60 protein-coding genes are annotated in these 57671 nt (G+C 33.2%); 39 read left to right on the forward strand and 21 right to left on the reverse strand.

Translation table 11 applies throughout. From position 1 onward, the window contains the following. Window positions 1-297: 297 nt before the first annotated feature. From ychF to rpsR, 4 genes are all read left to right on the forward strand, one after another. Window positions 298-1398, forward strand: a complete 1101-nt coding sequence (gene ychF, locus BUB12_RS06565) for a redox-regulated ATPase YchF (protein WP_072889310.1) — start codon at window positions 298-300, stop codon at window positions 1396-1398. A gap of 154 nt (window positions 1399-1552) precedes the next feature. After that, a complete protein-coding gene (gene rpsF / locus BUB12_RS06570) occupies window positions 1553-1843 on the forward strand; it encodes a 30S ribosomal protein S6 (RefSeq protein ID WP_072889312.1) in 291 nt (96 codons plus the stop codon). 56 nt (window positions 1844-1899) lie between these two features. Then, window positions 1900-2415, forward strand: a complete 516-nt coding sequence (ssb, locus tag BUB12_RS06575; protein ID WP_072889314.1) for a single-stranded DNA-binding protein — start codon at window positions 1900-1902, stop codon at window positions 2413-2415. Between the two features lie 42 nt (window positions 2416-2457). Next, window positions 2458-2691, forward strand: a complete 234-nt coding sequence (gene rpsR, locus BUB12_RS06580) for a 30S ribosomal protein S18 (RefSeq protein WP_072889315.1) — start codon at window positions 2458-2460, stop codon at window positions 2689-2691. Between the two features lie 73 nt (window positions 2692-2764). Here the strand turns inward: rpsR and BUB12_RS06585 are convergent, their stop codons facing one another. The 4 genes from BUB12_RS06585 to BUB12_RS06600 are packed head-to-tail and all read right to left on the reverse strand — an operon-like array spanning window position 2765 to window position 5374. Then, on the reverse strand, window positions 2765-3379 hold the full coding sequence (locus BUB12_RS06585) for a sulfate/molybdate ABC transporter ATP-binding protein (RefSeq protein WP_072889429.1): 615 nt from the start codon (window positions 3377-3379) through the stop codon (window positions 2765-2767). A 14-nt stretch (window positions 3380-3393) separates the two neighbouring features. Continuing rightward, the gene (gene modB, locus BUB12_RS06590) at window positions 3394-4071 is read right to left on the reverse strand and encodes a molybdate ABC transporter permease subunit (RefSeq protein ID WP_072889317.1); all 678 of its coding nucleotides are present in this window, start codon (window positions 4069-4071) and stop codon (window positions 3394-3396) included. 14 nt (window positions 4072-4085) lie between these two features. Then, window positions 4086-4862: a molybdate ABC transporter substrate-binding protein gene (gene modA, locus BUB12_RS06595; RefSeq protein ID WP_072889319.1), complete on the reverse strand. Its 777-nt coding sequence runs from the start codon at window positions 4860-4862 to the stop codon at window positions 4086-4088. A 20-nt stretch (window positions 4863-4882) separates the two neighbouring features. After that, complete coding sequence (locus BUB12_RS06600; protein WP_072889321.1) at window positions 4883-5374, reverse strand: DUF1189 family protein; 492 nt, start codon at window positions 5372-5374, stop codon at window positions 4883-4885. Between the two features lie 233 nt (window positions 5375-5607). Between BUB12_RS06600 and BUB12_RS06605 the strand changes: the two genes are divergently transcribed. The 12 genes from BUB12_RS06605 to BUB12_RS06660 all read left to right on the forward strand — a co-directional run bounded on the left by BUB12_RS06605 (window position 5608) and on the right by BUB12_RS06660 (window position 21298). Further along, window positions 5608-6558 carry a YybS family protein gene (locus BUB12_RS06605; RefSeq protein WP_072889323.1) on the forward strand — a complete coding sequence of 317 codons (951 nt, stop codon included), beginning with the start codon at window positions 5608-5610 and terminating at the stop codon, window positions 6556-6558. Window positions 6559-6637: 79 nt separating this feature from the next. Continuing rightward, the gene (locus tag BUB12_RS06610) at window positions 6638-8614 is read left to right on the forward strand and encodes a DHH family phosphoesterase (protein ID WP_072889325.1); all 1977 of its coding nucleotides are present in this window, start codon (window positions 6638-6640) and stop codon (window positions 8612-8614) included. Continuing rightward, window positions 8611-9057 carry a 50S ribosomal protein L9 gene (gene rplI, locus BUB12_RS06615; protein ID WP_072889327.1) on the forward strand — a complete coding sequence of 149 codons (447 nt, stop codon included), beginning with the start codon at window positions 8611-8613 and terminating at the stop codon, window positions 9055-9057. The genes BUB12_RS06610 and rplI overlap by 4 nt, the downstream gene beginning before the upstream one ends. 45 nt (window positions 9058-9102) lie before the next feature. Beyond that, window positions 9103-10473, forward strand: a complete 1371-nt coding sequence (gene dnaB, locus BUB12_RS06620; protein ID WP_072889329.1) for a replicative DNA helicase — start codon at window positions 9103-9105, stop codon at window positions 10471-10473. 538 nt (window positions 10474-11011) lie between these two features. Beyond that, window positions 11012-12301 carry an adenylosuccinate synthase gene (locus tag BUB12_RS06625; RefSeq protein WP_072889331.1) on the forward strand — a complete coding sequence of 430 codons (1290 nt, stop codon included), beginning with the start codon at window positions 11012-11014 and terminating at the stop codon, window positions 12299-12301. Window positions 12302-12740: 439 nt separating this feature from the next. Then, a complete protein-coding gene (locus BUB12_RS06630; protein WP_072889332.1) occupies window positions 12741-14219 on the forward strand; it encodes a peptidoglycan DD-metalloendopeptidase family protein in 1479 nt (492 codons plus the stop codon). 213 nt (window positions 14220-14432) lie between these two features. Further along, complete coding sequence (gene yycF / locus BUB12_RS06635; RefSeq protein WP_072889334.1) at window positions 14433-15137, forward strand: response regulator YycF; 705 nt, start codon at window positions 14433-14435, stop codon at window positions 15135-15137. Window positions 15138-15142: 5 nt separating this feature from the next. Next, window positions 15143-16972 (forward strand): cell wall metabolism sensor histidine kinase WalK, encoded by a 1830-nt coding sequence (gene walK, locus BUB12_RS06640; RefSeq protein WP_072889336.1) that lies wholly within the window; start codon window positions 15143-15145, stop codon window positions 16970-16972. Further along, window positions 16969-18279 carry a YycH family regulatory protein gene (locus BUB12_RS06645; RefSeq protein WP_072889338.1) on the forward strand — a complete coding sequence of 437 codons (1311 nt, stop codon included), beginning with the start codon at window positions 16969-16971 and terminating at the stop codon, window positions 18277-18279. Before walK ends, BUB12_RS06645 begins: the two co-directional genes overlap by 4 nt. A gap of 2 nt (window positions 18280-18281) precedes the next feature. Continuing rightward, window positions 18282-19202 carry a two-component system regulatory protein YycI gene (locus BUB12_RS06650; RefSeq protein ID WP_072889340.1) on the forward strand — a complete coding sequence of 307 codons (921 nt, stop codon included), beginning with the start codon at window positions 18282-18284 and terminating at the stop codon, window positions 19200-19202. A gap of 6 nt (window positions 19203-19208) precedes the next feature. Continuing rightward, complete coding sequence (locus BUB12_RS06655; RefSeq protein ID WP_072889341.1) at window positions 19209-19994, forward strand: MBL fold metallo-hydrolase; 786 nt, start codon at window positions 19209-19211, stop codon at window positions 19992-19994. A 101-nt stretch (window positions 19995-20095) separates the two neighbouring features. Then, window positions 20096-21298, forward strand: coding sequence for a S1C family serine protease (locus BUB12_RS06660; protein ID WP_072889343.1), 1203 nt, complete (start codon window positions 20096-20098; stop codon window positions 21296-21298). Window positions 21299-21575: 277 nt separating this feature from the next. On the opposite strand, the gene BUB12_RS06665 is transcribed toward BUB12_RS06660, so the two are convergent. Then, the gene (locus tag BUB12_RS06665) at window positions 21576-21962 is read right to left on the reverse strand and encodes a DoxX family protein (RefSeq protein ID WP_072889345.1); all 387 of its coding nucleotides are present in this window, start codon (window positions 21960-21962) and stop codon (window positions 21576-21578) included. 241 nt (window positions 21963-22203) lie between these two features. On the opposite strand from BUB12_RS06665, the gene BUB12_RS06670 reads away from it, so the two are divergent. Beyond that, window positions 22204-23919: an ABC transporter ATP-binding protein gene (locus BUB12_RS06670; RefSeq protein ID WP_072889348.1), complete on the forward strand. Its 1716-nt coding sequence runs from the start codon at window positions 22204-22206 to the stop codon at window positions 23917-23919. A 60-nt stretch (window positions 23920-23979) separates the two neighbouring features. Here BUB12_RS06670 and BUB12_RS06675 read toward each other — a convergent pair whose 3' ends face one another. Both BUB12_RS06675 and BUB12_RS06680 read right to left on the reverse strand, forming a co-directional pair. Next, complete coding sequence (locus tag BUB12_RS06675) at window positions 23980-24795, reverse strand: formate/nitrite transporter family protein (protein WP_234982601.1); 816 nt, start codon at window positions 24793-24795, stop codon at window positions 23980-23982. A gap of 252 nt (window positions 24796-25047) precedes the next feature. After that, window positions 25048-25599, reverse strand: a complete 552-nt coding sequence (locus tag BUB12_RS06680; RefSeq protein ID WP_072889351.1) for a GNAT family N-acetyltransferase — start codon at window positions 25597-25599, stop codon at window positions 25048-25050. A 510-nt stretch (window positions 25600-26109) separates the two neighbouring features. Between BUB12_RS06680 and BUB12_RS06690 the strand changes: the two genes are divergently transcribed. Continuing rightward, window positions 26110-26472 carry a MerR family transcriptional regulator gene (locus BUB12_RS06690; protein WP_072889355.1) on the forward strand — a complete coding sequence of 121 codons (363 nt, stop codon included), beginning with the start codon at window positions 26110-26112 and terminating at the stop codon, window positions 26470-26472. Between the two features lie 85 nt (window positions 26473-26557). Beyond that, on the forward strand, window positions 26558-27178 hold the full coding sequence (locus tag BUB12_RS06695; protein WP_072889356.1) for an HD-GYP domain-containing protein: 621 nt from the start codon (window positions 26558-26560) through the stop codon (window positions 27176-27178). A gap of 73 nt (window positions 27179-27251) precedes the next feature. On the opposite strand, the gene BUB12_RS06700 is transcribed toward BUB12_RS06695, so the two are convergent. Further along, window positions 27252-28055: a DUF2935 domain-containing protein gene (locus BUB12_RS06700; protein ID WP_072889430.1), complete on the reverse strand. Its 804-nt coding sequence runs from the start codon at window positions 28053-28055 to the stop codon at window positions 27252-27254. 172 nt (window positions 28056-28227) lie between these two features. Here BUB12_RS06700 and rlmH point away from each other — a divergent pair, with 172 nt between their 5' ends. After that, window positions 28228-28707 (forward strand): 23S rRNA (pseudouridine(1915)-N(3))-methyltransferase RlmH, encoded by a 480-nt coding sequence (gene rlmH, locus BUB12_RS06705; protein ID WP_072889358.1) that lies wholly within the window; start codon window positions 28228-28230, stop codon window positions 28705-28707. A gap of 160 nt (window positions 28708-28867) precedes the next feature. Here the strand turns inward: rlmH and BUB12_RS06710 are convergent, their stop codons facing one another. The 3 genes from BUB12_RS06710 to BUB12_RS06720 are packed head-to-tail and all read right to left on the reverse strand — an operon-like array spanning window position 28868 to window position 29783. Next, entirely contained in the window at window positions 28868-29047 is a 180-nt protein-coding gene (locus BUB12_RS06710) for a hypothetical protein (RefSeq protein WP_072889359.1), read from the reverse strand. Between the two features lie 21 nt (window positions 29048-29068). Then, a complete protein-coding gene (locus BUB12_RS06715) occupies window positions 29069-29467 on the reverse strand; it encodes a hypothetical protein (protein WP_072889361.1) in 399 nt (132 codons plus the stop codon). Continuing rightward, the gene (locus BUB12_RS06720) at window positions 29454-29783 is read right to left on the reverse strand and encodes a hypothetical protein (RefSeq protein WP_072889362.1); all 330 of its coding nucleotides are present in this window, start codon (window positions 29781-29783) and stop codon (window positions 29454-29456) included. Before BUB12_RS06720 ends, BUB12_RS06715 begins: the two co-directional genes overlap by 14 nt. 224 nt (window positions 29784-30007) lie before the next feature. Between BUB12_RS06720 and BUB12_RS06725 the strand changes: the two genes are divergently transcribed. The 3 genes from BUB12_RS06725 (at window position 30008) to BUB12_RS06735 (ending at window position 31790) form a co-directional block, all read left to right on the forward strand. Next, window positions 30008-30214 carry a hypothetical protein gene (locus BUB12_RS06725; RefSeq protein ID WP_072889364.1) on the forward strand — a complete coding sequence of 69 codons (207 nt, stop codon included), beginning with the start codon at window positions 30008-30010 and terminating at the stop codon, window positions 30212-30214. 677 nt (window positions 30215-30891) lie between these two features. Next, window positions 30892-31197, forward strand: a complete 306-nt coding sequence (locus tag BUB12_RS06730) for a hypothetical protein (RefSeq protein WP_072889366.1) — start codon at window positions 30892-30894, stop codon at window positions 31195-31197. 80 nt (window positions 31198-31277) lie between these two features. After that, on the forward strand, window positions 31278-31790 hold the full coding sequence (locus BUB12_RS06735) for a crossover junction endodeoxyribonuclease RuvC (RefSeq protein WP_072889368.1): 513 nt from the start codon (window positions 31278-31280) through the stop codon (window positions 31788-31790). Window positions 31791-31856: 66 nt separating this feature from the next. Here BUB12_RS06735 and BUB12_RS06740 read toward each other — a convergent pair whose 3' ends face one another. From BUB12_RS06740 to BUB12_RS06760, 4 genes are all read right to left on the reverse strand, one after another. Further along, complete coding sequence (locus tag BUB12_RS06740; RefSeq protein WP_072889371.1) at window positions 31857-32234, reverse strand: type II toxin-antitoxin system PemK/MazF family toxin; 378 nt, start codon at window positions 32232-32234, stop codon at window positions 31857-31859. A 1323-nt stretch (window positions 32235-33557) separates the two neighbouring features. Then, entirely contained in the window at window positions 33558-33803 is a 246-nt protein-coding gene (locus BUB12_RS06750; RefSeq protein ID WP_072889375.1) for a hypothetical protein, read from the reverse strand. Between the two features lie 84 nt (window positions 33804-33887). After that, window positions 33888-34259: a hypothetical protein gene (locus tag BUB12_RS06755; RefSeq protein ID WP_072889377.1), complete on the reverse strand. Its 372-nt coding sequence runs from the start codon at window positions 34257-34259 to the stop codon at window positions 33888-33890. Window positions 34260-34724: 465 nt separating this feature from the next. After that, the gene (locus BUB12_RS06760; protein WP_072889379.1) at window positions 34725-34982 is read right to left on the reverse strand and encodes a hypothetical protein; all 258 of its coding nucleotides are present in this window, start codon (window positions 34980-34982) and stop codon (window positions 34725-34727) included. Between the two features lie 157 nt (window positions 34983-35139). Here BUB12_RS06760 and BUB12_RS06765 point away from each other — a divergent pair, with 157 nt between their 5' ends. Then, window positions 35140-35328: a hypothetical protein gene (locus tag BUB12_RS06765; protein ID WP_072889381.1), complete on the forward strand. Its 189-nt coding sequence runs from the start codon at window positions 35140-35142 to the stop codon at window positions 35326-35328. A 115-nt stretch (window positions 35329-35443) separates the two neighbouring features. On the opposite strand, the gene BUB12_RS06770 is transcribed toward BUB12_RS06765, so the two are convergent. Beyond that, the gene (locus BUB12_RS06770; RefSeq protein WP_072889383.1) at window positions 35444-36001 is read right to left on the reverse strand and encodes a hypothetical protein; all 558 of its coding nucleotides are present in this window, start codon (window positions 35999-36001) and stop codon (window positions 35444-35446) included. Between the two features lie 297 nt (window positions 36002-36298). On the opposite strand from BUB12_RS06770, the gene BUB12_RS06775 reads away from it, so the two are divergent. From BUB12_RS06775 to BUB12_RS06790, 4 genes are all read left to right on the forward strand, one after another. Further along, window positions 36299-38665 carry an Eco57I restriction-modification methylase domain-containing protein gene (locus tag BUB12_RS06775; protein ID WP_234982598.1) on the forward strand — a complete coding sequence of 789 codons (2367 nt, stop codon included), beginning with the start codon at window positions 36299-36301 and terminating at the stop codon, window positions 38663-38665. A gap of 1 nt (window position 38666) precedes the next feature. Continuing rightward, window positions 38667-39884 carry a DNA cytosine methyltransferase gene (locus tag BUB12_RS06780; protein ID WP_072889387.1) on the forward strand — a complete coding sequence of 406 codons (1218 nt, stop codon included), beginning with the start codon at window positions 38667-38669 and terminating at the stop codon, window positions 39882-39884. Window positions 39885-40025: 141 nt separating this feature from the next. After that, on the forward strand, window positions 40026-41819 hold the full coding sequence (locus tag BUB12_RS17455) for an AAA family ATPase (RefSeq protein ID WP_084063249.1): 1794 nt from the start codon (window positions 40026-40028) through the stop codon (window positions 41817-41819). Between the two features lie 9 nt (window positions 41820-41828). Then, a complete protein-coding gene (locus tag BUB12_RS06790; protein WP_143155605.1) occupies window positions 41829-43163 on the forward strand; it encodes an LlaJI family restriction endonuclease in 1335 nt (444 codons plus the stop codon). A 70-nt stretch (window positions 43164-43233) separates the two neighbouring features. On the opposite strand, the gene BUB12_RS06795 is transcribed toward BUB12_RS06790, so the two are convergent. Further along, window positions 43234-44115: a tyrosine-type recombinase/integrase gene (locus tag BUB12_RS06795; protein ID WP_072889391.1), complete on the reverse strand. Its 882-nt coding sequence runs from the start codon at window positions 44113-44115 to the stop codon at window positions 43234-43236. Between the two features lie 750 nt (window positions 44116-44865). Between BUB12_RS06795 and BUB12_RS06800 the strand changes: the two genes are divergently transcribed. The 4 genes from BUB12_RS06800 (at window position 44866) to BUB12_RS06815 (ending at window position 48133) form a co-directional block, all read left to right on the forward strand. Beyond that, window positions 44866-45261, forward strand: coding sequence for a hypothetical protein (locus BUB12_RS06800; protein WP_072889393.1), 396 nt, complete (start codon window positions 44866-44868; stop codon window positions 45259-45261). Window positions 45262-45594: 333 nt separating this feature from the next. Further along, the gene (locus BUB12_RS18180; protein ID WP_268801935.1) at window positions 45595-45723 is read left to right on the forward strand and encodes a hypothetical protein; all 129 of its coding nucleotides are present in this window, start codon (window positions 45595-45597) and stop codon (window positions 45721-45723) included. A 95-nt stretch (window positions 45724-45818) separates the two neighbouring features. Then, window positions 45819-47357, forward strand: a complete 1539-nt coding sequence (locus tag BUB12_RS06810; protein ID WP_072889398.1) for a recombinase family protein — start codon at window positions 45819-45821, stop codon at window positions 47355-47357. A gap of 293 nt (window positions 47358-47650) precedes the next feature. Next, window positions 47651-48133 (forward strand): nucleoside deaminase, encoded by a 483-nt coding sequence (locus tag BUB12_RS06815; protein ID WP_072889400.1) that lies wholly within the window; start codon window positions 47651-47653, stop codon window positions 48131-48133. A 348-nt stretch (window positions 48134-48481) separates the two neighbouring features. On the opposite strand, the gene BUB12_RS06820 is transcribed toward BUB12_RS06815, so the two are convergent. Further along, on the reverse strand, window positions 48482-48982 hold the full coding sequence (locus BUB12_RS06820; protein ID WP_072889402.1) for a DUF1697 domain-containing protein: 501 nt from the start codon (window positions 48980-48982) through the stop codon (window positions 48482-48484). 88 nt (window positions 48983-49070) lie between these two features. After that, a complete protein-coding gene (locus BUB12_RS06825; protein WP_072889434.1) occupies window positions 49071-49733 on the reverse strand; it encodes a hypothetical protein in 663 nt (220 codons plus the stop codon). A gap of 147 nt (window positions 49734-49880) precedes the next feature. Between BUB12_RS06825 and BUB12_RS06830 the strand changes: the two genes are divergently transcribed. Continuing rightward, entirely contained in the window at window positions 49881-51245 is a 1365-nt protein-coding gene (locus BUB12_RS06830) for an MFS transporter (protein WP_072889404.1), read from the forward strand. Window positions 51246-51265: 20 nt separating this feature from the next. Here the strand turns inward: BUB12_RS06830 and BUB12_RS06835 are convergent, their stop codons facing one another. Continuing rightward, a complete protein-coding gene (locus BUB12_RS06835; RefSeq protein ID WP_072889406.1) occupies window positions 51266-51799 on the reverse strand; it encodes a YusW family protein in 534 nt (177 codons plus the stop codon). A 202-nt stretch (window positions 51800-52001) separates the two neighbouring features. On the opposite strand from BUB12_RS06835, the gene BUB12_RS06840 reads away from it, so the two are divergent. From BUB12_RS06840 to BUB12_RS06850, 3 genes are read left to right on the forward strand one after another with little or no spacing between them, the layout of a single operon-like run. After that, window positions 52002-52376, forward strand: a complete 375-nt coding sequence (locus BUB12_RS06840) for a GntR family transcriptional regulator (RefSeq protein WP_072889408.1) — start codon at window positions 52002-52004, stop codon at window positions 52374-52376. Further along, window positions 52376-53242 (forward strand): ATP-binding cassette domain-containing protein, encoded by an 867-nt coding sequence (locus tag BUB12_RS06845; RefSeq protein WP_072889410.1) that lies wholly within the window; start codon window positions 52376-52378, stop codon window positions 53240-53242. The genes BUB12_RS06840 and BUB12_RS06845 overlap by 1 nt, the downstream gene beginning before the upstream one ends. Before the next feature lies 1 nt (window position 53243). Further along, entirely contained in the window at window positions 53244-54014 is a 771-nt protein-coding gene (locus tag BUB12_RS06850) for a hypothetical protein (RefSeq protein ID WP_072889411.1), read from the forward strand. A gap of 85 nt (window positions 54015-54099) precedes the next feature. Here BUB12_RS06850 and BUB12_RS06855 read toward each other — a convergent pair whose 3' ends face one another. Further along, window positions 54100-55077, reverse strand: a complete 978-nt coding sequence (locus BUB12_RS06855) for a LysM peptidoglycan-binding domain-containing protein (RefSeq protein WP_084063252.1) — start codon at window positions 55075-55077, stop codon at window positions 54100-54102. A gap of 250 nt (window positions 55078-55327) precedes the next feature. Between BUB12_RS06855 and BUB12_RS06860 the strand changes: the two genes are divergently transcribed. The 3 genes from BUB12_RS06860 to BUB12_RS06870 all read left to right on the forward strand — a co-directional run bounded on the left by BUB12_RS06860 (window position 55328) and on the right by BUB12_RS06870 (window position 57650). After that, a complete protein-coding gene (locus BUB12_RS06860) occupies window positions 55328-55780 on the forward strand; it encodes a helix-turn-helix domain-containing protein (protein ID WP_072889413.1) in 453 nt (150 codons plus the stop codon). 124 nt (window positions 55781-55904) lie between these two features. After that, window positions 55905-56402, forward strand: coding sequence for a hypothetical protein (locus BUB12_RS06865; protein ID WP_072889414.1), 498 nt, complete (start codon window positions 55905-55907; stop codon window positions 56400-56402). Between the two features lie 129 nt (window positions 56403-56531). Next, on the forward strand, window positions 56532-57650 hold the full coding sequence (locus tag BUB12_RS06870; protein WP_234982599.1) for a C40 family peptidase: 1119 nt from the start codon (window positions 56532-56534) through the stop codon (window positions 57648-57650). The last annotated feature ends 21 nt before the right edge of the window (window positions 57651-57671 follow it).

Genomic DNA, 57671 nt, shown 5'->3' on the forward strand with positions numbered 1-57671 from the left:
TTTACGAAAAAACTTAAAAAAATAGTAGAGAAAGCCCCAGAATAAATTTTAATAAAATAGACAAAACTACACAGAAAATGGTAAATTAAAGACATAGAAAAGATAAAAATAATAAATTGATAGTATAGTTAACAAAAATGGGCATCAAAATGATGTCTATTTTTGTTTTTTACATGCTTGTCTTTTTATTTGGTAGTATCTATAATTGGGATAACGAACGCGTTCATATGAAAAGAATAGCACCGTAATAGAGCCAGACATTACCTGTTTAGGTATCCTTAAGGAGTGGAAGAGAAAATGGCATTAACAGCAGGAATTGTCGGATTACCGAATGTAGGTAAATCTACATTATTTAATGCAATTACACAGGCAGGAGCAGAAGCAGCAAACTACCCATTTGCGACAATTGATCCTAATGTGGGAATTGTAGAGGTTCCAGACAATCGCTTAAATAAGTTAACAGAATTAGTAAAACCAAAAAAGACCGTACCAACTGCATTTGAATTTACTGATATTGCAGGGATTGTAAAAGGAGCTAGTAAAGGAGAAGGGTTGGGGAATCAATTTTTATCTCATATTCGCCAAGTTGACGCAATCTGTCAGGTTGTTCGTTGTTTTGAAGATGAAAATATCACTCATGTTTCTGGTAAAGTCGATCCAATCGATGATATCGAAATTATAAACTTAGAGCTTATACTAGCAGATTTGGAATCCGTTAATAAACGTCATCAAAGAGTAGAAAAACTAGCAAAACAAAAAGATAAAGAAGCATTAGCTGAGTTTACTATTTTAGATAAAATTAAAACAGCATTAGAAGATGAAACACCAGTTCGTGCTATTGAATTCTCAGAAGAACAACAAAAAGTAGTAAAAGGATTACACTTACTAACTTCTAAGCCAATGTTGTATGTTGCTAATGTTAGTGAAGATGAAGTTGCAGATCCTGAGTCAAATGAGAATGTACAGAAGGTAAAGGAATATGCGGCTAATGAAGGTGCAGAGGTAATTGTTATCTGTGCAAAAATTGAAGAAGAAATATCAGAACTAGATCAAGAAGAAAAAGAAATGTTCTTAGAAGAATTAGGTATTACTGAGTCAGGTTTGGATAAATTGATTAAGGCATCATATAGCTTATTAGGTTTGGCTACTTATTTTACAGCTGGAGAACAAGAAGTGCGTGCATGGACGTTTAAAAAAGGTATTAAAGCACCACAGGCTGCAGGAATTATTCATACTGATTTTGAAAAAGGGTTTATTCGTGCGGAAACAGTTTCTTATGATGATCTAGTTGATGCTGGATCAATGGGGCAAGCACGTGAAAAAGGTAAAGTTCGCTTAGAGGGTAAAGAGTATATCGTAAAAGATGGCGATGTAATCCATTTCCGCTTTAATGTGTAATAAATATAAATAAACGTAGTAAAAGGATCTCTCGAATACTTGTTTTTAACTAAAAGGTTTGGTATAATACACTATTGTGAGTAATGTAACTAATATTACTCCTTGCTCTTTCTAAAAAGGAAAGGGCCGCTAAGACCAAAAGGAGGTGCACAGGATGAGAAAATACGAAATCATGTACATCATCCGCCCAGATATGGAAGAAGAAGCGCAAACTAGCTTAATTGAGCGTTTCAACACAGTTTTAACTGATAATGGTGCGGAAATCGAAAAAGTTGAAGAAGTAGGTAAGAAACGCCTTGCTTATGAAATCAATGACTATCGTGATGGATACTATGTATTAATTAACTTTAGTGGTGATGAAAATTCAGTTAATGAATTTGATCGCTTAGCTAAATTCTCTGATGATATTATTCGTCATATCGCAATTCGAGAAGAAGATCAATAAGTGAGAGTTCGATTCAAAGGGGAATTGAACGTCATTAATAATAAGGAGTGGTTCTGATGTTAAATCGTGTCGTACTTGTCGGCAGGTTGACGAAGGATCCTGATCTACGTTATACAGCTAATGGAGTCGCAGTTGCCAACTTTACTATTGCAGTAAATCGTCCATTCTCTAACCAACAAGGCGAAAGAGAAACTGACTTTATTAATTGTGTAATCTGGCGCAGACAAGCAGAAAATCTTGCTAACTTTATGAAAAAAGGAAGCATGATTGGTGTGGATGGCCGTATTCAAACTCGTAATTATGAAGGTCAGGATGGAAAAATGGTTTATGTGACAGAAGTTCTAGCTGAAAGTGTACAATTCTTAGAGTCTAAAGGTTCATCCCAATCAAGAGGTGGACAAGACAATTATTCATCAGGATTCCAGCAAAATCAGAACCAAAACAATCCTAACTTTAACCGAAATCAAAACCAAAATCAAAATCAAAATCAAAATCAATTTCCAAATGATAATGACCCATTTAAAAACAATGGGGAGCCAATCGATATATCAGATGATGATTTACCGTTCTAATATATTGATAAACGAAATGTAAAATAGCAAGGAGGGTTTCTTATGGCAGCTCGTCGCGGACGCGGTGGTAAACGTCGTAAAGTGTGTTACTTCACAGCGAACGGAATTACACACATCGACTATAAAGATGTTGATTTACTAAGACGTTTCATTTCTGAACGTGGAAAAATTCTTCCACGTCGTGTAACTGGAACTTCTGCTAAATACCAACGTAAACTTACAAAAGCAATCAAACGTGCTCGTCAAATGGCTTTATTGCCATATGTGGCTGAGTAATAAAGAAAAGCTCTAAGTCTAGAATATCTAGATTTAGGGCTTTTTTATTCTGCATCTGAAATTTATGTATTCCTTATATAATTTTTCCTTTATTTAACTGTATTTTTCGATTTCCCATCTTTTTTGCCTCTTCCATATGATGAGTAACCAATATAATTGGAATCTTCCATTCCTCATGAATTCGCAACAATTCATCTTGACATTCAACCCTAGTTTTTTCATCCAAAGCAGAGAATGGTTCATCTAATAGCAATGCATCTGGCTTTGTTGCTAAAGCACGGACCAGTGCAACCCGTTGTTTTTCACCACCAGAGATTTGGTGTGGGTAGCTATCCATTAATGGTTTGATGCCAACTATATCGATCAATTTTTCTACTAGTTTATAATCCTTCAATCCATATTGAATGTTTTTCTCGACAGTCATATGAGGAAATAGCGCATAGTCCTGAAATAAATAACCAATGTTACGTTTTTGTATAGCTAAAGGCTTTTTACTCGTTTCATATAAAACTTTATCATTTAATTGAATAATTCCTTCATCTGGATGAGAAACTCCAGCAATACAGTTTAAAATAGTTGTTTTCCCTGATCCAGAAGGACCAACAAGTGTAATAATTTCCTCACCAACACTCAAATCGATATGCAATGTATAATTTTTTAAAGACTTTTCAAAGGATACTTTAAGCACAGCACACGCCCCAGTCATTGGTTATTTGTAAAACGTAAAATATTCCTACCACTCCACCAATTAAGCCATATGAGTGCCGCAAATCCAATCATACTAATGCCAATCACCCAGAAAATCGCTTCATTAGTATTTCCTGATTCAACAGCAAAATAGATAGCTAATGGGATTGTTTCAGTTTGATTTGGGATATATCCTGCAATCATCAGCGTAGCACCGAATTCTCCTAGAGCCCTTGCAAATGTTAGAATTAGTCCTGCAAGTAACCCGGGCCATGCAAGTGGGAGAGATACCGTCCAAAAGACTTTCCACTTGGATGATCCCATTGTATAAGCAGCATTTTCTATATTTTTATCATATTGCCCAAAACTAGCTGCAGCACTTTGGTACATTAACGGAAAGGATACAACAATTGCTGCAATAACAGCTCCTACCCAAGTAAAAACAACTTGAAAGTCAAACCACTTTAACAAAAGACTTCCAATTGGACCATTTTTACCAAATAAAAAAAGCAAGCCGAAGCCAACCACAGTTGGTGGTAAGACAAGGGGGAGAAGTAAGAATGACTCAATTATTCGCTTACCAGGAAATTGATTACGTGATAGTATTCGTGCAAGAAAAATTCCCATAATCAGAACAATAATTGTCGCAATTCCTGCAATTTTTAAAGACAACCATAATGGTGTGTAATTCATACATCCAACATCCTTTAACTCTCAAATCCATATTTATCTAATATCTGTTGAACCTCACTACTTGTTAAGAATTTTGTCATTTCCTTGGCAATATCAGGGTGACTCGTTGTACTTACAACTGCTGCTGGATAAATAATAGGAGAATGCAACGATTCATCAATAGAAAGGATGGTTTTTACTGATTCATCCCGATTTAAATCAGATTTATAGACGAATCCTAAACCAGCATTTCCAGAAGAAACATAAGTGAGCACTTGACGTACATCTTTTGCAAAGACAAGTTGTGATTGCAAATTGTCAAGTCGCCATAAATCTTTATTTTCAAGTGCTTCTTTTGCATATTTCCCAGCAGGAACGCTATTAGGATTTCCGATTGCAATTTGATTTTCATCAATAGAGAGCAAATAATTTAAGTCATCTAGAGCATAACTTGTCTCACTTGAACCAATAAGAACTAAAGAATTAGAGGCAAAATTAGTTCTAGAATCAGGCAGTATAAGCTGCTTATTTTCTAATTGATCCATGTATTGTTGGTCAGCAGATAAAAAGATATCTGTAGGTGCACCTTGTTCAATTTGTTGCGCTAGTTTACCAGAACTACCTAAATTAACTGTTATAGTAGTATCAGGATATACTTGTTCTAAGAGAGGAATAATTTCCTCTAACACACCGGATAAACTAGTGGCAGCAGAAATCGTTACTCCCTTAGTGGGAGAATCACTTTCATTATCTGGATTTGAACAAGCTGTAAACAGTGTGAGTAGTAGTACGATACAAAGGGTTCGTTTCACATACAAAACTCCTCTAAAAATTATTGCTTACGCTTTTTTCGCTTTGGATAGATGGTAATAATTCTAGATAGCATAACTGTGATAAAAATAGCTACAAATAGGATATAGTAGTTATTTACAGGTGTATAAAAGGCTATGACTGTATAGATTAGAACTGGAATAGTAGATGTATAGGCTGTCATCTTCCATAAAACTTGTAATTTTAACTTCCTATGAAGTAATTTTGCTACCAAAGAACCGATGTAAGCGATCAACGTAATAATTAAGAAAATCGCTATCGTTAGTGGCAAATAATAGAACATGAAAAAATAAATAATTAGGAAAACTAGATTCATATCAGAACCTGGTCCAGTAGAAGTAGTTATTCTATCTATCAAGGAAGGGATCGATGCAATAAATAGTAATAGAAACATATAGATAACGGTGATATCCATTCCTGTTCGATTTAATCTAAATACAATTTGTTTTTTTGGTAATTGTAAACTTTGAATAAATGTATTCCAAAATATCATTAGTAACATCCTTTGAACGTATTAATAATAAGATAATTACAACCTTTTTTATACCAATGACTAAGTGGTAATAATCTGGTACAATCTTAATATATCTTCATTTTACTTCATCTTCGTAAAATCTTCATTGTATTGCACTGTGCAACTTATCTAGTTCCAAAATACCAGTAAAACATGTTATCATATTATAATGGATAAAAAATTTTAAAATGTATATGAGGTGCTTACAAGCAATGAATCAATCCAAGAAATTAACGGATGGGGCACTCTTAGTAGCCATTTATATGGTCATTCTCTTATTGGCACTATTAATCCCGTTTATATTTCCAGTATTCGTATTTTTACTACCTGTACCTTTTATTATATATGCAGCTAAGTATGATTGGAAACCTGCACTTATAATGTTCCTTGCAGTGACTATTTTGTCTGTTCTAATCGCATCGATCCTGTTTCTACCTACTTCTTTCGTGATGGGGATAGGAGGTATTATGATTGGGGCAGCAATTAAGCGAAAATTAACAGCCTATGAAACATGGGCTAGAGGTACAGTTGGCTTTGTTTTCGGCTTAGTCATTGCTTTTCTTATTATGCTAGTTGTTTTTGATATTAATATTACAGAGCAGTATAGTACAGTTGTCCAGGACTCCATGCAGATGAGTCAAGGTCTTTTGGAACAGTTTGGTGCTCCAGAGGATGTGGAAGAACAACTAGTAATAATGGAAGAGCAGTTCTTGATGCTTCCAAATTTACTTCCAGTTGGATTTGTTATTTCTGGACTTTTAATGGCACTAGTAAGTCAGTGGCTTAGTTATAAGTTGCTTAATCGAATTGAACAGAGAAAGCTTAGATTTCCAAAGTTTCATGAATTGCGCTTTCCTGTCTCTATCATTTGGATTTACTTCCTTGCACTAATTGTTTCTTTGTTTATAACAGATAAAGATAGTACCATGTTTATGGGAATACAAAACATCCTGATGCTAGCAGGATTCTTTATGACAATTCAAGGATTCTCTTTACTTTATTACTATTTTTATGTGAAAAATAAGTCAAAGGCTGTACCAATAATTATTACTATCTTTGCGTTGGTTTTTGCACCACTTTTACTTCCATTGATGCGAATCTTAGGTATAATTGATATAGGATTTGGCCTAAGAGATCGTTTATCAAAAAATGGATCAAACTAATAACAAGTTGGAGCGCGTAAGAACCTCTAACCTTAGAAAATACCTTTACGGTAGTTTTCTTAGTGGGGAGCTGAATTGAATGGCTGAGTTACAAAAAAAATCAACCGTCAGCAAACATTTATGGTTAATTTATGCGATATCCATAATTTTGCTTGGCTTTATATGGTATTACGAATGGATACTAGGGCTTATTATGACGTTATTACTTTCTGCGTCCATTTATTATAGTGTTCGAACGGAACAAACAATGATTAATGAAACGGAAAAGTATATATCAACCTTATCCTATCGTGTTAAAAAGGTAGGAGAAGAAGCATTACTGGAGATGCCGATAGGGATTGTTCTTTTCAGTGAAGATTATGTTATTGAATGGACGAATCCATATATGAATCAGTTTGCTGAAGAAGACACATTGGTTGGTAAGTCATTAAATGTACTATCGGAAACGCTCATTCCTAATATTAAAGAAAATAAAGATGATATTTGGATTGGCCTTGGAGAATATGATTTTGAAACTACGATAAAAAGAGAAGAACGATTGTTATATTTATTCGATCGTACGAAGCAATCTGAAATACAAAATTTATACCATAATAATCAAACAGTATTGTTTATTATTTATCTTGATAACTATGATGAAATTACGCAAAACATGGATGATACAAATAAAAGTCAACTGAACTCAGAAGTAACTTCTTTTCTTAATAATTGGTCCACACAAAATGGGTTATATTTAAAAAGAACGTCTCAGGATCGCTTTCTAGCCGTTGGAACTAAAGAAATATTAGATCAGTTGGAACAAACGAAATTTGATATTTTAGATGAAATGAGAGAATTAAACCCTGCCGATCAATTTTCACCAATTACTTTGAGTATTGGTATTGGCGTTGGTGAAGAAACTCTCCCTGGATTAGGTCAACTTGCTCAATCGAGTCTTGATTTAGTATTAGGACGTGGTGGAGATCAAGTTGCGATTAAGGATGAAGAAGGAAAGGTTCGCTTTTATGGTGGGAAAACAAACCCAATGGAAAAACGAACGAGGGTTAGAGCACGAGTTATCTCACACGCATTGAAAGAGTTAGTTGTTGCTAGTGATAAAGTAATCATTATGGGGCATCAAACCCCAGACATGGATGCCATTGGTGCGGCAATTGGAATTTTAAACATTGCACAGACAAATGGGGTAGAAGGACATATTGTCTTTGACCCTGATGATGTCGATACAGCCGTTTATCGACTAGTAGAAGCAATTAAAGCAGACGCTGATTTATGGCAGCATTTTATTGACCCAGAAACAGCAGAAGACTTAGTAACAAGTAGGAGTCTTATCGTCATTGTGGATACACATAAACCATCCATGGTCGTGGATAAGCGATTGCTAAGCAAGACAGAATATAAAGTCGTTATTGATCATCATAGACGTGGTGAGGACTTTATCGATAATCCAACCCTAGTTTATATGGAGCCATATGCTTCATCAACAGCAGAACTTGTAACAGAGCTTCTAGAGTACCAACCTAAAGGGAAAAAGCTAAAAATGTTAGAAGCAACGGCATTACTAGCAGGTATTATCGTGGATACGAAGAGTTTTACACTGCGTACAGGGTCACGTACCTTTGATGCTGCCTCTTATTTAAGAGCAAAAGGTGCAGATACCGTTTTAGTACAACAGTTTATGAAAGAAGACTTAGACCTTTATATTAGAAGAAGTAAGCTAATAGAAAATGCCAAGCTTTATCGAGATTCAATTGCAATTGCAAAAGCGGAAACAGGTGATGTTTTTAGCCCAGTGTTAATTGCTCAGACTGCTGATACATTGTTAACGATGAGTGGTATTACTGCTTCCTTTGTTATTTCTGAGAGGAAAGATGGAAGAATTGGTATTAGTGCTCGTTCATTAGGTGACATCAATGTTCAGGTTATCATGGAGAAAATGAATGGTGGAGGTCACTTAACTAACGCAGCGACACAAATTGAAGACACAACAATAGAAGATGCAGAGAGCTTATTAGTTGATATTTTAGATGAATATTATGAGGGGAGAGACACAGAATGAAAGTAATTTTCTTAAAAGATGTTAAAGGTAAAGGAAAAAAAGGTGAAGTGAAAAATGTTTCAGATGGTTATGCACGTAACTATTTGTTAAAAAATAATCTTGCTGAAGAAGCAACATCAGGGAACATGAAAGCATTAGAAGCGAAGAAAAAGAAAAATGCACAACTAGTACAACAAGAAAAAGAAGCAGCAGAAAAACTAAAAGAGAATCTAGAATCAGTTACTGTTGAACTAAAAGCAAAATCCGGTGATGGAGGCCGTCTATTCGGTTCCATTACAAGCAAACAAATATCAGAAACGTTGAAAAAAGAACACGGTTTTAAAATTGATAAACGCAAAATTGAATTGGATCAACCAATCCGTGCGTTAGGCTACACAAATGTACCAGTAAAACTTCACCCGGAAGTGACAGGAACGGTGAAGGTACATGTTGTGGAACAATAAGTTTAATCGATTTTTGGAAGGGTTTCTCAAGGAGGAGGAAATAGAATGAGTGAATGGGCTGATCGTACGCCACCACATAATCTGGAAGCAGAACAGGCGGTTATTGGTGCAATCTTTCTTGAGCCAGAGGCATTTTCATCAGCTTCTGAGTTACTGATGCCACAGGATTTCTATCGTGTAAGTCACCAACTTATCTTTGAAGCAATGCTAACCCTTTCAGATCGTGGTGAGCCAATCGACCTCGTTACGGTTACCACATTATTAAATAACAATGACCAATTAGAAGATGTTGGTGGAGTATCCTATTTATCGGAACTAGCTGAAAGTGTTCCAACAGCTGCTAACATTGTTTATTATAGTAAAATTGTAGAAGAGAAGGCATTACTACGCCGACTCATTAGAACTGCGACAGACATCGTTACAACGTCATTTTCAAAGGAAGACGACGTTGAAGATGTTTTGAATGAAGCAGAGAAAAACATATTAGAAGTATCTGGACGTAAAAATTCAGGTTCTTTTAAAGTGATAAAAGATGTGCTAATAGATGTATATGACAAGATTGAACAGCTACATCAGCAAAAAGAAGATGTAACAGGTATTCCTACAGGTTATCGTGACTTAGATAAAATTACTTCTGGTTTTCAGCGTAACGACTTAATTATTATTGCTGCACGTCCATCAGTAGGGAAAACTGCTTTTGCCTTAAACATTGCTCAAAGTGTTGCCGTAAATACAGATGAAAATGTCGCTATCTTTAGTTTAGAGATGGGGGCAGATCAGTTAGTCCAACGTATGCTTTGTGCTGAAGGAAATATTGATGCCCAACGTCTTCGTACAGGAAGCCTTGAGCCAGATGATTGGGGTAAGTTAACGATGGCAATGGGGTCCTTATCAAATGCAGGAGTTTATATCGATGATACACCTGGTATTCGTGTGAGTGAAATTCGCTCTAAGTGTCGTCGATTGAAACAAGAACATGGATTAGGTATGATCCTAATCGATTACTTGCAATTGATCCAAGGTAGTGGAAAATCAGGAGAAAACCGACAACAAGAGGTTTCGGAGATTTCCCGTCAATTAAAAGGACTAGCTCGTGAATTAAACGTTCCTTTAATTGCTCTATCTCAGCTTTCTCGTGGAGTAGAGCAGCGTCAAGATAAACGCCCAATGATGTCTGATTTACGTGAATCAGGAAGTATTGAGCAGGATGCCGATATTGTTGGCTTCCTATATCGTGATGACTATTATGACAAAGAATCAGAGAAACAAAATATTATCGAAATCATTCTTGCTAAGCAACGTAATGGTCCAGTTGGTACCGTAGAGTTGGCCTTCGTAAAAGAGTATAACAAGTTCGTTGATTTGGACCATCGCTATCAAGCAAGTGATGTTCCACCAGAACCAATGCAAGTGTAAATTTAAAACGCATGGTATTCCTCCTTATATGTGAGGTACCGTGCGTTTTTTTGTGGATGTTTTACAAATATAACGGAATTAGGATTCATCTAGTGTGTGAGGTGGTCCCTGGTTCCGTTAAATGGCAAAAATAGCGTTTAAACGGACATCAGCTGGTTCCTCATTCCGTTATAGGCCCAAAACTAGTATTAAATAGGGTATTCACAGATCGATAACGGAACTAGGATTACATAACGAGTCTAAAAGTGCTGATTTTCATGGAATAACGGAACGAGGATTCATCTATTATGTGAAGTGGTCCCTAGTTCCGATAAATGAACATCAACCAGGGGAATTCCGTTAATAAACCACAATGCTAAACAAAAGTCGATATTTAGAGTTCACTCCAACCAATAGAATAATTTCCTCATAACCGAATATTCTAGATTGATATTTTCATAATGTTCGCCTTTGCATTGACTAATAAGCTATATATTGATAAACTTACTCATGGTTATAATAAAAATGCAAATTAGTAAATTAAACTTGGAGGTGCGCTATGTCCTCAGTAGTAGTTGTTGGTACACAGTGGGGCGATGAAGGGAAAGGAAAAATAACTGACTTCTTATCCCAAAATGCAGAGGTAGTTGCTCGTTATCAAGGTGGTAATAATGCTGGACATACCATAAAATTCGACAATATTACTTATAAATTACATTTAATTCCATCAGGTATCTTTTTTAAAGAGAAAATTTGTGTTTTAGGAAATGGAATGGTTATTGATCCAAAAGCATTTGTTGAAGAGATAGCATATTTACATGAAAGAAATGTATCAACAGATAACTTAAAAATCAGTAACCGTGCACATGTTATTTTACCTTATCATTTAAAATTGGATATTTTACAGGAAGAAGAGAAAGGCATTCATAAAATAGGAACAACTAAAAAAGGAATTGGACCAGCATATATGGATAAAGCTGCAAGAAGTGGCATTCGTATTGCTGATTTAATGGATAAAGATGTGTTCCGTAGCAAATTGGAACAAAATTTAAAAGAAAAAAATCGTCTATTTGAAAAGGTATATGAAGTTGACCCAATTCAAGTAGAAGATATATTAGAAGAGTATTATGAGTATGGTCAGCAAATGGCACAATACGTATGTGATACTTCTGTGGTATTGAATGATGCCCTCGATGAAGGACGTCGTGTATTATTTGAAGGTGCACAAGGTGTAATGTTAGATATCGATCAGGGTACGTATCCATTTGTTACATCTTCTAATCCAATAGCTGGTGGAGTAACAATTGGTTCTGGTGTGGGCCCAACAAAAATTAATCATGTAGTAGGTGTATCAAAGGCTTACACAACACGTGTTGGTGACGGGCCATTTCCTACAGAATTACATGATGAAGTTGGGAATCAGATAAGAGAAGTAGGTCGTGAGTACGGAACAACGACTGGCAGACCACGACGTGTAGGTTGGTTTGATAGCGTTGTTGTTCGTCATGCTAGACGCGTGAGTGGAATAACAGATTTATCATTAAATTCTCTTGATGTATTAACTGGTATTGAAACTTTGAAAATTTGCGTAGCATATCGTTATAAAGGAGAATTAATGCATGAATTTCCTGCAAGCCTAGCAGTTTTAGCAGAATGTGAACCGGTTTATGAGGAAATGCCGGGATGGACAGAAGATATTACAGGTGTAACAAGCTTACACGAATTACCAGAGAATGCAAGACATTACCTAGAGAGAATTTCACAACTAACAGAAATTCCACTATCTATATTTTCAGTTGGTCCAGATCGTTCTCAAACAAATGTTGTGAGAAGTGTCTATAGTAGTTAAGATGATAATTTAATAATTAAAGTTAATGCAAAATCTGAACTTGATATTCAAAGTTTAGATTTTGCTTTTTTATTAACAATAATAGCTATTTGTTTCAATGGAAAACAGTCGCTCTCTGCCTTTCTTTTTACAATAGTACTTTTGTAATGGAATACCGAAAAATAATATTTTGTTACACTTTGTAATATATTTGTAAAAATTTATTAAAACCTGATAAAACACTAGCAGAATCACACTTTTTCAACAAAATATTAGGCGAAATACTTGTGAAAAGGTAAAAAGATGTTACTTATTATACATTTACTTTACATTTTACAAATTTTGTACACTAGGTCTACTAACCTATGGTAAAGTAGTAGATGGTAAATGAAAAATATTATTGATAGAAAATTTAAATAGATTATAGCTTTAGATTTTATAAATGAGGGGGAATACACACGTGTTCCAGTTTAAGAATAGAGAAAGTAATAAAAATCATAAACCAAATCTAGTAAAGAAAATAGCCTTAACAACTACATTGGGAATGATGATTACTTTTGGTGTAGTATTTGCAGAAGAAACACAAGGTGTTCAAACGGTTCATCATGTCTATGTAGATGGGAAGCACTTAGGTGAAATAAGTGATCGTTCTATCGTTGAAGAAATTATAGAGAAAAAAATAGAAGCAGGTAAAGAGACATATGAAAATGTTGATGTAACAGTTGGAGAAGATATCTCATATGTAACTGAACTAGCTTTTAATCCTTCTTTTAGCAACCAACAAGTTTCTAATAGATTAGAAGATTTATTGTCAGTGAAAGCAGAAGCTGTTGAATTAAAGATTGATGATGAAACAGTTGGTTACTTTAAAGATGAAGTCGAAGCAGAGACAACACTGCAAGAGTATAAATTAAAATATGTAGATGAAGAGATTTTAGAACAACTTGAAGCACAGTCCCAAGCAGACGTAGAAATAGATGGCCCACACATTGCTGATGAGCCAAAAACAACAGAACTTGCTATTGGTGAATCTACTATATTAGACGTGACATTGTCCAAAGAAGTTTCACTTTCTGAAGAAAAAGTTAAACCAGATGAGATTTTATCTGTAGAGGATGGCCTTAAACTTTTAGAAAAAGGGACACTAACGGAAGAAAAACATCGTGTGAAAGAAGGAGAAGTTTTAGGGAAAATTGCTACGAATTATGACTTAACATTGGACGAATTGTTGGAATTAAATCCATCACTTTCTGAGGATTCCTTATTACAGATTGATCAAGAAATAAATGTAACAGCATTAAAACCTTTCATCGATGTTATCGTAATAAAAGAAGAGAAAAAAGCCGAAGAGATTTCCTACCAGACAGAAGTTGTAGAATCTGAGGAATTATATAAAGGAGATCAAAAGGTAAGACAAAATGGTTCAAAAGGTAAAAAAGAAGTTCAATACCGCATCGAAATTAAAAATGGACAAGTTGCCGATAAAGAAGTTATTGAAGAAGAAGTTATTAAAGAACCAGTAAATAAAGTTATCGTAAAAGGAACAAAAGTTATCCCTTCTCGTGGAACAGGTGAGTTTAGCTGGCCAACAGTTGGTGGTTATATTTCTAGTCATGTCGGTCAGCGTTGGGGAAGATTGCATAAAGGAATTGACATTGCTAGACCTAGTAATCGTGCCATACTAGCAGCTGATAATGGAACTGTAGTAGAAGCTAGATATGATGGTGGATTTGGGAATAAAGTAGTGATTAACCACAACAATGGTTATAAAACAGTGTATGCACATTTATCTTCTATAAAAGTACGTGTTGGTCAAACAGTACCAAAGGGAACAACAATCGGAATTATGGGATCAACTGGAAACTCAACTGGTGTACATTTACACTTTGAATTATATAAAAATGGTGTTTTAAAGAATCCGTTAAATTATTTGTACTAATATAAAACAAGGCTAATTCATAAAAATACATTATGAATTAGCCTGTTTTCTTTTTAACAGTTTGGAAAGAACTATATTGATATGGATACTTGAGAGCGCACTCTAGCTTTTCTTATCGGAAGGAAAGACATTTGCAGTAAAATACGATAAAATAGGGATAAGTATATATAAGTAGATTATTGATTTACATTTAAATAAAAAGGAAGTGATATCGTGTCACAGAAAATTTTAGTGGTAGACGATGAACAGCCGATTGCAGATATATTAAAATTCAACTTAGAAAAAGAAGGTTATGAAGTAGTATGTGCCTATGATGGTGAAGAAGCAGTTCAACTAGCCGATTCAGAAAAACCAGATTTAGTTTTATTAGACATTATGTTACCGAAAAAAGATGGTAATGAAGTTTGTCGTGAAATCAGAAAGACACAAACCATGCCAATTATTATGTTAACAGCAAAAGACTCCGAAATAGATAAAGTTCTAGGACTAGAACTAGGTGCTGATGATTATGTTACGAAACCGTTTAGTAATCGAGAATTAATTGCACGCGTAAAAGCAAATTTACGTCGTCAGCAACATGTACCAGAGGATGTAGATAATCAATCGAAGGATATTGTAATCGATAGCCTTATCATTCACCCAGATGCATACACAGTGTCTCGTGATGGAGTGGAGATTGAACTAACACATCGTGAATTTGAGCTATTACATTATCTGGCAAGACATATAGGGCAAGTTATGACAAGAGAACATTTATTAGAAACCGTTTGGGGATATGACTACTTTGGTGATGTTCGGACGGTAGATGTAACAGTACGACGCTTACGAGAAAAAATAGAGGAGAATCCAAGTAACCCGATGTGGATTGTAACACGTCGTGGAGTTGGTTATTATTTACGTAATCCGAAGCAGGAGTAGGTTTTATGCATAAAATTGGTTTCTTTCGTTCGATTCAGCTTAAGTTTATCATTATTTACATTCTATTATTACTGGTTGCTGTTCAATTGATTGGCTCTTATGTTGCTAGTGTGTTGGAGGAAGAATTAACAGGCAACTTTACCAGTTCCATTGATGACCGAGTGGATGTTTTAACGTACTACTTGGGAGAAGCATTTAGTAAAGATAGAAGTGATGAGAATAGCCCTTCGCTGGTTGATGACGTCCAAGGGATTGTTCGTGACATTGATACGACGAATACTTGGAGCTTATTAGTAGTTGATAGCCAAAGTCGTGTGCTTGCTACAAATGATCATAATATGGATGACAACGTAGGTAAAAAAACAACACTTGATACGGTTCAAAGAGCGTTATTAACAGGTACAGAACAACCAGATACTTTATACGACTTAGAAAATGGAACGCGTATTTATGTTAATGCCGTTCCTTTGTTAAATGAAAATAACAATCCAGTAGGTGTCATCTATTTCGAATCTTCTTTGGAAGAGGTATACAACCAGTTAGAGAATATCAATGATATCTTCTTAAGAGGTTCGATTTTAGCCATTGTTATATCTGCCATTCTTGGGATTTTTGTTGCTAGAGCAATAACAAAACCAATCAAGGAAATGAGAAGACAGGCCCTTACTATGGCAAAAGGTGACTTTACACAAAAGGTTAATATATATGGACAAGATGAAATTGGGCAATTGGCTGAAACATTCAATGACTTAAATGACCGATTGAAGCATTCTTATGCAACAATTGAAGAAGAACGTAGAAAGCTTAGCTCCGTATTATCTAACATGTCTGATGGTGTTATTGCTACCGACCTTACAGGTGCAGTCACACTAATGAATGAGGCTGCCGGAAAGCTGATTAGTCAGGATCCAGAAGTTAGCCAAGGGAAGCAGTTATTAGATGTATTGCATTTAGACGAAAAAGTTGTAGATATTTCAGAACTTCAAGACAGTGGTTCAATGATTATTGACTTTAGCGATGAAGAACAAATTTTCTTATTAAGAGCTAATTTCTCTACTGTGACAGATGATGAAGAAGATATAACAGGTTTCATAACCGTACTAAGTGATGTCACGGAACAAGAGAAGCTAGAACAAGAACGCAGAGAGTTTGTTTCTAACGTATCCCATGAGCTCCGAACGCCGCTAACAACAATGCGTAGTTATATGGAAGCATTAACAGATGGTGCTTGGGAGAATAAGGAGATTGCTCCTAAGTTTATGGGAGTAGTTCAGAACGAGACAGAGCGTATGATTCGCATGGTAAATGATTTGTTGCAACTATCAAGGATGGATAATAAAGATTATCGCTTGCAAAAAGAGAGAATGGATTTTATTGAATTCTTCCATCACATTATTGATCGATTTGAAATGAATGTCCCTGAAGGATTTCAGTTTAATAGAGACCTACCGAATCAGAGTTATTATGTTTCAATTGATGTAGATAAGATGACACAGGTATTAGATAATGTTATTTCTAACGCTATCAAATATTCTCCAAACGGTGGAACGATTACTTTCCGTGTATCGAAACAGCGTTATCAGTTGCTCATTTCTGTTGAAGACCAAGGAATGGGAGTCGCTTATGACAAGCTTGATAAGATTTTTGATCGATTCTATCGAGCAGACAAAGCAAGAACGAGGAAATTTGGTGGGACAGGCTTAGGATTAGCTATTTCTAAAGAATTAGTCGAAGCCCATCACGGTAGAATATGGGCTAGCAGTAAAGAAGGCAAGGGGACTACAATTAACATTACTCTCCCGCTTATGGGTATGAAGCGGAGGAATCGTTCATGAAATTAGAAGTGGTTAAATCGTATGTATTAGTTATATTAGTGGGAATTAGTTTAATCCTCACATTTGCTCTATGGACATATCAACCAAATGAAGAATATTTGGATAGTGCTGACTATGTCCCAGAAGAAGAATTTAATTTAGGAGGAGAAGAACTGTCCATAAAGGATATAGTAGCTCCAAACTTATTTATTTTTCATAAATATAACAAACATTATGGTTTCCTGAACCCAGTACAGCAATCTGAACTATATGAAGATATGCAATCATGGACGTTATATGAATTCCGTGAAGAAGAGGCTAAAGAGCGACCTCAGCGTAATCACTTTGTAGAAGTAATCTATCCAATAGAAATACCAATGGATGTTGTTCCCAGTCTATTCAGCTTTAATAATTTAAGTGATATTCACTTACCGGATTGGTCCTTTCAAAGGGTGTATATCTTGTTTGAATCAGATAATATACTAACCATTCGATTCTTATCGATTGATGAAAGACGCCAAGTAGAAGTGAATGTCACAAATGGCAAACACTACGATAACTTATGGAGTAAAATGGCAACAACAGAAGATTTAGCATCCTATATTTCTTATAATGATTCAGAAACAAACCAACCAATCTATGTGCCTTCTGAAGATGTTGAACTATACAAGTACTCATTAACGATTCAAGAAAAAAGTCCAAGTTTATTAGAGCATGCATTATTTAATAATCCATCGGAAGTGATTCGAAACATATCGCCTAATAATGAGGCATATTACCAGGATGGTTCACGAACGATGAGAGTTTTTCCTAATGAATTGAGTATGGAATATGTAAATCCAAAAGAAGTACCTACACAAGCCTTAACAGTCTTTGAATTATTGGATTTAAGCATAAATAATATAAACGGATATAAAGGATGGATTAACGATTATCAATTAAGTGAAATAGATCGTAACGAGAATCTGATACGATACAGGATGCATCATGAAGGATACCCAGTGTTTCATAATAATAATTTGGATATGATTGAACAACAATGGAGAAATACTCAATTGTATCAACAGATTAGTCCATTATATACCATTAGTAATTCATTTCCTGATGGTGAAAAAGTTACTTTGCCATCTGGAAGAGAAGTTTTAGATCACTTAATGAATACAAATTATGAGTTAGGCAATATCACTGATATTCAAGTGGGATACAAGCTATATGAAGCATCTCAACGATATCGCTTATTATTAACTCCGACTTGGTATATGAAATATGATGGTAAATGGATTGAACTTATAATAGATGAAATTGATCAAAGTAAAGGGGTGAGCTGAGGATGCATTGGGGACAAATTAAAACTCTATTTATCCTCTGCTTTCTACTTCTTGATATCTATTTATTATATTTAGTGATGGTAAAACAAGAAGAAGCAGATATTGATACGAAAACAAATCCGGAAGTTTCAATAGAACAACAACTAGAGTCTGAGAATATTGTTATTGATACCGAATTACCAAAAGATCCAGATGATGAAGCTTTTATTTCAATAAATCAACGAAGATTTAGTGAGGATGACCTTGAACAAATAGAGAAATTAAATAATCAACAAACAAAAGTGGTTGAAGATAAATTTATTATTTCTATTTTTGAAGAACCTGTTGCTTTACCAGAAGACCCTGGTGAAGATATTATTAGTTCTATTGTCCAAAACAATGTGGTTTACCCTACTGAATATGAATTTGATAGTTGGAATAAAGACTTAAATGTTCTTGTCTTCTTTCAAAAGAAAAATGACCGTCCAGTATACTTTAATCAAAATGGTATGATTCTAGTCTTTTTAGATAATGAAAATAAAATGATTGGTTACACCCAAAGTATGTTAGGTGAACCTTCTGTAAGAAATGATAAAAAGCCATTAATTAAACCAATTAGAGCTATTAAAGTGTTGTATGATAATTTACAGCTTGGTTGGGGAGAAACGGTAACGGACATTGAAATGGGTTATCATATGATGCTTCCTCTTGATAATGGGGTACACGTATTAGTTCCAACATGGAAGGTAACGGTTGATGAAAATAAAAATCGTTATGTTAATGCTGTTGAGCGATTTGTGTTCCCTGTTAATGACAATGAAATGTTAATCGATGCTATTGAAACCACCATAGAAAGAGTACGTTTAATTGAAGATGAAGCTGAATTAAAAATGGATTTAATTCAATGGCTGAACAGTAAAATTCAAGAGATTGAATCGGAGTGAGAAACCATGACTTTACGTTTTAGTGTACTAGCATCAGGTAGTACAGGTAATGCGTTTTATATAGAATCAGAAAAAGAAAAGTTCCTTGTTGATGCAGGTTTAAGTGGAAAACAATTAGATCGTTTATTTGGGGAAGTATCTGTTAATCCTGCTGATTTATCAGGAATATTAGTTACACATGAGCATAGTGACCATATAAAAGGATTAGGAATTATAGCTAGAAAATATAATTTACCGATCTATGCGAATGAAAAAACATGGAATGCTATGGAGAAGTCCATTGGAAAGTTGACCACAGATCAGAAATTCCATTTTGGGATGGAAGAGGTAAAGATATTTGGGGATATGGAGATAGAGTCCTTTGGAGTGTCCCATGATGCAGCAGAACCGATGTTTTATACTTTCCGGCATCAAGGAAAAAAAGTAGCCTTAGTTACAGACCTTGGTTATGTTTCTGACCGTATTAAAAAGACAGTAGAAGAAGCAGATGCCTATATATTTGAGGCGAACCATGATGTAGAAATGCTAAGAATGGGAAAATATCCTTGGAATTTAAAACGACGAATTTTAGGTGATTCTGGACATGTTTCGAATGAAGACTGCGGACTAGCACTTGCTGATATTATAGGAAATAATACAAAGCGTGTGTATCTTGCTCATTTGAGTTTAGACAATAACATGAAGGAATTAGCTAGAATGTCAGTTGATAGTGTATTAAAGGAAAGAGGAATTGAGTTAGATATTCAAGATACGGATCCTAACATGCCGACTCCCTTATATGAAGTAGGATAATTTTTAAAAAGAGTCATCAATCGATGGATGATTAGAGGCAGGTTACGGAATACTATCTATTGTCTATTATATGTATTGTATGAACAAAGGGGTGGCTAATTTTGGGATATTATAATAGTCATTATCCACCGAATCCGAATCAAAAGAGACGAGGTCGCTGGGTTATCCCACTTTTATTAGGTGTCATTATCGGTATTTTACTAGTTACAGTAGTAGTACCAGACATTATGAAGTCTGATTTAGTAAATAATCGCTCAGATAATACTGGGAGAACGGCTTCTCTTTATGGAGAAGGTAACCCAAGTCCTCTAACAGTCGATATCTCTACTCAAATTACGGATATTGTTGCAGAAGTATCCCCAACCGTTGTTGGTGTAACAAATATTCAAAGAGAGTATGATTTTTGGCAACAGCAAGAAGGTAGTGAAGCAGGAACAGGGTCTGGTGTAGTTTATAAAATAGAAGATGGGTATGCCTATGTTGTCACCAATTATCACGTTATTGAAGGAGCCGACGAAGTAGAAGTTGTCTTGTATGATGATACGCATATTGAAGCAGAGTTACTGGGAGGAGACTTATTTTCTGATTTAGCTGTTTTACGGATGAATGCTGATTCCGTTGAAAAATCAATTGAAATGGGCTCTACAGATAACTTAAAAGTGGGTGAACCAGTTATTGCAATTGGAAATCCTCTAGGTCACATGTTTTCTGGCTCTGTCACTCAAGGGATTATTAGTGGGACCCAGCGAACAATTCCTCAAGACTTTAATTATGATGGACGAGCAGACTGGCAGGCAGAAGTAATTCAAACAGATGCTGCGATTAATCCTGGTAACAGTGGTGGGGCATTAATCAATATGCATGGTCAGTTGATTGGAATCAACTCCATGAAAATAAATCAAGAAGCTGTGGAAGGGATTGGATTTTCTATCCCAATTGATACGGCAAGACCATTGATGAAAGAGTTAGAAGAAGATGGCGTAGTAACAAGGCCGTTTATCGGTGTAGAAATCTATTCCTTAGATGAAGTACCTCAAGCTGAATGGAGAAGCACATTAGGTTTACCACGAAGCGTAGAAGGTGGGGTATATGTGTGGAGTGTAGAGCCTCTGTCTCCAGCAGATAAAGCAGGATTAGCCCGACTAGATGTCATTACTCATCTGGATGATCAAGAAGTCATGAATATGATTGATTTACGTAAGATTCTTTATCAGGAAAAAGACGTAGGTGACGAAGTACAAATTACGTACTATCGAGATGGTGAAAGATTAGAAACAACGTTAACTTTAGGTGTTCAACGATGATTGTGAGAGGATGTTCCTATAATGGAACATCCTCTTCGTTTTTAGTAGTGAAACACAGAAAAAGAAGCTACACCAGAATTCAACAGGGCGTAGCTGTGTTATCCACAAAAATATAAATTAATCCACAATATGTGTATAAAAAAATTAAGAAATCAATATTTTGTGGCGATTGTTTGTTCGGACACAAAATAAATGGAAACATTTGTGCATATGTGGATAACTTTGTGGGTAACTTTTTAAAAAATAATAAAAAATATTAGTTCGTTCATATTACTTTCTATCTAATTCTCTTTCCGGGTACATGTTGATAAAGTAGAAGTAATAAAATAGTGGCTACAATGTCTAACCTAGCATCAAAAGCAAACTGTACAATCACATGAATAAATGGGACATCTTGCGTAAATAGGATAGGTAATTTTGTTAAAAGAATCGCACCTACCATAATAACTAGAAGGGGTATGGTTGCCTTTCGTACATACAATCCTGCAACAATGAGTGCACCACATGCAAGTTCGACTATAGCAACGATAAACAGAGTGGTACTAGGATAAGGAAGTCCTAAGTTATAAAACAAGTTGATGAAATTTGGATCCAGCAATTTCTTTACACCTGATGCAATGAAAATAAAACCTACTGCATAACAAATCCACCTTGTCCAATTCATGTTTAATCTAATGATGATCTCCTCCCAAAAGTTAGTGTATTTATACATATGCAATTAGATGGACAAACTTGACAAGCAGTTTATAAAAATTAATTCAAATTTACCCTTGTACCAAATAGTTGCCAAGTTTTCTAATATTACTTATAATTTTCATTAGACTTTGCAATGATGGATAGTAGCAAAGGAAAAGCGCTTTGTAGGCGTTTTTTATTTTTTTATATAGATAAAGGAAGTGCATCGTATGCTAAAGCGTTTTTTCTCTTATTACAAGCCACACAAACGATTGTTTATTATTGATTTTACTTGTGCTGTGTTTGTGGCGATTCTTGAGCTTGCTTTTCCACTTGCAGTTCAAAAGTTCATTGATGATCTGTTACCAAGTAATAATTGGAATTTAATTATTACAGTCAGTGCTTTATTGCTAGTTGTTTATTTACTAAGTACCTTTTTACAATATATCGTGACATATTGGGGACATAAGCTTGGGGTAAACATTGAAACGGACATGCGCCAAGATTTATTCCAACATGTACAAAGACAATCGTTTCGTTTTTTTGACAATACGAAAACAGGACATATTATGAGTCGAATAACAAATGATCTATTCGATATTGGGGAACTTGCCCATCATGGACCTGAAGACTTTTTCATTGCTATTATGACGTTTGTTGGGGCGTTTTTCTTTATGTTTAATATTAATTTCCAACTGTCGGTTATTCTGTTAATCATGGTGCCAGTTTTAATTTGGCTTATCACCTACAGCAACATTAAGATGAACAAAGCATGGAAATCGATGTATGAAGAAATTGCAGAGGTGAATGCACGAGTAGAGGATGCTGTTTCGGGTGTTCGAGTCGTACAGTCATTTACGAATGAAGATTTTGAAATGAAGCGTTTCACAAAGGATAATTATAATTTCCGAAAAGCGAAGATAAGTGCCTATAAAGTAATGGCGTTTGTTCATTCGAACATCTATATGATGATGCGATTAATGGTATTGGTTGTTTTAGTTGTTGGTTCATGGATGGTGTTTAATGACCGAATGGAAATGGGTGGCCTTGTGGCATTTGTATTATTTACTAATGTCCTAACTAGTCCGATTCAAAAAATTAGCGCACTGCTAGAACTCTACCCTAAAGGAATGGCTGGGTTCAAACGATTTACAGACTTATTAGATGTTCAACCAGATGTGGTGGACCGAGAAAATGCAAAACCTGTTAAGAATCTAAAAGGTTTTATTTCCTTCCATAAAGTAACATTTGGTTATGAAAGAACTCAGGGACCTGTTGTCAAAGCGATGAGCTTTAATATAAATGCAGGGGAAACGGTAGCACTAGTTGGTCCTTCTGGTGCGGGAAAAACTACAATCTCTGCTTTAATTCCACGATTTTATGATGTGGATAGTGGACAAATAACAATTGACGGTATGGACATTCGTGACATGACTAAAAAATCTCTACGTGAGCATATTGGTATTGTGCAACAGGATGTATTCCTATTTACAGGGACACTTAGAGAAAATATTGCATACGGGAATCATCAAGCAACCGAACGAGAGATTCGAGAAGCAGCAAGACGTGCACATTTAGAAGAATTTATAAATGAATTACCAAATGGCTATGAGACTCAAGTTGGGGAAAGAGGATTGAAATTATCTGGTGGTCAAAAACAGCGAATAGCTATTGCTAGAATGTTCCTCAAAAATCCACCAATCTTAATTTTAGACGAGGCAACGTCAGCTTTAGATACAGAAACAGAAACGATTATTCAACAGGCGTTAACTGATTTATCTAAGAATCGAACTACAATTGTAATTGCGCACCGTCTAGCAACTATTAAAAATGCAGACCGAATTATGGTTGTGACGAAGAACGGAATTGAAGAAGATGGTAATCATGAAGAATTACTAAAACGAAATGGAATTTTTGCTCACTTACACAATGTACAGATGAGATAATAAGTAGATTAAACGCACAGCTTGCTGTGCGTTTTCTCATGATTTATATGTAATCTATGCTTAAGAAGCTTTTTTCTTTATTTCAAAATGCTCCAGCACACTTTTTTCTTTCGTCACATAGTGAAGAGCGAGTCCAGTAAATAGGAATCCACTTAGGAAGTTTCCAATAGTAACCGGAATTTGATTCCATAGCCACCAGTCACCAAAGCTAATATCTGCACCGACCATCATAGCGGCTGGAATAACAAACATGTTTACGACGGCGTGCTCAAATCCTTGTGCAAAGAAGATGAACACTGGAAGCCACATCGCCACTATTTTCCCGATCGTTGCTTTAGAAGTAAATGCCATGACAGCTCCTAAAGTAACCATCCAATTACATAGCAATGCCTTCACAAATAATACAATCATTCCGTCTGAACCGTATCCTTGATAATCTAAAGTTTTACTTTCTGCAACGGAGATGATTTTTTGTATTAATAATGAATCAGAAACATGGCCAAACTTCGTGATATAAATCGAGAAAAGAAGTGCATAAAAGACACTACCGATTAGATTTCCTAAGAATGCCCATGAGAAGTTACGTAATACGAGTGGGATGGTTGTTTTACCACGTAGCTTTGCAATTGGTAACATGGCAAAAGAACCTGTCACGAGTTCTAAGTTCAACAATAGAATTAACACAAACCCAGCAGGAAATATTGCAGCACCGATAATATCATAACCAGTTTGTGTCGATGCAGTAAAGGCTAATGTTGTGGCATATCCAAGAAAAGCTCCAGAAAGGGCTCCCTTAACCAGTATTTTACTAGCGGGTAATTTTGCTTTCTTAGCACCGGCATCTGCAATTGAATCAACTACTTCATTTGGTCTCACATAGTCCAAATCATATCCTCCTCCATTAAAATAAAGTTATGTTTCCAATTATTTTAATGGATTCAGCTTTGTTCACGTATGACCCATATCACTATTAGATGGAAATATATACTAGATATGACAGGATTGTGAATGTGCACTATATTGACAGTGTATATACGTATAATGGGAAATAGCAATAAAATCGGATGCCAATCAATCGACATTATTTGACGATATTTCCCAGGAAATGAAAAAAATCAAGGAGTAAAGTTAACTCCTTGATTCCATCCAATCACTAGCAAGCATGCCGTATATGACATGATCGACATAGTGGTTATATAGCCATTCGGCTTGTCGAATTTGTCCTTCTATTCGACATCCGAGTCTTTCAGGTATTGCCCGACTTTTATAATTTTCATAGGCAACTCGAATATCAACCCTGTTTAGGTTTAGTTGTTCAAAGGCATAGTCTATCAGTGCTTGAACGACACGGGTCATAATTCCTTTTCCTTGGTAATCTTTTGATAACCAATATCCGATGTAGCCTATTCCATTATTCCAATCGAATTTATTAAAGCCAGCCACTCCTACCAATTCTCCGTTGTATATAATCCCAGTGTTTAGTCCAATCTTTTTCTTAAATAATACATCTGAGCTAGAAATAAACTGCTGAGAATCAAATAATGTCGTTGTTTCATCTACCCATGGCAACCATTCTCTTAGGTGCTCTCTAGAATTTTCGATAAGGCTAAATAATGCAACTGCATCCCGTTCATCTAATGTTCGCAATGTCAATTCTTCATCAATATCATAAACAAGCATAGAAGCCCACCCATCATATTATCGAATTATTTTGATAATATGATATCATACTATTAAGCTGTTGAGAGAAATGTTATTAAATTTTAAAATTGGTAATACGATAGAACAATAAATATTAACATTATAGAACCTGTAACACCATAATGACTCCAGTTATTCTGACCAAATATGATTTTACCATTGATGATTCTGGAGAGAAGTATAAAAACAACAATAACAATTGTCCAAGCCAAGGGAACAGGATTGAATAAATTAATTCCTCCAATGAAGAGGAAAATCAGATGCCAAGAAGTGAAGTGAATTAAGGAAAATTTTTGAGCCCTGTTGAGTGTTGATTGATTTTTAAAGTAATAATTAAAGGTCCCTGTTAGGCTACTTAAACAATAAATTATAACTAAGAAACTATAAAGCAATTTTAACACCCCCTTATATTAAGCCACTATATTAGATGGGGTTAACCCCACGTCAATAAAATTTTGTATTCGGCAATCTTATGAAAGGATGAAGAGCATGTATATAGGTGAATTTGTACGAATGGTTAATAGTACAAAAGATACGATTCGTCATTATGAAGATTTACAATTAATTCACCCCCAATGGGAAAATAATCGGAGGGTGTATAGTGAGGAACATGTCAAAGATTATGAGGCTATTAAAGAAATGCAGTCATTGGGATTGTCTCTAAAAGAAATAGAGGTCATGTTTCAATTAAAGCGAACGAGTGGTTGCTCTTCTCCTGAACTATTAGAAGGACTAGTAAAGAAGTTGGAGGAAAAGAAACAATTATTCCAGATGGAAGAAGCACATATTAGGGAAAAAAGAAAGAGTATTGAGGGAATTATTATGGCCGTTTCTAAAAGTCTACCATCATAAAACCTCGATTTGTGCTGAAGTTTAATTAATGGTAAAGTATAATTGTTGAAATTTTTTAAAAACCAGCTCATATAGGAGGAATTGGATGTTGCAAGAAAGAACACCAGAGTCCTTGTTTGAGGATATAGCTCAGGACAATTTAGTTTTAAAAGAATTTAAGCATCACTCCATCAGAGTTATGTATTTAACTACGATATTAGCTAAAAAACTCAATATATTTGATGAAGATTTAAAAGTTGCTGCCCTCTTACATGACATAGGTAAAATGGGATTATCAAGGGATATTCTTCTAAAGCCAGGTAAACTAACAAGTTTAGAGAAACTGATTGTAGAGAGTCACTCCCATGTTGGTAATGTCATTATTCGTAAGGAATTGGAAAAACCTAGAGCGGCTGGTTTTGTCAGGGATCATCATGAGAACTGGGATGGGACAGGTTATCCGAGGGGATTGGCCGGGGAAGATATTTCTCTTCAAGGGAGAATTCTTCGAGTATGTGATTCATTTGATGCCATGACATATGATATGAGAAGTTATCAGGAAACAAAGATGACACATCAGGAGGCAATCAAGGAGTTAAGGAGATGTTCTTGGCGCCAATTTGACGGGGATGTGGTAGAAGTCTTTGTCGACCTGATTCAAACCATTCAGTTACCAGATTTATGGTACAACGAAGAGAACTTAGAAAATTTATTAAAACAAATATAAATAGGTACATAATTATTAAGAAGCTTGAGGATGTATTTCTATCCCCAAGCTTCTCGTATTTCACTTACTATGTCTATTGCCAAGGTTCTTTCTTTAATGTGTCGGGTATTGTGGGGTCACATGCAGGTGGCTGTGTTTTGGTTGAATGGGAGAGTTTTATTAAATAGTAGCAATGTTCGCGATACATATGGTCCACCATTAATGGAGAAATAGTGCCTAACAAGGCTAAATCCATCTTATCTAATTCAAATAGAAAGGTTTGAAATAATTTCATTTGATACATTACATCTTCATTAAACCTTTTAAGTGCAGGATAGGAGGAGAGATTCGAGCGAAGATAACCGGTAAATTCAACTGCGTTTAAATAATAAGCTTCGAATTGCTTCTTGAATTCATTACTCTTTTTCTTTAGGCTAATCTCAGTTTTATCTAATTTCACATGGATGGTATTGGCATGATTAGCTGCATCAGATAGCCATATTAGATGATGGTGTAGTTCGTGAAAAGTCGCTGGTGCCATGCCTTCTTTCAAGTAATTTATCACAACTTCATATTCCTCAAGTTCATTGACCATATGGTTCATTGTTGTAGGGGAAAGATGAATCGTTTTTCCTTCTTTTAATTGGTGCTTTAATAAAGATAGCTTTATTTTCTTCAGTACTTCTATTGCAGATTCGGCTTCCTTTGTAAAAGCAATGACATTTGTATTGGAAAGTGATTTCGATTTGGCCAATAAATGATCAAATACCTTTATTAGTTCTTCTGTAGTTTCTACGTTTTTCGTTTCACTTAAATGTAGGGAATTCCTAATGAACTGAGCATGATCTTTCATTATTTTTAACCAATATTGGTGTTCAAATGATGCTTCCGCTAACATATCCGTCAAATAACATCATCCCCTTAGTTCGTCATCATTTTAATGTATTCACGGGGAAGCCTATTTATTAGTAGAAAGTTAAGTAGAAATATAATCTCCACATGAAAAATTTTAGGTGAATGGCCTCTCTTTTGGTAAACTACATATTAACAACAAAAAAGGAAGATCTGAGATGAAGATAACTGTAATTAGTGTTGGAAAATTAAAAGAAAAATACTTAAAGCAAGGAATTCAAGAGTACTTAAAGCGATTGGGTGCCTATGCCAATGTAGATATTAAAGAGGTAGCAGATGAAAAGGCCCCTGAAAATATGAGTGAAGCAGAAATGGAAGAGGTTAAACGAAAAGAGGGAGAACGGATTCTTTCTCATGTCAGTGCGGATACCTATGTCATCACCTTGGAAATCGAGGGGAAAATGATAACTTCAGAGCAGCTAGCTAAGAAAATGGATGAATTAGCAACGTACGGAAAGAGCAAAGTGGCCTTTATCATTGGTGGCTCCCTAGGGATAAGTGAAGAAGTAAGAAAGCGAAGTGACTATGCCCTGTCATTTTCAAAAATGACCTTTCCCCATCAGGTCATGAGGTTGATATTGTTGGAGCAGGTTTATCGAGGGTTTAGGATTAATCGGGGGGAACCGTACCACAAGTGAGTGGCAAACAAAATATAAGAGTAACAATAACAAATGAGATATTAAAAAAGTTTAATTTGGTATAGGCTTTTAGTACATTAAGTTATAAAAACTAAAAAGGCAACCTACTTAGGGGTTGCCTTTATAACTGCCTTTCAACAAATTGTTACTATTAAGGTTATCATTCATTTTTTTCTTCTAAATTATTATACCATTGAAAACCTTGTTCCTCTGCTTCTTCTTCACATTTTATATCAAACATATTATACATCTTCCCATATAAATCTTTTACTTGTTCCCTATTGTAATCTAAACTTCTACAAGCTAATAACATATAACCAATGGCTTCCCTATTAGTCATTATAATCCTCCATAATTGTAATTATTTATTATTGAAAGTTACTTTTGAGCCAATTAATTTATTTACAGAGTCAATGCTGAATTCTTTATCTTTTTTATAATACTTTAGTATTTCATTCATATCCCACTCGTTACATTTAAATCTTTTACAAATTCTTATTAAGCCAAAAAATGAAATGTTATTATAGATTAGTTCATTATTTGCTGGGTGGATTTCAATAGTAGAAAATCTTTCTTTGATAAAAAGGTCAATATGAATAATGATATCAACGAAAACAGGAGTTAAGCAGACAATTAATGGTATCTTATCATTTGGGTCAAATAACAAAAATGCTATAAGGGCTAAAAATGTTATTCCATTTATGATTATTTTATCTAAAGTATAGTCAATTTTACCTTTATATATCTTATATGCATTCACGCCAATATCCCTCCTCATCTAAACAGATGATATAAATCCCTTCTCGATGTATTCTATCTTCGTATAGTTCCTTAAAAAGCGTTCTGGAAGGGTTTAAATGGTCATAGGAAGGAATGACGATACATTTAATGTTAGCAAGCATTGAAAACATAAGTTCTTTTTGTTTAAGTGAATTTCCCACGTCATTAAAAAATAAACAATCATTTGGTGCAAGAGCTAACTCTTCTAACGAATACCAAAAGTTTTGCAAAAAGTAGTAGTCACTAAATTCCTTAGTTCTTCCATAACTATAAAAAGCATATTTTTTATCTTCCAAAATAAGCCACTCCTCTCTTAGTCTGTTGATTCTAGCAAGGAATGGCGAACAAGTAAAGGTGATATAATATAAAATAAAAAGAGGTTTAAATAGAGCAAAAAAAGTTATTATTATATTATATTTTATATTCAATGGAATAATAGCAATCTAAGGGATAATATTTCCAGTTGGGATTTAACCTAGAACTTATAAAAATTGCTAGAACGTATGAGAGGAGTAGGGAAATGGAAAAAAGTTGGTGTGTGGAAGTTTGGGGAGTAGTAGGAAATAATACTACTGAACTATTCTTTACCAGAAGAGAGGCACTAGAATATTTTAAGAATATTAGAAAAGGCTTAAGCAGTAGTAAATATATAATTACTAGAGACTCTATTATTGAAATTGAAAATCCAGAAAATGCAGTTTATCTAACTGATTTAAATGATATATAGGAACTGGAATTATTTAAGTATTCTTCATAATTATTATCTATATTGGAGAAGTTAGTTGGCAAATTTATAATCTGAAATTTAATCTCTCTAAAATCTTTCAAAATCGCTTAAAACCAAAATTGAGAAGGTAGAACGAGTGAGAGAATAAAATCTACCCCTTAAAAAAGGATAGATAGATATTTAACAAAACTGAGTCTGGTATCACTCGGTCGGTCATATCAAATAGGTTAAATTAATACACAATTAATTAAGCTCTCAGGTCTAGCATTACAGCTCCTACAATCACGCAGTAACCTACCTCTACCTCGCTTTTCAGCGACTAGGACGGGCAATTCCTCCCAATAAGTTTTATTGAAAGGCATCTGAGTATAGTATTAGCCTCTAACGCTTCCCACCCTTTGATAAAAAGGGGAGCCAGAACCATTAAGAGTAATTTAATCACCCTCTTGAAAACTGCCTATTTTGAATGGTTTAGTTTATAATTTCTTATTCGATTTTAATGTGTTACATCATTATATTATCAATTTTTGCAAAGTCAAATTTGCCCTAAACAGTCGATACCGCAGTCATTAAGGGAGTATTTATAAGTTAAAGGACAATATAAATGTCATTTTTGACAAAAATACTTTTTCATTATATAACTTCATATCAAGTCTTTTTGGGAGGTTTATTTTATATTGATTACCAAAAAAATCTACAAAACTAAATTGGATTACTGGAGAGTTATTAAACTACTAATACCAAATAAACCAAGTGTTAATATTGAAAGACGATTAAATAGTCATTGTATAAGTTTCCCGAATGGTGTTAGTATTCGTATATTATCCTTACAAGATGGCGCTAAAATTACAATTGCTAAAAGACCCAACCGAAATAATGAACACCATTTCCAAGACGCAATTAATTATGTTCAAGGAAAGTTAGGCTCGTACTCTACTAACTTTAAACATTTTGGGGTAATTAATAATGAAGAAAACTATTAAAAAGCCATTAGTCAATATTTTACTAGTTTATAATTATGTAGAAATATTAGCTATGGATTCATATATGAAGGAAAAAAGATATGACACACTTATTATCCATTGACCAATCAGTTACTTACTGTGGCTACTCCATTTATGAGATAAACAATAATAATTTTGAACTAATTAAATTTGGTACATTAAAATTGAATACTAAACTAGACTATTTCGAAAGAATTATTAGTTTGGAGTGCTATCTGAATGAATTAATAGAGGAATATCAGATTGAAAACTCACTGATTGAAGATATCCAAAAACATAAAGGAACCAGTTTAATTACATACAAAAAGTTATCCTCCTTACTATTTTTTCTTCAGTATTATTTTTATTATCAAAATATTGACTGCCAAATAATTCACGTAAATACTTGGCGCAGTGCCTATAAGAAAACCTTTGGACTAACTCAAGTAAATAAAGAAATTGTATATCAGCATTTATATAAATTGTTAGACAAGCCTACAAACTTTGATAATCATATGAGTGATAGTATAGCAATGGGAATAAGTTACTGCTATAAAACCCTCAATTTAAGCAACAATGATTTTAACATCTAATTACAGGGATTATATAAATAAAAAAATGAGCTTAGGAGTTACTCCAGCTCATTTTTTTATAATATATTAAATTGCAATTGATTCTTCTTTAATTGTCGTTAAATTCATTATTAAGGCTTTATCTATGAAATGCATTTTTAATGAGGAAAATCCCCCTACTTTTTTAAGAAGTCTTGATTTATCTACTTTAGTAATATTTTCAATATCAAAAGACATATCAGATTTATGTAACTCTTTTTTAAATGTGGAAAATGCTACTATTGTGCAAGGAGAAAAATGATTGCCTTTATTATTTTGTATGATAATGCCTAATGTTTCCTTTCGACCAAAGCAATCAATATTATTACAATTGATTAAAAATATATCCCCTCGTTTTACTTTTAAATTTTTTCCTTTACAGCTGTTATTTGGTATCTTCTTCCTTGGAGTTTCTCTTAATTTCATTTTCACGCACTCCTTTTAATTTAAAAGTACGTAACTATAACAAGAAAATAGAAAAAGACCAAATCCATAATAAAATTCTAATTGGAAACTATTGTAAGTCAAATTTGATTTATTAAAAAAGCATTATATACTCTTAATAACAAATAAAAAACTACCTAATAAGTTTTGGCGACTATTTAGGTAGTATGCGAAAGGACTTTTAAGTTAGATATTATAATTATACTTCTATATTATTTATTTCCAAATTATTTATTAATTTGGGGGACATAGTGTGTATAACGTATAAAGATATCTATTAATTTCAATTTGCCCTTTCAAAGTATTATTTGATTGGGCTTTTTAATTTCATATCTTATACCAAAAACTATTTATTTTATCTGTTGAGAGGTTTGATAGTTAGCCTGTCCCCGTATCTAGCCAATACGGTGTTTCGCTCGTGAAAGGAGCATTTACCCATATCGTGGGCAACAGTTAAGACACACGATATGGGTCATTAAGTTGGCGACTTCCCAGAAGCTCCTTTATGGAGGTTAAACCGTCCCAGTTGCCTTTGGCAAGGGTTTGTATTGGTAGTTAGGAATACATATTTAATTCTAATATTGTATTTACTATGTGTTGTAAAGCTGGACCTGGGAACAATATACCAATATGTGTGTAAAACACCTATCGGAAACAAATACGAATACCTCGGTGGCTCCCACTGACATTTGATATTACGGTAGAAATCCCCTCTTGTAGAATTACTGTTTTTTTATAGTTTTTTTACAAGGGGGGATTTCTACCGTTTCAAAGCCACTTGCCTAATTCACCTATTAACATTTGGATTAAAAGAATTAAATATACAATAAATATTTTACTAGAAATACTAGTACCTAGAAATGGAAGTGAATAAATTTTAAATAGCTAAAAAATACCAACAAAGGGGAATTCTGCCCTAAAATCAAACAACTATCCTTTAACAAATTTAGAAAATGAACCTGTAAAAATTCTAATTAATCTGCACCTAGTTGGTCAGCTATAGTTTTTCTAAATTAATTTCAGTTGAAATGTTCTGTTGAGTAAAATCTTTATGTATCTTTTCGAGTAATTTTCCTAACCATATTTATTCTCTTACCGTTGTCATAGGGTTGAGAATAGAATACTTTATTACATTTTAAACACTCAACATCACAAAGGCGCTCATAATCAATATATTTTTTATCTTTTGGAACCTTCTCAATTCTAATTACAGATAATACTCCACCACATTTATTACACAACATATATTATCTATATCCCCCTAAACTTCTAAAATTAATATATATACATTTATAATTTTTATAATCAGCTAATGTAATAATCCAAAAGCTCATTATAATCTATTTTATTTATACTGTTATGAATAACTTCGGAGATATATCCTTCAGTAATTAGTTGAAGGTCGTTCATTATTAGTTCCTCCACTTTTTCACTTAATAAAGATAATAGCTCTATTCTATCTCTAGTATCAGATTCCTCTAAAAATATATCAATTTCATTACCATACCATTTTGATATTAAGTTTGTTTCAAGATTTATAAACTGTTTCATATTTAAAACAATCCCCTTAGCTTTTTGATTTAAGTTGTTCTATCCATATCTATAATCTTAGTTAATTTACTATAATTTAACTACCTATTTACTTAATTGTAATATTTCTTTATCAGCAGTTAATTTTACTTTTACTAATTTCTTACATTTTACCAGCATTTCATATTCTTCATTGGAAATTATCTTCATATGAGCAATTTTATTTCGGGTATTTACTATTTGGTAGAGTTGATTTCTTTCGGAAGTGGTAAAAATGCTTGTGAGTGGAGGATATTTTCCATAGTAGCTAATTAATTCGTGGAAAAATGCTGTTTTAAAGTCTCGATTTACCCTTAAAATATGTTGCCAATTTACTCCGTAATGCTTTTCTAAGGTTAATTCTATATTTTGTTTCAAGGTAGTTTCAATTTCATACAGCAATTTATATGCAGAGGACATATAATCAATATTATTCATTTTAGTGGCTCCTTTTGGGGTTTTAACGGGGAGTGTTCGAAATTGTGTGAAGATAATAGAAATATACCACATTATAACAATAAAATCTAGTTATAAATGATATAAGTATCATTAAAAATACATGTATTATAAAATATATATTAATTACATTTATTACATTTATTATATTCAAAGGGTTCAATGTATCTGAAAGATATATCGTATATAATAAATAGCAGTCAAATAGAACTAATTAAATAGTAAAAGCTACTTAAAGACATATTAACCATTATTAATAACGTTTTATTAAACAATTATTAACGTTTCTATCCAATAACTTATAGTTATCAATTTATTAATATAAATTTACTAGTTAAAAGCTAATAAAAATATAGTAAGACCGCCTAAAAATAACTTGGTAGGTCAAAGTAAAAGACCGACAAACATCTATATTGAATAGTCGGTCTCATTTAAATAAAAGTGAGGTCAATAACGTTTTAATAATCTTCTGTTTGTTAGTTTATCATCTTCAAATAAATGTGCGTGAGTATGAGTCAGTTTATCCATATGCTTTTTCTTTATAATATCTTTGATATCCATTGTAATACTATTCGAACTATATTTATGTGGGTTTTTAACTACATTTCTAATAATTAGTTTTTGAGTAATAATGCTTATGGTACCTATAGTTATTAAAATGATTGCGTAAATTAGCATTAATCCTTCATACATTGTTTCTGGCATTATAAAAACCTACCTTTCAATTGTTGAGAGTTCCCAAAGAAATAAATTAATATATTTGTAATTATATGCCTACTAATGATTTGGAACCTATAAAATTTCTATTATAATTAAATTGTAATTTAAAATAACTAAAGAGCCAAGCTAGGAGCTGAATTAAATGAAGAAATTAATTGATTTGGAAAAAATAAAAGAAGAGTATTATAAAAAGTTAGACGAAGATTATGACCAAATTGAGTTTTGGGAAAATGACGGAGAATACCAAAGAGAAAATGAGTTTGAAGATTTTAAAAGGAAAAAAGCAATTGAAGAGAAGGGGCAAGACCCGTTTGAAGAATTACCTTATTGATTACAATCATTTGTGTGATTTTAGTGTTTATTGATATTTATACAACTACTTCTGAATCCAAAATGGTAAAACACTTTACAGTACTGTAAAGTGTTTTTAGTATGAAGTAATTTATTTAGAATTTATTTAATAATTGCTGGATATCAGTTAGTTGATTTAAGTACATTGCTTTACAAGGGTAACCAAAATCTTCTGTTGGATTATCAGCTAGTTCCTGATAAGTACAATAACCAAAAATATCAGCACTATTAATAGTGTTAATTAATATATTATTGTTATTATCTACTTCTGCATTTATTCGCACACCAACATAATAGTCCTTAGGTATATTCTGAAATTGGTCAATAGGAATCATTATTCTGGAGTGATTAGGTTTAGAAGCCGATTTTACATCAACAGACTCTTGACCAATTCTAGTAATAAAATCATATCCATCAGTATTTTGTTGTCCTTGAAAAATTTGGAACATTGTACCCATAGGGTAGTTTTTCCCATTATTATTTAAATAATTTAGAAAGGCAAGTTCTGCCAACTTACCTACAAATGTTCTTTCAATTCTAGTACTGGCTGTTGTGGGAATTCTATTGTATTGATTATTCCCATTGATAATAGTTGTTGCGAAGTTAAAACAATCATTTATCATTTGTTGATTAACAGGTATTCTAATTACCATATAATTTCCTCCCTTTAGATAATTTAGTAAGTTACTATTTTAATAATATGTTTTTTATTAATTTATTACTAGTAACTTTACTTGTTATAAAAAGAGGCGAGTATTATGTTTCTGAAAAAATATAATAATGTAGATGGTAAAATAATTTTATTTTTATACAAAGTGATATTCTGATGATATAATTTAGATTATATGTTTGAATGTCGAACATTCCCTAATTTTGTTTAGAAAAGCAATAAGGAAAATGAAAGGAATATATATATGTACCATCGCAAAAACACTCAGAGTTTCTATTCAATGTATAAAAGGCTGCATAAAGATATTGAAACGGAAATAAAAAATTATTCTTCGAATAATTCCTATTTAACATCAGTCTTACTAGATAGATTGATGATTTTGTTTTTCTTACAAGGAAATAAGGTACTTCCTAAAAATACATTACAAGAAAACTTAAATAACTGTATTAAGGAAAATAAATCATTTCACCATTACCTTGTCCGATTGCTGGAATTAATAAATACAGAATATAGTAAAAGGAAGTCGTCTGACCTTGATATCCAAAATATTCCTTATTTAAATATTTCAATCCTTAAAGTACCCACTGAACTAAATAACTTTAATTTAGAGAATGAATTATACCAGTCTATTTTAAAAAAATTTAGTAGATATGTATGGAAGTTTGAAGAAGATAATAAAGCACTAACAATTACTCCCTCAGTGCTAGGAAATGTATTTGAAAAATACATTAATCAGAAAGATATGGGGGCATATTATACTGAAGTTGATACAACAAATTATATAACTAAAAATACGGTAATATTGGCAGTAATTAATAAGCTAGAAAACAAGGATAAACTTGTTGGCTCAATGATAACAAAGCTAATAAATAACCCAGAAACTTTTATTGTAATTGAAAAAAATCATAAGTATAGTTATGAAAAAAGGCATTATCAGTCCATTTTAGTTCAGATTGAAGACGAAGTACGTAAGGGCAATGTAAAAGACTTTGAAGATTTTGTGAGGCACAACATAGATTTGTTGTCGCTTATAATATCTTCTGTTCAAGAAGAAAGTAGTATTGAACTTTTGGAGGATATTTATGAAACATTAAAGGGTATTTCAATTTTGGACCCTACTTGTGGAACGGGAGCCTTTATTATTTCTGCTTTAGATATTATGTTGGAACTTTATAATTCTATAGATAATCGTCTTTGTGATATTAATAAGAGTAATTCGCTATCAATTTATAAGGAAACAGAAAACAAGGAATTTAACTTTGCTAAATATTGTATAGAGAATAACTTATATGGTGTTGATATAATGGAGGAAAGTATAGAAATATTAAAGACAAGACTATACCTTCGACTACTCAATTGTTTTAAAGATAAGAGTAATATAATATCTTTTCCAGAAATTAAGTTGAATTTCAAAAGTGGTAATTCCTTGGTGGGTGAAGTTAAAATAACAGAAAAAGAGATTGATTTAAATGAAATGGATAGATTAACCTTTTTAAATTACTCTACACTAGTAAGTGATACAATTAACTTTGAAGAGTGGAAACAAAAGGTAAAACCTTTTCATTGGTATAAGGAATATGATGAAATCCTTGAAAATGGGGGATTTGATTGTATTATTGGAAACCCACCCTATATCGAATATTCAAAGGTAAAGAAATTCCAATATGAGCTATTTGGTTATAAAACTATTAAATGCGGAAATTTGTATGCATTTACTTTAGAACGGTCTTATCAGTTATTAAAAGAAGATGGTATTTTAGGTATGATTGTTCCTATTTCAATTATATCAACCCCAAGAATGTCTATTTTACGAGAGCTTTTTGAAGATAATAGTCAATTTGTTTTTTATTCTAATTTCGGAGACAGACCAGGTACGTTATTTAATGGTGTTCATCAAAAGCTAACTATTGTATTAACCCAGAAAAAGAGTAGTAATTCTAATCAAGCTAAAATATATACATCTAATTATTATCATTGGTATAAGGATGAGCGTGAAAAATTATTTAGAACACTATATTACCTACCTAATCCTTTTATAAAGAAGGGAGAGAGTTCATATTATAAAATTGGTGATAAGCAACAAGTAAGTATTATCAATAAAATAAATGAAAATAAACAAACATTAGAACAATTATTGGGTCAGAAAGGTTCGTATAAGATTTATTTGAGTATGAGAATGACTTTTTGGACAAAAGCCTTTTTAACAGATAAGAAATCTAATGAATTCAAGGAATTTGGTTTCCAAAATGAAACAGATAGTAAAGTAGTTATGGCATTACTCAACTCTACTTTATTCTTTATGTACTGGGAATGTATATCAGATTGTTGGCACTTAACAGGTAAAGAATTAAGAAACTTCAAGTTTGATATAGAAAAGCTAGATGGAGATATCAAGATTAAACTGGAAAGCCTTGCTGAACAGTTAGAAAATGAGTTAGAACATTCAAAAGTATATATTGGAAGTGTTCAAACCGAATATGAATATAGGCATAAAAAATGCAAACATATTATAGACCAAATAGATATGCAAGTAGGGAAACACTATGGATTGACTAAATCTGAATTAGAGTATTTAAAATTTTATCAATTGAAGTATAGAATGAGTGACGAACTAGAAACTTATTTGAATGAACTAGGAGGCGAATAAATTGAACGTTATTGACCTTTTTGCTGGGGCTGGAGGTTTTTCTGCAGGGTTTAAAAGGGCAGGGTACAATATCATTCTTGCTAATGAAATTGATAAACAAATTGCATATACCTATCAAAAAAACTTTAAAGATACACTGATGATAAATGAGGATATCCAAAATCTTGCTGAGAATTTCGATGAATTAGTAAATCAAAACCTTGCAGAGAACTTTAGTAATAAAGAAGAAATACTACAGGGTTTGCAAAATATAGATGTTGTTATTGGTGGTCCCCCTTGTCAAGGATTTAGTATGGCTGGTGGAAGAATTCGTAAAAAGAACGCATTTCTTGAAGACCCAAGAAATTATCTCTTTAAGTTTTATTTTAAAATCATTCAGCGTTTTGAGCCTAAATACTTTGTTATTGAAAATGTACCTGGAATGAAAAGCTTAAAAAATGGTCTTATACTTGAGGAAATAATAAATACTTTTGAAGACGAGTCTAATTTCAAAAATGGAAGATACTATCTTACTACAAAAGTTGTTTCTGCAGACGAGTTTGGTGTTCCACAGGCTCGTAAAAGATTTATAATTATTGGTTCGAAGTTTGCTGAGGTTGATATGGATATGGGTTTGAAAGTTGTGAAGAGGAATATGCAATTGATTGACAAAAAACGTTTCGAAAAAAACACTTTATATGATGCTATTTCTGATTTAAATTACCTAGAGCATTCTGAAGGAAGTATTGAACAAGATTACCTTTTGGAGCCTGTTTCATATTATCAATTAGCAAGACGGTCTAATTCAGAAACTTTATATAATCACATTGCTTCTAAACATAATGATATTGCCTTATCAAGAATAAAGCAAATCAAGCCAGGTCAAAACTATAAAGATTTAAAGGATGTTGAAAAAATAAAATCTGTTCATAGTGGTTCTTACGGAAGATTGGAATGGAACAAAGTTGCAATGACTATTACTACAAGATTTGATACCCCATCTGCGGGAAGAGTAATTCATCCAGAAAGACACAGGGCACTAACGCCACGTGAAGCTGCTAGAATCCAGTCTTTTGACGATGATTTTATTTTCTATGGTAATAAAACATCCATTGGGACACAAATTGGTAATGCTGTACCACCTTTATTAGCAGAGGTATTGGGGAATTTGATTAAGTATGATTATGAAATGTTATCAAAGGATAAAAAATATACTGAATTGCAGACTGTTGATATATAAATCAACAGTCTTATTTTTTTGGTTAAGAAAAGCTATGAATGTTTTAATAAATATCCATTTTTATTACTAACAGTTTGAAGGTTATGTGAATTAGTGCTAGGATAATTTTTAGATAGGGCTTTTTTAAGGAGGTACTGATAAATGCCAATGAATTTAATGGATAAAATTAGTGAGCTTGACCATTTAGAAAAAGACGCTTGCTGGTATATTGTTAGACAAGAGCTATCTTTTTGGAAACAGTGTTATGCCGTGTCTATTCTTGAAGAGTACAAGGGGAATAATCGTGGCTTAAACTTATTGGATTTCTTTGAGAAAAGAGCTAATGAGATTGCGAAAGAAAAAGGGTTTGAATCTTTTATTACAACTCATAGAATGTTGTATAATGCATATTATTATGGATTATTAAAAAAAGTTAGCAGAGATTATGAAGACGCTGAACCAACTAATGTATATCACTCAATTGTTGAACGCTGTGAAGGTGATTTTGAGAACGTTGAATTATACTCTGATATTGTAGAAATGCAGATTGAGAAGATTTTTATAAGTTCTCGTCTTGATAAGAAATATAATGATATTCGAAGCGATTATAAATTATATCCATTGTTTTTACTATTAAAAGTTATAGTAGAAATAGGTCAAATTACAGGAGAGTACAATATCTCTTTGGAAGAATTTAGAACATTTGTAGGCACTACAAAACAGTATAAAGAATATTTGCCAACAGTTTTTTACATATTAGAAACAAGAAATAGAATAAATGCTAGTGACTCTGAATTTATTGCTGAATATAATAAAGTAAAATCAAAATTCAACGGTAATCGCTATAATCAGGTTTTAAGGAACCTACCTTATTTTAATGTTCAGGCTAATTTTATTTCATTGAAAAGAGAATATATTGGTGAGATAAAGGAAAAATTACATCAGTTTGAAACTAGAAATTCTAACGACACGAACTACTTGAACTTCCTTTACTCTAATGAGAGTCTTCTTCCTCAACAAGATTTAAACTCATTAGAATCTGGATTAAATGAGCTAAACGAAACTAGTATTTCTAAAAGTACTAAATTTAATCGATTAGTTTTTGGTGCGCCTGGAACAGGTAAAAGCTTTCTGTTGGATGAAGACATAAACAAGTATTTTAAACCCAACAACGTTAAACGTATAACATTTCATAAAAGTATGTCTAATGGTCAATTTGTAGGTACATATAAACCTAGACCAAAGAAAGAAAACACAGACTTTATAACTTATGAATTTGTACCAGGTGTTTTTACAAAACAGTTAATTAGAGCTTTAAAGAAACCATCTGAAGACTTTTTAGTTATAATTGAGGAACTAAACCGTGCTGATGCACAAGCAGTTTTTGGGGACATATTCCAATTGTTGGATAGGGAAGATAACGGGGAGAGCAAGTACCCGATTGCAATACCCGAAGAAATGTACGATTATTTTGTAGAAAATGATTTGGAAATAGATGAACTGATATTACCATCTAACTTTTACATTTGGACAACTATGAATACAGCTGACCAAGGTGTTCAGCCAATAGATACAGCATTTACAAGGAGATTTGACGATTTTGAATATATAAGTATTAATAATAATGAAGAAATTATTTCAAATTATAAAGTTAAAATTAATGGAATAGGAATAGTAAATTGGAACAACTTTAGAAGAGAATTGAACAATAGATTACTCGAGTTAAATGTCAAAGAAGATAAGCTAATTGGAACATTTTTCATTAAAGAAAGGGCATTATTGGATTCAAATGTATTCCAAGAGACATTTAAGAATAAGCTTGTTTTTTACTTGGCAGAAAATATATTTAAACATAATAAGACTAAACTATTTGTTGAAAACTCCTATAACAAAATTATTGAAACCTATGATAATGACAAAAACATTTTTAATTTTGAATATGAGGAAATAGAGTAGGTGTCACAAATGAAACCTATCTTTGTAAAAGAATTATTCAGATACAAGTTATCAGATATACAACAAATCTTTAATTGTGAAAAGGAACTGCTTAATAGTTTCACTAATGATTTAATAAAAAGGAAGATTATTGAAAAAGAAAGTAGTTCTTACAAATTTGCTTATGTGGGTTTCATACAATTTCAAGGTAAATTTATTTTTGTTATGCCTAAATTTATACAAGAACATCATTTTGATTTATACTATCCTACTATCGTAAAGTTATTTAAAGAATATAATGAAAGAGAAAACTTAAATATAGAAGAAGTTGAAACTTTTGGGGACTTTGAAAACGAAGAGTTTTATAATCTGTTTAAAATAGTTCACTTTTTATTACAAGATTATGATGAAAATGGTTTATATAATAATGATAAAGTTGAACAGGAACTTAATGGAGACGGTGAGATTGATTGGAATCGTTCGATAGAACAGAATCAATCATATATAAGTGGTCAAAACATAATGTACTTGGATTTTTACACTCAAAAAACAATTAGTGACGAAGAGGATTTTATTAGGAAAGTTCATATGTTTGTTTTAAACCAATGTAGTAGTTTTTTGAAAGAATTAGATATACTAGATATTTTAGGTTTTCCAGAAGTAGATTATAATATAGACTTTAATGAACTAGGTGAAGAAGATTACATTTTATATAAGATTGACTCGGAGAAGTCAAATCAGTTCTTGGATAGAAAATTAATGTTATTGGATGCACTTTATTATTTTGTTTCAAAGCAAAATTCCTTTAAGGGTGAGAGTAAGCCTTATTTATTTGGGACTAGGTCTTTTGAAATTATATGGGAAAAGGTTTGTTCATTTGTGTTTAATAATGAATATAATAAGCTACAAAAGTTTATTCCCAGTCCAGTGTGGAAGGATTATAATACTCTTAAAGAAACTAAAAGGGAAACGCTAATACCAGATATTTTGAGGAAAATTGATGTTTATCAGTTGTTCTTTGTGTTTGATGCAAAATATTATACTACTACTTTTAATGAAAATGGAACCTTGATTAATAATGCACCAGGTATAAGTGATATTTCAAAACAATACTTGTACGAAAAGGTATTTTACAAATACCTTGATATTAAGCATTATTCTTTTTATAATATCTTTTTAATGCCAACAGATGGAACCGACGAATTATTTGGTGAAACTAGATTTGAACTATTTGAGGCGTTAGGTCCGATTTTTCTATTAAGACTAAACGCACAAAAAATCTTTTCTATGTATTCAAAAAGAGAACGGTATGAAGAAGTGTATTTTAAACAACTTTCTACTGCGTTAATTCCTTACAAGGAATAATTTTGATAAAGGCAATCTTTTCTATTAAAATCTAAAAGGTAAGGAAAATCCCTTACCTTTTTTACTACATTTAAATCTCGGATATAGTGTCTATATACTTTCTTTTATCCTTATCACTGGCTGTTAGATACCTTGCACTTGTCTGAACACTACTATGTCCCATTAAATTTGCAAGAGCTGAAAGGGGGATATTGGCTTGTTGTATTAATGAATTCGCATAGGTTGCTCTTAAACGAACACAATATAACTTTATACCAATATTTTTTCCTATATTTTCAACAATTCGTTGAACTGCTCTTGTTTCCAAGTATCCTTGTCTTTGAGATGTAAAAACAAAATTGCTCCTAATATGATAAACTTTTTCTGATTTGTTTCTCTCTTCTAACCATTCATTTAGGGCTTTATATGCGTCTTTGGGAATAGGGATATATCGACTTTTATTTTGTTTTGAATTTTTAACCAGTAAAGTAGGTTCTTTTTCATCTAAAAAAATATCATTTAGCATAAGATTGCAGACCTCAGTTGGTCTTAATCCTGTTTTTAGCATTAGCATTACAATGCAATAATTCCTTTTATTACTATTAGATGCTTGTCTTATAACTTTCAGTTCTTCAGCTCTAGTAAGATATTGACTTTTTATATTGTCCTCAACTCTTTGCAATCTAACATTTTTTGCAGGATTTAATTTTATCAAGCCACTTTCAAAAAGAAATCCATAAAATGTTTTTATAGCTGAAAGCCGTTGATTAACAGTAGCAGGTGAATACCTTTCTAATAAGTAATTACGATAATCCTTTATCTCCCTTATTGCTACAATAAATAAATTACTAATATCCTTCTCATTATTAACCCAAGTGGAGAATTTTTTAATTGTCTCCAAATAACTCTTAATGGTATTTTCACTTTTATCTAGCTCTTCTAGATATAGTTTGAAATCTTTATAATAATTCATTTTGCCACTCCTTTTTAATTGACTATATTATATGACAAGTTATACCTCTGTTTTATATGTTGAGTTTCCTCATTAAGCACTGAATTCTAACACTAAAATAGTTTTTTAAAAAATCTCTAGACGTATAATATTAATTATCTGATTAGTTATGGACACACGTATGTAAGAGGGATAAGTGGTTATTATAATTTTCAATAAAAAAGGTATTGACAATACTAAAACTATGTGGTAAATTTTTTGTACGCTATAAAAATATTATATGGCGAAATTAAACTTGTTGGGAGAGTGGAATATAGAATAAATACAAAGTAATAATATTTTTATAATACTAAGTTTTCCTATTGTCTTAATGTCGATTGACATTATGATATGCAATCGTAATAAGTATTTTTACGATATTACAATCAAATCAATTTAGAACTAAGAATCCGTAGATAGGCAGAGGTATGCCCATTTACAGGATTGGCAATTGATTTGATTTATGCATTAAGACAAAAGGAAAGCTTGGTATTTTTTATTTGCCAAGGGTTCCGTTTAGTCGGAGCCCTTTTTTTGTACCTTTTAAAACAGAATATTGAAAGTTTGTGTGCAATTTGCGACAAAACTCTTAACCGAGATTAAGCGAATGGTAAGCCCCCAGTGGGTATATAGCCAAGACCCTTTCTAAAGAGAAGGTGAGCCACACTAGCAGAAGTAAGAGAAACTGAAATGGAATAACCTTAAAAATAATAAACATAGGAGTGGTTAGAAATGAATGAACAATATAATAACATATCTGAGGTATTGGAAGAAGTTGTTGAATCAATTAGAAAACCAATATTTGAAGGAAAAACACTAGAAGAGATTTTTGCGATATATAAATTAATGAAATTTGAAAATAAGCTTAGTGAATCTATAAGCGAAGAAAATTCTAAAAAACTTATACAAAAAGCTGGAAATTACTTTGGAGAAACTTTACTAGAAGTCTTCCCAAGCAGTCAATGGTCTGAGGAAAAAGAAAATGTAGTAGAAATACCATTAACTGAAAGGTATGTATTGGAAGTATCTGTTGAGAATGCTGCTATAAATTATTTAGAAAGAAATTCAACTAGTTTTTCGGAGGCATACAAAGAAATACTTGAAGTGATTACTAATACAAAAATATAGAAAGTGGGGGCTTAGTCCCCCAAAAGATAAATATCGTATAAATCATTTTGCTGTTTTCATTGTTATAAATAAATAAGGAAAGAGTGATATAAATAATGATTTTAGTTATTAACTTAGATAGTAAGAGAGATAAAATGGGTAATCCAAGAAAATTAAGTGCAGTCTATAAGTATTATCTAGAAAGCGAAAGTATTAGCCTAATTGAAGTTATTGATAGAAGGTATGAAGACGAAACCGAGTTAAAATTAAAATACCCTAAATATAGATTAATAGATTCTATAGATATACCAGTAAGGGAGTACAACTGGTTTAAACATAAAGGAGAGAAAGCAAATGCAAACAAAAACGCCACAAAAGACAGTAATAACACCGACTGAAATAGAAGTAAAGAAAAAGGAAATGATAGAAGTTTTAGCTAAAATGCTTAAAGATTACTCGGATAAGAAAGAAAATAATAGCTAATCGAGAGGGGCTTGCCCCTCTTTATATATAAATCTGATACTACAAGATATCCAAGAAATATATATATTTTAACAATATTAAGGAGTGAAATTATTATGTCAAAAAAAGTTTGTGGTTATGTAAGAGTATCATTAGAAGAACAATTGAAAGGACTTTCCTTGGAATTTCAAGAAGATGCTATTAGAAAATATGCTGAACAAAAAGGATATGATTTAGTTCATATTTATCAAGAAAGAGGAGAATCAGCAAAAAACTTGGAGAGAAGTCAATTACAACTTATGTTGAGGGATTTATACAATAATAAATTTGATACAGTCCTTGCTTGGCAGGTAGATAGGGTTTCAAGAAATATTACTGATTTACTAAATCTAATTGACGAAATGACTAGAAAAGATAAAAGTATTGAAATTACTACAACGAGTGCCAATTCATTAAATGATAACGATACTTTCCAGTTTGTTTTCCAAGGATATTTTGCAACTTTGGAGAGAAAAAAGATATTAGAAAGAACTCGTTCGGGAATGGAGAAAAATTTTAGAAAGGGAAAATTTAACGGAGGTCGAGTATTCGGATACGACGTTATTAGCAAGGAATTAGTTATTAATAAAGAAGAAAGTAAGATTGTTAAGGAGATTTTTGATTTAAGAGCCAAAGGGAAAGGATATAAAGCAATTGCATTGTACCTAAATGAAATAGGCTGTAAAACTAAAAGGGGAAACCCGTTTAGCATTAATGGTATCAAGGCAATTTTAAATAATGCTATATACATTGGTTATATAAAGTGGGGAGAATACAAGAATTGGAGTGAAAAAAGAAGAGCAGGGAAAACAGAGGTGGAATTGGTAGAAGGTATTCATAAACCGATTATATCTATGGAACTTTGGGATAAGGTGCAAGAAGTTAATAAGAGGTATAGGGAAAAGTCTTTAAGAAATCGTACCATTAAAGGAGAATTGTTATTAACTGGTATTCTGAGATGCCCGCAATGTGGCTATGGTACTGTAATGCATAAAAGTAAAGGTCATATCTATTATATGTGTCAAAAATATCATAACTACGGGAAAACTGAATGTCGAACAAATCTTATTAATAAGGAGTTCATTGAAAAAAAGGTTGAAGAAGTAATTTTAGAGATAATTAAGAACGGTGATATATTAACCGATATGATTAAATATGAAGAAATTAGAAGAGATTCGAATACCGATTTAGCGGAGTATCAATTAAGTTCATTAGAAAAGAAGATTACTAGACGTAAAGAAACAATTGAAAAATTAGATAATGATTTGTTGAACAATTACCATATTATGAGTGATTACGAAAAACATCGTAATGCAAAATTGTCAGAAAGAGCGACCACTGAATTAGAAGAATTAGAAGAACAAAAAGAATTTTTAGCACGAGAAATTGCTGTTAAAAAAGGAAACCAGCTTAATGAGACCGAAATTAGGAAGTTGTTTAAGAACTTCGAAAAGGTTTATTATTCAACAGATAGACTTACAAAGAAAAAACTATTACGTGCATTAATTAAGCGAATAGAAGTATCGAAGGATAGAAAAAGCCTGAACTCTATTGAGTTCTGGTTTTTTCCTAACTATAGTTTGCCATTAGGTGAAATAGGGCGAACCGTACCATAAATAGGATTAAGATAGATTTCAAACTAACATGATTTGGTATGAGGGTGAGATAAATTGCTAATGTTCATGAATACGTGAATACGGTAAAATTACCAATGAGGAAACTGTTGGTTTCATTTAATCTACTTTTGAGGCATATGGTGCATTAGATAAAGAATACCTAGCATAACAAAGTTTTACCCTATAAACCTATTATTTAGCCCCTAGGATAATTACTCTCGGGGCTATTTGCATTGCTAAACATGGTATAGTGGTTCTAACGAGAGATTAATAAAAGATGAGGGGGTATTATGATGATAACTGATACAGATCTAAAGCACTTACAACGTTGTGTTGAATTAGCAAGAATTGCTCTGAAAAAAGGGGATGAACCATTTGGATCTGTCCTTGTTTCAGGGGATGGGGAGGTTTTATTTGAAGATCATAATCATGTTGCAGGTGGTGACCATACCCAACATCCGGAATTTGCGATAGCCAAGTGGGCAGTTGAGAATCTGACGCCTGAAGAAAGAAGCAAGACAATCACGTATACCTCAGGGGAACATTGTCCAATGTGTGCTGCAGCTCATGGATGGGTTGGTTTAGGTCGAATTGTTTATGCGAGTTCATCGGAACAGTTGGTACAATGGTTCCGTGAGATGGGAGTTGCTCCATCACGTGTTAGAAATCTTCCCATTCAAGATGTAATACGTGATACTATAGTCGATGGACCTGTTCCAGAATTAGCAGAAGAAGTGCATCAGCTACATCGCGAGTTTCATGAAAAGAGCAGCTAGCAAACTAACATAATCATAATTAATTAAACGCAACAAGGAAAGACACTACCATCATGCATTCCCTAGCTAATTTTTGCTTCTATAATATACTGTGAACTGTATCGTTAGTAAGGTGTTTTAATCTTATACTATCGGTCGCAAAGTGTAAAAGTAGATGTGTATTTTCCAATGCTTGAAGCTGGTGCAAATTTATTGGGTTAATTTTATATTAAAAGTCTTACCATTAATAACCCTTAACAAAGTAGACCTCTCTCGAGAGTCATCACTGTTAAGGGTTATCCTTTAAATATTCAACTTATCGTCTGGGGTAATAAAAGTCTTTTTCCCTATTCCTCTATAATTACATTATCACATCTTCCCTAGTATCTTATTAACCGTATTACGATTACGGACGGTAGAATGTGTTTTGAGTTTTCTCTCAAAGAAGGCATTGTTATATTTGGTTTGATGAAAGCTGTTAGAAAGGTGGATGATGATGTTTTTCTGATCAATCAAATCAAATTCATCACTAACACTATGTTGCAGAAGTTCTAGTTGCTCGTTTGAAAGGCGATTTTTTAGAAATAGAGCGTAGACGTTATCATTAGTAAAGAGGCTATGTTGCTGAATTTTTTCTAAATCTTCTTTTGAACGTATGGTAACAGGAATATCAAATCCAAATGTTTCTTTTAGTTGTGTCTCTATTTGTTCCTCTTCACATATAAGCTCCTCAAATATTACATTTCCTGTTTGAATATACGTCTGAACATGTTGAAACCCCATCTCTTCAAAGAGGGACCTTAATCTTTTCATTTCCACTTTGTTCTTTTTCCCTAAGTTAATTCCTCTAAGTAAAGCAACATAAGACATTCACAAATTCCCCCCAAGTAAACAATTCTAGAACTATTATAGTAATAAATTATATGATGTACAATAAATTCGGAATTTATAAGTAATTCTATTGGTTGCTTCCTACATCTCTTTTATTTTGATAATTCTTCGTAGCAAGCAAAGCAATCATTAATAGTAATTCACCAATATTACTTAAAGTACTAGTATGCAAAAAGTGAAGTACGGGTACAAAGCTCATCACTAAAACCCCTACAAAAAGCCAAGGCCATTTTTGCTTCCACCATATAATAATAGAAGTAATTAATAATGATAGAGAAACGCCAATGATCATGATAGGATTTCCATTTCCAGCCTTTTCATAGCTTAAAATACCATAATCCCAGGTTGGTTTTAAGGTAATATCCCAAACTACTGTTGTTATTTCGATAATGATTAGCCCAAGGGTAATTGCTAGTACAAGCCATGAAACGATTTTAGCCTTTGCCCATTTTACATCTGCACGTAATAAAAAGTCCCAGGCTGTTAATACAAGCAAAGGAGTGATAAGGGCATGCAACCAATATCGAATGACATTGAGTATCCGAAGTAACTCCCCTTCTCCGATAAATTTTCCTAGAGCTAAGATTAAGTTATCATATGCTAGAGCGAGAATAACTAGTAGTACTACATTTCCAATGGAGAGCCAACTGTGGTTCATAGCAATTCGAATACCAAACAAGAAAAGAATTAAATAGGCTAGGGTAAGTACTATATATATAATGGTGTCCATCATTCGTTGCCTCCTTCCTCTCTATTATTCCAATTGGACAACAGTCTAATCCTCTACATTTTCGAATAGAGTTATAATCATATTTTCCTAAATAAAATTGCTATTATGCTAAAATTAAGGAATACATAATCAAGGAGAGACTTCGAAATGACTGTGGAAAAAAATGAAAAGTTAATTATATTAGCGGTGGCATTAGGGACAATCCTAAATCCATTAAATACAACGATGATTACCGTCGCTTTACCAGCAATTCAAAAGGATTTCCAGCTAAGTTCAACAGATATTTCATGGTTAATTGCATCCTATTTTATTATTAGTGCAATCTTTACGCCGTTGATTGGGAAATTGAGTGATATATATGGAAGGAAACTCATTCTTATAACTGGCCTTGTGCTAGTAGTGGTATCTTCCATATTAGCACCGCTATCTCCAAATATGCCTGTATTACTTGCCATGCGTGGAATTCAAGCTATTGGTACGTCTGCACTCTTTCCAGCGGGAGTTGGGATCATACGAAATACTATTCAGCACAATCAAAACCGAGTTATTGGAACATTAGCTGTTTTTGCAACAACTTCTGCAGCATTTGGACCAACGATTGGTGGAATGCTGATACAATTCGGTGGATGGCCGGTAATCTTTTATGTAAATCTGCCAATACTAGCAGTTGCAATTGGGTTAACCGTGATATTCATTCCGAAAGATAAGAAAGACACAGCAACGTCCTATAAGTTAGATGGAATTGGAATATTGTTATTCAGCCTATTTATAACAACTTGGATGGTCTTTTTACTTGGATTGGAACAAGGGGTTCAATTCATTACATTAGTGATTGCGTTAATCTTAACGGTTATATTCTATATGTATGAGAAAAGACAAGACCAACCTTTTATCAATGTTAATTTCTTCCGGAAAAATTTAAATGTGGCGCTTATTTTTGGTCAATACATTTTATCAACCGTCCTATTCTTTGCTGTACTATTAAGCTTTCCAACATTTATACAAAGCGTGTTAGAGGCTAGCTCCCAAACAGCAGGAATCGTAATGCTGTCGCTATCCATTTTTGCAATGATTATGACACCCATTGCAACTAGGTGGATTGAACGAAAAGGTTATCGAATGCCGTTGTTTATCAGTGTGTTACTCGGGTTGGTGGGAGTGATCCTGTTATTTACCGTAAAAGATCATTCGGTGTTAGTATGGATTGGTGTAGTGCTAGCTGTTATGGGGATTAGTAATGGGATACAGAATATCGGACTGCAAAATCTGCTGTATACCTTCATTAGTGTGTCAGAAAGTGGGATTGCTTCAGGGTTGCTTATGACATCAAGATTCATTGGGAATATCCTAGCTTCTAGTATTTATGGAGTGGCATTTGCAACAGGAATGAATGAAAATAACATGAGCATTATGGCAATTGTACTAGTACTCGTTGCTGTTGTAATGATTCCCGGTATGCTCTATGTAACAAAGCATGAAAAAAAGAGTAGTAAACGAATGAACCAGGCTTGATAAGCAAGCCTGGTTTATTGTTATCTCCTATATTCCTTTTCAGTACCACTATTAAATTGAATCTCTAGTTCAATTTCTTGTGCATCAACAGGTAGGTTGAATGCCTCTATGACTGTATTTAAAACTTCGTCATCAGATGTATTTTCATCAAAGGTAAAAGTGGAAAAAATACGATCCAATTCCTCCATTGCTGCATCCCCTTTTAAATCTATATCTTGTGCTTTGTCTTGATAGGATGCTTCCAACTCGTCATTCTTTTCATTTTCATAATCAACATCAAGTGCATCATCGATACTATCATAATCGGCATCAAGTTCGAAATTCGTGAATCCATATCCTGAATTAGTAGTTGAATCCTCTGTGATTTCGGTGTTGTTGGTATTGCCATCATTTCCTTCTGTATCTCCAGTAGAATTAGTATTATTTTCAGTTTCTTGTTGACCTTCGTTTGTAGCATTTTCTGGAGGGTTTTCTACTTCATCACTATCTCCACATGCAACTAGGAATAGGGACAACACCAAGAAAATTCCTATCCCAACTAAACTTTTCTTCAACAACTATCACACCTTTCCTTTATGTTAGTTTTATTATTACCAAAAAGAAACAGAATAAAATCATTCATTTTACCCAGGTTGAAAAGAAGGAAAAGAAATATTTTTCCAAATGTATATTGACATGTCACTTGCACGGTGTTACGGTTATACACATAAGTATATAACCGTAATGGTAGGGAACGTCAATAAGGAGGGCTGTCATATGAAAAATGCATTTAATGCCGACAAACCAATCTATATTCAAGTGCGAGAACAAATTGAAGATCAAATTATAAACCAACAATTAAAAGAAAATGATCAGGCACCTTCAACAAATCAGCTTGTGAATTATTATAAAATCAACCATGCGACAGTTTCTAAAGGAATCAATCAGCTCGTGGAAGAGGAAATACTTTATAAGAAAAGAGGTATTGGTATGTTTGTTGCTGAGGGAGCAAGGAAGAAGTTACTCGAGAAACGACGCCAGTCCTTTACGGAGGATTATATTGTCACATTAGTTCAAGAAGCCAATAAATTGGAGATTACAAATGAGGATATCCTTACCTATATTAAAAAAGTTAGAGGAGATGAAAAATAATGAATGTTAAAGCGATAAACCTTCATCTTAATTATGGACGCGATGAAGTCCTACATGATATGAACTTTGAAATAAATGAACCAAAGATTTATGGATTACTAGGGAGGAATGGTGCGGGTAAGACATCCCTCCTTTCACTGATTGGTTCTTTTCGTGAACCAACGTCCGGTAAACTTTTAGTAAATGATGAAGTCCCTTTTGAGAATGAAAATGTGATGCAAGAGGTAACGTTGATGTATAACAAGGATTTCGCCGGAGAGTCATATCCTCCTTCAAGCATCGTTAAAGACATCAATCGTTATCGTCTAAATTTTGATTTGGAATATGCGCAACAGTTATTGAAAAAATTTAAGTTAGAAGGTAACAAAGCAGTTTCGAAGTTGTCTAAAGGAAAACAATCGGCTTTTAATGTCGTTGTGGGCTTAGCAAGTAGATCACCGATTACTATATTTGATGAAGTATATCTAGGAATGGATGCACCAGCACGGGATTTATTTTATAAAGAGCTGTTAAAAGATCAAGAATTGCATCCACGTATAATTATCTTATCGACCCATCTTGTTTCTGAAATGGATTATCTATTTGATGAGGTAATTATTATTAATGAAGGAAAAATACTTCTACATGAATCATACGACGACTTAGTTTCACGTGGTCTGACTGTAATTGGAAGTAAACAATCAGTAGATGATTTTGCAAAAGGGAAAGAAGTATTGAATGAAGAACAATTAGGGGATACCAAATCCGTCACCCTATATGGTGAGTTAAGTGAAGCGGAAAGACTTTCTGCATCGGAACTAGGTCTCGATATTGGTCCGGTTTCACTTCATGATTTATTTATTCAACTTACAAAGGAGGTAGAGTAGTATGAGGAAGCCAGTATCATTTGCTAGGATTGGTTTAGATTTATTATGGGTCCAGCTATCATGGACATTTTGGTTTCTAGGGATTATCCTTCTTGTTAATGTCGTACAGCTTATTTTTATGGATGATGTTGATTCATTCTATAGTGCAGGATATATTGCAGGTAATATCTACATGCTCGTTATTGGAATCATTGCAATTACATTCCTCCCATACTACGTAGAGAATGGGGTCACAAGAAAAAACTATTTTCTAGGAAATGCAACTGCAAGTATTGGTTTATCAATAATCCTACCGATATTCATCTTTCTTCTTAGCTTAATTGAAAAGTTGGTAGTAAAGATGGTCTCATCCAACACGTTAAAGGATATTTCACTGGTGAAATTTGAGCCAGAATATGATGGAAATATTATCGGGGATCTTATCCAGACTATTATTATTTCTCCATTTATTAATCCAGAAACCAATCTATTTATGTCTTTAGCATTGTTCAGTTTAAACATCTTTGTTTTTTATCTTATCGGTTGGTTGATTGGTTCAGCATTTAGTCGTTTAGGAGTGATAGCAGGTATTATTTTCGTCGCATTTGCTCTAGCACTATTTTCAATTAAAGATTCCATGATTCGGTTAGCAATGGATTTACCAATCTACGAAAGCCTTTCATTCATGGAAATTGTTCCAAAAAGTTTAGCACTACCACTAGTTTTTGTTGTGGTTGTTGTAACGATTACCCTGATACGCTTATTAACAAAGCGAGCTCCAATAAAAATATAACGAAAAGCCGATGCGTTTTGCATCGGCTTTTGAAGTAACTGTTATCCCCTTCTTGCATTTTCTTATCATGGTTAGATGAATCTTTTTATTGGTATTTCTGCAAAATCTCATCCATTTTTTGTTTCACCAACGGATATAAGTTTTGCTTAGCATCAACCGTTGAATTTCCACCAAAGAATCCAGTACCGGGACAACTTTTTACCTCGTAGCTTTTTCCTTCATCAAGTAACCTCTCACCCGTCTTATACCGCCACCAATGATGATAGGTGATTGTATCAATGGAAGGGGTTAATCCAAATTTGACCGATAGAAGTGCTGTAATATAGATAATTGTTTCTTTTTGTTCCTTTGTCATGGTGTCGTGTCCTACATCAAAATTACCTAAGTTCTCAATGGTTAGGCCGTTTGCATTCGCTAATGGCCCGATGGTACCTTCGGGGGCAACATCAAATGGACGGGAAACGGCTATTTTTCCGTCCGGGAATGTTGTAATATTTTGTGCGATATTGCTCCAACCCATTTCTTTTTTATGATGTCTTTCCATTCCCTTTAAAATTTGAAAGTGATTGGAACCATTAAAATGTTTATAGGAAGGAGCCCAAGTATGGTGATGCTGTATTAATTTTATTTCTCGTTTAAATTCTTGGTGAAACAACCAATCTTTAAACTCCTCCTTTGACATGACAATATGTTGCCCATCTCGTGGTAATTTTTTTGGAACAACGTGTAGCAACTGACCTGGAATTACACTTTCAGAAGAGAGCCCATTAGTAGTTTTAATTTTCTCAACGGTTGAATGGTATGCTTGAGCAATTTCTTGAATGGAATCACCAGCCTGAACCTCATATAATATTGGAATTTTAATTTTTTGTCCGACCACTAATTCCTCAGATTGCAGCCCGTTTATGTGTAATAATTCTTCGACTGATATATTAAACTCCTCGGCAATAGAAGGTAGTGTATCCGTAGAACTTACTTCATATATATTGTCTGCTGCGGAAACTGACAGAGTATGGGATAACAAGAAGAATCCAAGTAAAATTGCTGTTTTTAATGTTTTCATGATGCATTTCCTTTCAGAAGTATTCATTTATAGTTTTATGTTTCTGCTTATAATTATTCTAATGGTATTGTATTTGGAGAATACAATGGAATATTGAGATGAAAACTACAAGAAAATTGGAGTAATGAATTCCTTTTGAGATTTTATTTAACTTGCAACTTGTGGTTGCGCCTTGATGCGCCTAAAGGTAGCTTTACTTTTACTATTCAAATGTTTCATACTAGAAGTGTATAGAAGGGCGGTAATATAGATGGATTTTAGTGAACGATTAAAAAGAGAAAGGGAAAAACAAGGGTGGTCACAAACAGAACTTGCCGAAAAAATTCATGTCAGTCGTCAGTCTGTTTCAAAGTGGGAAACAGGTAAAAACTTTCCAAATATTGAAGTGATTATCCACTTAAGTGATTTATTTGGTATTACCATAGATGAGCTATTAAGAAGTGACGAAGAACTTAAAGAGAAAGTAATAGAAGATAGTAAGCAATTAGCATATCCAAAATGGAAAGTCTTTTTCGATAGTGTATTTTTATTAGGTGTCTTTCTGTTAGTTTTAAAATTAATTATTCTGGGTCTGAATTTTCTTTTGGGAGCAAACATGACGATTTTAGATGGTATTCCCAAAGTGGTAACCAATTTTCTACCATTAGTTTTAATGATAATTGGAGGAATTGGAAGTGATCAGCTAAAAGATAAATATGTATAAGTAGTAGGGGAAATATCCTCTGCTACTTTTTTTATAAGTTGATTTCCAAAGTAATATAATTGTCGAAATATGGCAATATTATCATTTAAGAGCTACGATGATGACAATAACAGGAGTTGGTCTAATGATTAAAAGAGTAAAGATGCTAGGAATCCTGTGTTTGGTATTTCTAAGTGTTGCCGCTTGTTCAACTAATAACATAATTGGAAATCCACCAGACTCTAAGGTTCAAGCAACAGAAGAAAATATGCTAGCTATTAGTAGAGTTATTATTAATAACATCGGTCATATTTATTCTGTGGAATCAGAAGAAGAGGCAAGGAAAATTATAGAAAGAAATATAATTAATGATGGGGTATATTATCGTGGGTTTTTAGAATTCTTTGATGAAGATCAAGGTAAATATGAGGATGTTTCGGTAGAATTAACCAATGAATCGGTGGAAAATTTAAACCCAGATAATGAAAGAACCATTGGAACAATTCTTTACAAATTTGATTTAAAAGTAAGTGGGATAAGACAAGATGGTTCAACTGAGTTGATTGGTGAAGAAGAAGATTTAATGATACAAGTAGCTAGTTACGAGGGACATTTCCGATTAATTGAAATACGACGTCAGTAGGGTAAAAGGGTCAGTGAGCCCCCGATTTATTACAAGTTAATGATTCGGGGGCTCCTTTAATAAAAAATAACTAGTTTTCTACTAAACTATGTTATTTTAATATATATACCATCAAAGGGAGAATTATAGATGACCCATAGGAGCAAACTGAGAAAACGAGTATATTTTATTCTATTATTATTGATTGTAATGATGTTATTGGTGGCATGTGCAGAAAATAACAAGACATTTCATGACCATAAACAAATTATATCGAAAGTGCAACTGAAATCAGACATTCCCCTTAAAGACGCAATTGTCGTTAAGGAAAATAATATGCTAAGTATAGATAGTGAAGCATTCATTAATGTATCTGTTGCTTCCCTCTGGACTGAACCAGATTCGAATCGACCAATTGATGTACCTTCTACTACGAACCCAGTAGATATGCGGAAATGGTCGAATAGTATGTCCATTAAGGAAAAGGATTGGTTAATTGGAGAATTGCAAACACAAGCTTTATTAGGGGATGTTGTTACGATCCTAGAAAAAAGAGGAGACTGGGCTAGAATAGCTGTGCATGATCAACCCACTCCAAAAAATGAACTTGGTTATGACGCTTGGCTACCATTAGCCCAATTAATCTATCATTCTGGATTTGAAAAACTAGTAAATAATAATTCTAAGGCAGTAGTCAATACTCCGACGGCATTTCTTTATAATGATAGAAATATGGAAGATGCTTATATCGAAATCAGTTACAACACACAGCTTCCGGTTATTGAGCAATTACAAAATGCAGTACGTGTAGGAACCCCGGGTGATGGCGATAAATGGCTAGCTATCGATAACGTCAAAATTTACTCTACAGAAGAAGACATTGTTATGCCATCGGGCAATGATTTAGTCCAAGCTGGTGAGCAGTTTTTGGGGTTGCCATATTTATGGGCTGGAACTTCCGGGTTTGGATTTGATTGTTCTGGATTTACTTATAGCCTTTACAATAATCATGGGATTATTATTCCACGTGACTCTTCAGTGCAGGCTACTCATGGAACAGCTGTTCAAAAAGATGAACTACAAAAAGGAGATTTACTTTTCTTTGCTAATGAAAATGGAAAAGGTTTTATCCATCATGTTGGAATGTACATAGGAAATGGAAAAATGATTCATGCCCCTAATAATACGAAACCCATAGAGATTATAAACGTATTTGAATCATCATATTGGTCGTCAGAATATGCGGGTGCAAGAAGATATATAGATTAAGAGAATTAAGAGTCATCTTAC

It is taken from the genome of Ornithinibacillus halophilus (assembly GCF_900129485.1).
GTDB lineage: Bacteria > Bacillota > Bacilli > Bacillales > Amphibacillaceae > Ornithinibacillus > Ornithinibacillus halophilus.

Excerpts from the sequence above, each read along its gene's own strand:
- ychF (WP_072889310.1), top strand. The coding sequence starts at position 298 with ATGGCATTAACAGCAGGAATTGTCGGATTACCGAATGTAGGTAAATCT.
- rpsF (WP_072889312.1), top strand. The coding sequence starts at position 1,553 with ATGAGAAAATACGAAATCATGTACATCATCCGCCCAGATATGGAAGAA.
- ssb (WP_072889314.1), top strand. The coding sequence starts at position 1,900 with ATGTTAAATCGTGTCGTACTTGTCGGCAGGTTGACGAAGGATCCTGAT.
- rpsR (WP_072889315.1), top strand. The coding sequence starts at position 2,458 with ATGGCAGCTCGTCGCGGACGCGGTGGTAAACGTCGTAAAGTGTGTTAC.
- modB (WP_072889317.1), bottom strand. The coding sequence starts at position 4,071 with ATGAATTACACACCATTATGGTTGTCTTTAAAAATTGCAGGAATTGCG.
- BUB12_RS06600 (WP_072889321.1), bottom strand. The coding sequence starts at position 5,374 with ATGATATTTTGGAATACATTTATTCAAAGTTTACAATTACCAAAAAAA.
- BUB12_RS06605 (WP_072889323.1), top strand. The coding sequence starts at position 5,608 with ATGAATCAATCCAAGAAATTAACGGATGGGGCACTCTTAGTAGCCATT.
- BUB12_RS06610 (WP_072889325.1), top strand. The coding sequence starts at position 6,638 with ATGGCTGAGTTACAAAAAAAATCAACCGTCAGCAAACATTTATGGTTA.
- rplI (WP_072889327.1), top strand. The coding sequence starts at position 8,611 with ATGAAAGTAATTTTCTTAAAAGATGTTAAAGGTAAAGGAAAAAAAGGT.
- dnaB (WP_072889329.1), top strand. The coding sequence starts at position 9,103 with ATGAGTGAATGGGCTGATCGTACGCCACCACATAATCTGGAAGCAGAA.
- BUB12_RS06625 (WP_072889331.1), top strand. The coding sequence starts at position 11,012 with ATGTCCTCAGTAGTAGTTGTTGGTACACAGTGGGGCGATGAAGGGAAA.
- walK (WP_072889336.1), top strand. The coding sequence starts at position 15,143 with ATGCATAAAATTGGTTTCTTTCGTTCGATTCAGCTTAAGTTTATCATT.
- BUB12_RS06645 (WP_072889338.1), top strand. The coding sequence starts at position 16,969 with ATGAAATTAGAAGTGGTTAAATCGTATGTATTAGTTATATTAGTGGGA.
- BUB12_RS06650 (WP_072889340.1), top strand. The coding sequence starts at position 18,282 with ATGCATTGGGGACAAATTAAAACTCTATTTATCCTCTGCTTTCTACTT.
- BUB12_RS06655 (WP_072889341.1), top strand. The coding sequence starts at position 19,209 with ATGACTTTACGTTTTAGTGTACTAGCATCAGGTAGTACAGGTAATGCG.
- BUB12_RS06665 (WP_072889345.1), bottom strand. The coding sequence starts at position 21,962 with ATGAATTGGACAAGGTGGATTTGTTATGCAGTAGGTTTTATTTTCATT.
- BUB12_RS06670 (WP_072889348.1), top strand. The coding sequence starts at position 22,204 with ATGCTAAAGCGTTTTTTCTCTTATTACAAGCCACACAAACGATTGTTT.
- BUB12_RS06680 (WP_072889351.1), bottom strand. The coding sequence starts at position 25,599 with ATGCTTGTTTATGATATTGATGAAGAATTGACATTGCGAACATTAGAT.
- BUB12_RS06690 (WP_072889355.1), top strand. The coding sequence starts at position 26,110 with ATGTATATAGGTGAATTTGTACGAATGGTTAATAGTACAAAAGATACG.
- BUB12_RS06695 (WP_072889356.1), top strand. The coding sequence starts at position 26,558 with ATGTTGCAAGAAAGAACACCAGAGTCCTTGTTTGAGGATATAGCTCAG.
- BUB12_RS06700 (WP_072889430.1), bottom strand. The coding sequence starts at position 28,055 with ATGTTAGCGGAAGCATCATTTGAACACCAATATTGGTTAAAAATAATG.
- rlmH (WP_072889358.1), top strand. The coding sequence starts at position 28,228 with ATGAAGATAACTGTAATTAGTGTTGGAAAATTAAAAGAAAAATACTTA.
- BUB12_RS06710 (WP_072889359.1), bottom strand. The coding sequence starts at position 29,047 with ATGACTAATAGGGAAGCCATTGGTTATATGTTATTAGCTTGTAGAAGT.
- BUB12_RS06725 (WP_072889364.1), top strand. The coding sequence starts at position 30,008 with ATGGAAAAAAGTTGGTGTGTGGAAGTTTGGGGAGTAGTAGGAAATAAT.
- BUB12_RS06735 (WP_072889368.1), top strand. The coding sequence starts at position 31,278 with ATGACACACTTATTATCCATTGACCAATCAGTTACTTACTGTGGCTAC.
- BUB12_RS06740 (WP_072889371.1), bottom strand. The coding sequence starts at position 32,234 with ATGAAATTAAGAGAAACTCCAAGGAAGAAGATACCAAATAACAGCTGT.
- BUB12_RS06750 (WP_072889375.1), bottom strand. The coding sequence starts at position 33,803 with ATGAAACAGTTTATAAATCTTGAAACAAACTTAATATCAAAATGGTAT.
- BUB12_RS06755 (WP_072889377.1), bottom strand. The coding sequence starts at position 34,259 with ATGAATAATATTGATTATATGTCCTCTGCATATAAATTGCTGTATGAA.
- BUB12_RS06760 (WP_072889379.1), bottom strand. The coding sequence starts at position 34,982 with ATGCCAGAAACAATGTATGAAGGATTAATGCTAATTTACGCAATCATT.
- BUB12_RS06765 (WP_072889381.1), top strand. The coding sequence starts at position 35,140 with ATGAAGAAATTAATTGATTTGGAAAAAATAAAAGAAGAGTATTATAAA.
- BUB12_RS06770 (WP_072889383.1), bottom strand. The coding sequence starts at position 36,001 with ATGGTAATTAGAATACCTGTTAATCAACAAATGATAAATGATTGTTTT.
- BUB12_RS06775 (WP_234982598.1), top strand. The coding sequence starts at position 36,299 with ATGTATAAAAGGCTGCATAAAGATATTGAAACGGAAATAAAAAATTAT.
- BUB12_RS17455 (WP_084063249.1), top strand. The coding sequence starts at position 40,026 with ATGCCAATGAATTTAATGGATAAAATTAGTGAGCTTGACCATTTAGAA.
- BUB12_RS06790 (WP_143155605.1), top strand. The coding sequence starts at position 41,829 with ATGAAACCTATCTTTGTAAAAGAATTATTCAGATACAAGTTATCAGAT.
- BUB12_RS06795 (WP_072889391.1), bottom strand. The coding sequence starts at position 44,115 with ATGAATTATTATAAAGATTTCAAACTATATCTAGAAGAGCTAGATAAA.
- BUB12_RS06800 (WP_072889393.1), top strand. The coding sequence starts at position 44,866 with ATGAATGAACAATATAATAACATATCTGAGGTATTGGAAGAAGTTGTT.
- BUB12_RS18180 (WP_268801935.1), top strand. The coding sequence starts at position 45,595 with ATGCAAACAAAAACGCCACAAAAGACAGTAATAACACCGACTGAAATA.
- BUB12_RS06810 (WP_072889398.1), top strand. The coding sequence starts at position 45,819 with ATGTCAAAAAAAGTTTGTGGTTATGTAAGAGTATCATTAGAAGAACAA.
- BUB12_RS06815 (WP_072889400.1), top strand. The coding sequence starts at position 47,651 with ATGATAACTGATACAGATCTAAAGCACTTACAACGTTGTGTTGAATTA.
- BUB12_RS06820 (WP_072889402.1), bottom strand. The coding sequence starts at position 48,982 with ATGTCTTATGTTGCTTTACTTAGAGGAATTAACTTAGGGAAAAAGAAC.
- BUB12_RS06825 (WP_072889434.1), bottom strand. The coding sequence starts at position 49,733 with ATGGACACCATTATATATATAGTACTTACCCTAGCCTATTTAATTCTT.
- BUB12_RS06830 (WP_072889404.1), top strand. The coding sequence starts at position 49,881 with ATGACTGTGGAAAAAAATGAAAAGTTAATTATATTAGCGGTGGCATTA.
- BUB12_RS06840 (WP_072889408.1), top strand. The coding sequence starts at position 52,002 with ATGAAAAATGCATTTAATGCCGACAAACCAATCTATATTCAAGTGCGA.
- BUB12_RS06845 (WP_072889410.1), top strand. The coding sequence starts at position 52,376 with ATGAATGTTAAAGCGATAAACCTTCATCTTAATTATGGACGCGATGAA.
- BUB12_RS06850 (WP_072889411.1), top strand. The coding sequence starts at position 53,244 with ATGAGGAAGCCAGTATCATTTGCTAGGATTGGTTTAGATTTATTATGG.
- BUB12_RS06855 (WP_084063252.1), bottom strand. The coding sequence starts at position 55,077 with ATGAAAACATTAAAAACAGCAATTTTACTTGGATTCTTCTTGTTATCC.
- BUB12_RS06860 (WP_072889413.1), top strand. The coding sequence starts at position 55,328 with ATGGATTTTAGTGAACGATTAAAAAGAGAAAGGGAAAAACAAGGGTGG.
- BUB12_RS06865 (WP_072889414.1), top strand. The coding sequence starts at position 55,905 with ATGATTAAAAGAGTAAAGATGCTAGGAATCCTGTGTTTGGTATTTCTA.
- BUB12_RS06870 (WP_234982599.1), top strand. The coding sequence starts at position 56,532 with ATGACCCATAGGAGCAAACTGAGAAAACGAGTATATTTTATTCTATTA.